53 protein-coding genes and 1 pseudogene (2 of these 54 cut by a window edge) are annotated in these 56,027 nt (G+C 72.6%); 31 read left to right on the top strand and 23 right to left on the bottom strand.

The window, feature by feature from the left end; all coding sequences use genetic code 11:
- From GA0070604_RS07295 to rny, 6 genes are all read left to right on the top strand, one after another.
- Positions 1-1,178, top strand: partial view of an MFS transporter gene (locus GA0070604_RS07295; RefSeq protein ID WP_091116236.1) — the 3' portion only. Its footprint begins 121 nt before the window's first position; only the last 1,178 of its 1,299 coding nucleotides appear in the window; the start codon falls outside the window, past its left edge; it ends in the stop codon at positions 1,176-1,178.
- Positions 1,179-1,182: 4 nt separating this feature from the next.
- Positions 1,183-1,383, top strand: a complete 201-nt coding sequence (locus tag GA0070604_RS07300; protein WP_091116241.1) for a DUF3046 domain-containing protein — start codon at positions 1,183-1,185, stop codon at positions 1,381-1,383.
- Positions 1,384-1,568: 185 nt separating this feature from the next.
- Positions 1,569-2,615 (top strand): recombinase RecA, encoded by a 1,047-nt coding sequence (gene recA / locus GA0070604_RS07305; protein ID WP_091116244.1) that lies wholly within the window; start codon positions 1,569-1,571, stop codon positions 2,613-2,615.
- A gap of 8 nt (positions 2,616-2,623) precedes the next feature.
- Complete coding sequence (locus tag GA0070604_RS07310) at positions 2,624-3,307, top strand: regulatory protein RecX (protein WP_091116247.1); 684 nt, start codon at positions 2,624-2,626, stop codon at positions 3,305-3,307.
- A gap of 120 nt (positions 3,308-3,427) precedes the next feature.
- Entirely contained in the window at positions 3,428-4,132 is a 705-nt protein-coding gene (locus GA0070604_RS07315) for a 3-keto-5-aminohexanoate cleavage protein (protein WP_091116255.1), read from the top strand.
- A gap of 831 nt (positions 4,133-4,963) precedes the next feature.
- A complete protein-coding gene (rny, locus tag GA0070604_RS07320; protein ID WP_091116259.1) occupies positions 4,964-6,730 on the top strand; it encodes a ribonuclease Y in 1,767 nt (588 codons plus the stop codon).
- Between the two features lie 63 nt (positions 6,731-6,793).
- On the opposite strand, the gene GA0070604_RS07325 is transcribed toward rny, so the two are convergent.
- Genes GA0070604_RS07325 through GA0070604_RS07340 form a run of 4 tightly spaced genes read right to left on the bottom strand, consistent with a single transcriptional unit; the run spans position 6,794 to position 10,194 of the window.
- Positions 6,794-7,762 carry an amino acid ABC transporter permease gene (locus GA0070604_RS07325; protein WP_091116263.1) on the bottom strand — a complete coding sequence of 323 codons (969 nt, stop codon included), beginning with the start codon at positions 7,760-7,762 and terminating at the stop codon, positions 6,794-6,796.
- Complete coding sequence (locus GA0070604_RS07330) at positions 7,759-8,466, bottom strand: amino acid ABC transporter permease (protein ID WP_091116267.1); 708 nt, start codon at positions 8,464-8,466, stop codon at positions 7,759-7,761. The genes GA0070604_RS07325 and GA0070604_RS07330 overlap by 4 nt, the downstream gene beginning before the upstream one ends.
- A gap of 41 nt (positions 8,467-8,507) precedes the next feature.
- Positions 8,508-9,383 (bottom strand): glutamate ABC transporter substrate-binding protein, encoded by an 876-nt coding sequence (locus GA0070604_RS07335; RefSeq protein WP_091116271.1) that lies wholly within the window; start codon positions 9,381-9,383, stop codon positions 8,508-8,510.
- A gap of 55 nt (positions 9,384-9,438) precedes the next feature.
- Entirely contained in the window at positions 9,439-10,194 is a 756-nt protein-coding gene (locus tag GA0070604_RS07340; RefSeq protein WP_091116275.1) for an amino acid ABC transporter ATP-binding protein, read from the bottom strand.
- A 198-nt stretch (positions 10,195-10,392) separates the two neighbouring features.
- Here GA0070604_RS07340 and selD point away from each other — a divergent pair, with 198 nt between their 5' ends.
- Positions 10,393-11,382 carry a selenide, water dikinase SelD gene (gene selD, locus GA0070604_RS07345; RefSeq protein WP_091116281.1) on the top strand — a complete coding sequence of 330 codons (990 nt, stop codon included), beginning with the start codon at positions 10,393-10,395 and terminating at the stop codon, positions 11,380-11,382.
- A gap of 202 nt (positions 11,383-11,584) precedes the next feature.
- Complete coding sequence (locus tag GA0070604_RS07350; RefSeq protein WP_091116285.1) at positions 11,585-12,064, top strand: hypothetical protein; 480 nt, start codon at positions 11,585-11,587, stop codon at positions 12,062-12,064.
- A 73-nt stretch (positions 12,065-12,137) separates the two neighbouring features.
- Here the strand turns inward: GA0070604_RS07350 and GA0070604_RS07355 are convergent, their stop codons facing one another.
- Positions 12,138-12,365 carry a DUF2277 domain-containing protein gene (locus GA0070604_RS07355; RefSeq protein ID WP_091116288.1) on the bottom strand — a complete coding sequence of 76 codons (228 nt, stop codon included), beginning with the start codon at positions 12,363-12,365 and terminating at the stop codon, positions 12,138-12,140.
- A gap of 52 nt (positions 12,366-12,417) precedes the next feature.
- Between GA0070604_RS07355 and miaB the strand changes: the two genes are divergently transcribed.
- On the top strand, positions 12,418-13,917 hold the full coding sequence (gene miaB / locus GA0070604_RS07360; RefSeq protein WP_091116292.1) for a tRNA (N6-isopentenyl adenosine(37)-C2)-methylthiotransferase MiaB: 1,500 nt from the start codon (positions 12,418-12,420) through the stop codon (positions 13,915-13,917).
- 57 nt (positions 13,918-13,974) lie between these two features.
- Here the strand turns inward: miaB and GA0070604_RS07365 are convergent, their stop codons facing one another.
- Positions 13,975-15,633 (bottom strand): cellulase family glycosylhydrolase, encoded by a 1,659-nt coding sequence (locus GA0070604_RS07365; RefSeq protein ID WP_091116296.1) that lies wholly within the window; start codon positions 15,631-15,633, stop codon positions 13,975-13,977.
- Between GA0070604_RS07365 and GA0070604_RS07370 the strand changes: the two genes are divergently transcribed.
- Positions 15,628-15,822 (top strand): hypothetical protein, encoded by a 195-nt coding sequence (locus tag GA0070604_RS07370; protein WP_091116302.1) that lies wholly within the window; start codon positions 15,628-15,630, stop codon positions 15,820-15,822. The two genes, GA0070604_RS07365 and GA0070604_RS07370, sit on opposite strands and share 6 nt — an antisense overlap.
- Positions 15,823-15,943: 121 nt before the next feature.
- Here the strand turns inward: GA0070604_RS07370 and GA0070604_RS07375 are convergent, their stop codons facing one another.
- Complete coding sequence (locus tag GA0070604_RS07375; RefSeq protein WP_091116305.1) at positions 15,944-17,152, bottom strand: DUF349 domain-containing protein; 1,209 nt, start codon at positions 17,150-17,152, stop codon at positions 15,944-15,946.
- Between the two features lie 202 nt (positions 17,153-17,354).
- Between GA0070604_RS07375 and GA0070604_RS07380 the strand changes: the two genes are divergently transcribed.
- The 3 genes from GA0070604_RS07380 to dapF are packed head-to-tail and all read left to right on the top strand — an operon-like array spanning position 17,355 to position 19,835.
- A complete protein-coding gene (locus tag GA0070604_RS07380) occupies positions 17,355-18,074 on the top strand; it encodes a class III extradiol ring-cleavage dioxygenase family protein (protein ID WP_091116309.1) in 720 nt (239 codons plus the stop codon).
- Complete coding sequence (gene miaA / locus GA0070604_RS07385; RefSeq protein ID WP_091116312.1) at positions 18,071-18,982, top strand: tRNA (adenosine(37)-N6)-dimethylallyltransferase MiaA; 912 nt, start codon at positions 18,071-18,073, stop codon at positions 18,980-18,982. Before GA0070604_RS07380 ends, miaA begins: the two co-directional genes overlap by 4 nt.
- Positions 18,983-18,989: 7 nt before the next feature.
- Positions 18,990-19,835 carry a diaminopimelate epimerase gene (gene dapF / locus GA0070604_RS07390; RefSeq protein ID WP_091116315.1) on the top strand — a complete coding sequence of 282 codons (846 nt, stop codon included), beginning with the start codon at positions 18,990-18,992 and terminating at the stop codon, positions 19,833-19,835.
- 41 nt (positions 19,836-19,876) lie between these two features.
- On the opposite strand, the gene GA0070604_RS07395 is transcribed toward dapF, so the two are convergent.
- Positions 19,877-21,388, bottom strand: a complete 1,512-nt coding sequence (locus GA0070604_RS07395) for an NAD-dependent malic enzyme (RefSeq protein ID WP_377592764.1) — start codon at positions 21,386-21,388, stop codon at positions 19,877-19,879.
- Between the two features lie 157 nt (positions 21,389-21,545).
- On the opposite strand from GA0070604_RS07395, the gene hflX reads away from it, so the two are divergent.
- The gene (gene hflX / locus GA0070604_RS07400) at positions 21,546-23,009 is read left to right on the top strand and encodes a GTPase HflX (protein WP_091116317.1); all 1,464 of its coding nucleotides are present in this window, start codon (positions 21,546-21,548) and stop codon (positions 23,007-23,009) included.
- A 49-nt stretch (positions 23,010-23,058) separates the two neighbouring features.
- Positions 23,059-24,690, top strand: coding sequence for a hypothetical protein (locus GA0070604_RS32280; protein ID WP_091116320.1), 1,632 nt, complete (start codon positions 23,059-23,061; stop codon positions 24,688-24,690).
- 43 nt (positions 24,691-24,733) lie between these two features.
- Here GA0070604_RS32280 and lexA read toward each other — a convergent pair whose 3' ends face one another.
- Entirely contained in the window at positions 24,734-25,516 is a 783-nt protein-coding gene (lexA, locus tag GA0070604_RS07410; RefSeq protein ID WP_091116324.1) for a transcriptional repressor LexA, read from the bottom strand.
- Between the two features lie 557 nt (positions 25,517-26,073).
- Between lexA and nrdR the strand changes: the two genes are divergently transcribed.
- From nrdR to GA0070604_RS07430, 4 genes are all read left to right on the top strand, one after another.
- Positions 26,074-26,574, top strand: a complete 501-nt coding sequence (nrdR, locus tag GA0070604_RS07415; RefSeq protein WP_091116328.1) for a transcriptional regulator NrdR — start codon at positions 26,074-26,076, stop codon at positions 26,572-26,574.
- Between the two features lie 34 nt (positions 26,575-26,608).
- A complete protein-coding gene (locus GA0070604_RS07420) occupies positions 26,609-29,494 on the top strand; it encodes a vitamin B12-dependent ribonucleotide reductase (protein WP_091116332.1) in 2,886 nt (961 codons plus the stop codon).
- A 318-nt stretch (positions 29,495-29,812) separates the two neighbouring features.
- Positions 29,813-30,544: a nucleotidyltransferase domain-containing protein gene (locus GA0070604_RS07425; protein ID WP_091116336.1), complete on the top strand. Its 732-nt coding sequence runs from the start codon at positions 29,813-29,815 to the stop codon at positions 30,542-30,544.
- Positions 30,541-31,476, top strand: a complete 936-nt coding sequence (locus tag GA0070604_RS07430) for a DUF2332 domain-containing protein (RefSeq protein ID WP_091116339.1) — start codon at positions 30,541-30,543, stop codon at positions 31,474-31,476. Before GA0070604_RS07425 ends, GA0070604_RS07430 begins: the two co-directional genes overlap by 4 nt.
- On the opposite strand, the gene GA0070604_RS07435 is transcribed toward GA0070604_RS07430, so the two are convergent.
- Positions 31,460-31,915 carry a DUF6010 family protein gene (locus tag GA0070604_RS07435; protein WP_091116343.1) on the bottom strand — a complete coding sequence of 152 codons (456 nt, stop codon included), beginning with the start codon at positions 31,913-31,915 and terminating at the stop codon, positions 31,460-31,462. The genes GA0070604_RS07430 and GA0070604_RS07435 overlap by 17 nt on opposite strands.
- A gap of 83 nt (positions 31,916-31,998) precedes the next feature.
- Between GA0070604_RS07435 and GA0070604_RS07440 the strand changes: the two genes are divergently transcribed.
- Positions 31,999-32,970, top strand: coding sequence for a GlxA family transcriptional regulator (locus GA0070604_RS07440; protein WP_091116347.1), 972 nt, complete (start codon positions 31,999-32,001; stop codon positions 32,968-32,970).
- A 52-nt stretch (positions 32,971-33,022) separates the two neighbouring features.
- Here GA0070604_RS07440 and GA0070604_RS07445 read toward each other — a convergent pair whose 3' ends face one another.
- Both GA0070604_RS07445 and GA0070604_RS07450 read right to left on the bottom strand, forming a co-directional pair.
- A complete protein-coding gene (locus GA0070604_RS07445; protein WP_208602234.1) occupies positions 33,023-34,255 on the bottom strand; it encodes an RNA polymerase sigma factor in 1,233 nt (410 codons plus the stop codon).
- A 65-nt stretch (positions 34,256-34,320) separates the two neighbouring features.
- Complete coding sequence (locus tag GA0070604_RS07450; protein ID WP_091116355.1) at positions 34,321-34,662, bottom strand: YciI family protein; 342 nt, start codon at positions 34,660-34,662, stop codon at positions 34,321-34,323.
- A 256-nt stretch (positions 34,663-34,918) separates the two neighbouring features.
- Between GA0070604_RS07450 and GA0070604_RS07455 the strand changes: the two genes are divergently transcribed.
- The 4 genes from GA0070604_RS07455 (at position 34,919) to GA0070604_RS07470 (ending at position 37,549) form a co-directional block, all read left to right on the top strand.
- Entirely contained in the window at positions 34,919-35,572 is a 654-nt protein-coding gene (locus tag GA0070604_RS07455) for a class I SAM-dependent DNA methyltransferase (RefSeq protein ID WP_091116358.1), read from the top strand.
- A complete protein-coding gene (locus GA0070604_RS07460) occupies positions 35,569-36,546 on the top strand; it encodes an asparaginase (protein WP_091116361.1) in 978 nt (325 codons plus the stop codon). The genes GA0070604_RS07455 and GA0070604_RS07460 overlap by 4 nt, the downstream gene beginning before the upstream one ends.
- Positions 36,547-36,671: 125 nt before the next feature.
- The gene (locus GA0070604_RS07465; protein ID WP_091116365.1) at positions 36,672-36,914 is read left to right on the top strand and encodes a DUF5522 domain-containing protein; all 243 of its coding nucleotides are present in this window, start codon (positions 36,672-36,674) and stop codon (positions 36,912-36,914) included.
- 86 nt (positions 36,915-37,000) lie between these two features.
- A complete protein-coding gene (locus GA0070604_RS07470; RefSeq protein ID WP_091116369.1) occupies positions 37,001-37,549 on the top strand; it encodes a hypothetical protein in 549 nt (182 codons plus the stop codon).
- A gap of 33 nt (positions 37,550-37,582) precedes the next feature.
- Here GA0070604_RS07470 and GA0070604_RS07475 read toward each other — a convergent pair whose 3' ends face one another.
- Positions 37,583-38,278 (bottom strand): iron-dependent transcriptional repressor DtxR, encoded by a 696-nt coding sequence (locus tag GA0070604_RS07475; protein WP_091116371.1) that lies wholly within the window; start codon positions 38,276-38,278, stop codon positions 37,583-37,585.
- Positions 38,279-38,437: 159 nt separating this feature from the next.
- Between GA0070604_RS07475 and GA0070604_RS07480 the strand changes: the two genes are divergently transcribed.
- Genes GA0070604_RS07480 through GA0070604_RS07490 form a run of 3 tightly spaced genes read left to right on the top strand, consistent with a single transcriptional unit; the run spans position 38,438 to position 43,106 of the window.
- Complete coding sequence (locus GA0070604_RS07480; RefSeq protein WP_091116374.1) at positions 38,438-39,295, top strand: sulfurtransferase; 858 nt, start codon at positions 38,438-38,440, stop codon at positions 39,293-39,295.
- Positions 39,296-39,343: 48 nt separating this feature from the next.
- Positions 39,344-40,525, top strand: a complete 1,182-nt coding sequence (locus GA0070604_RS07485) for an acetoin utilization protein AcuC (RefSeq protein ID WP_091116376.1) — start codon at positions 39,344-39,346, stop codon at positions 40,523-40,525.
- 25 nt (positions 40,526-40,550) lie between these two features.
- Complete coding sequence (locus tag GA0070604_RS07490; protein ID WP_091116379.1) at positions 40,551-43,106, top strand: bifunctional acetate--CoA ligase family protein/GNAT family N-acetyltransferase; 2,556 nt, start codon at positions 40,551-40,553, stop codon at positions 43,104-43,106.
- A gap of 72 nt (positions 43,107-43,178) precedes the next feature.
- Here GA0070604_RS07490 and GA0070604_RS07495 read toward each other — a convergent pair.
- The 4 genes and pseudogenes from GA0070604_RS07495 to sigB form a co-directional block, all read right to left on the bottom strand.
- Positions 43,179-45,637: pseudogene (locus GA0070604_RS07495) on the bottom strand (FtsX-like permease family protein).
- A complete protein-coding gene (locus tag GA0070604_RS07500) occupies positions 45,634-46,353 on the bottom strand; it encodes an ABC transporter ATP-binding protein (protein WP_091116382.1) in 720 nt (239 codons plus the stop codon). The pseudogene GA0070604_RS07495 and the gene GA0070604_RS07500 overlap by 4 nt, the downstream one beginning before the upstream one ends.
- Positions 46,350-46,946, bottom strand: coding sequence for a PadR family transcriptional regulator (locus GA0070604_RS07505; protein ID WP_091116384.1), 597 nt, complete (start codon positions 46,944-46,946; stop codon positions 46,350-46,352). Before GA0070604_RS07505 ends, GA0070604_RS07500 begins: the two co-directional genes overlap by 4 nt.
- Before the next feature lie 127 nt (positions 46,947-47,073).
- Entirely contained in the window at positions 47,074-48,111 is a 1,038-nt protein-coding gene (gene sigB / locus GA0070604_RS07510; protein ID WP_091116388.1) for an RNA polymerase sigma factor SigB, read from the bottom strand.
- Positions 48,112-48,328: 217 nt separating this feature from the next.
- Here sigB and GA0070604_RS07515 point away from each other — a divergent pair, with 217 nt between their 5' ends.
- Positions 48,329-49,099, top strand: coding sequence for a sporulation protein (locus GA0070604_RS07515; protein ID WP_091116392.1), 771 nt, complete (start codon positions 48,329-48,331; stop codon positions 49,097-49,099).
- A gap of 88 nt (positions 49,100-49,187) precedes the next feature.
- Here GA0070604_RS07515 and dtd read toward each other — a convergent pair whose 3' ends face one another.
- Together dtd and GA0070604_RS07525 are read right to left on the bottom strand one after the other, a co-directional pair.
- The gene (gene dtd, locus GA0070604_RS07520) at positions 49,188-49,610 is read right to left on the bottom strand and encodes a D-aminoacyl-tRNA deacylase (RefSeq protein ID WP_091116395.1); all 423 of its coding nucleotides are present in this window, start codon (positions 49,608-49,610) and stop codon (positions 49,188-49,190) included.
- Complete coding sequence (locus tag GA0070604_RS07525; protein WP_208601983.1) at positions 49,610-51,094, bottom strand: DUF7782 domain-containing protein; 1,485 nt, start codon at positions 51,092-51,094, stop codon at positions 49,610-49,612. The genes dtd and GA0070604_RS07525 overlap by 1 nt, the downstream gene beginning before the upstream one ends.
- Positions 51,095-51,279: 185 nt before the next feature.
- Between GA0070604_RS07525 and GA0070604_RS07530 the strand changes: the two genes are divergently transcribed.
- Complete coding sequence (locus GA0070604_RS07530) at positions 51,280-52,500, top strand: S8 family peptidase (RefSeq protein ID WP_091116402.1); 1,221 nt, start codon at positions 51,280-51,282, stop codon at positions 52,498-52,500.
- A gap of 108 nt (positions 52,501-52,608) precedes the next feature.
- Positions 52,609-53,184 (top strand): HhH-GPD-type base excision DNA repair protein, encoded by a 576-nt coding sequence (locus tag GA0070604_RS07535; protein ID WP_091116406.1) that lies wholly within the window; start codon positions 52,609-52,611, stop codon positions 53,182-53,184.
- Positions 53,185-53,206: 22 nt separating this feature from the next.
- Here GA0070604_RS07535 and GA0070604_RS07540 read toward each other — a convergent pair whose 3' ends face one another.
- Positions 53,207-53,518, bottom strand: coding sequence for a hypothetical protein (locus tag GA0070604_RS07540; RefSeq protein WP_091116409.1), 312 nt, complete (start codon positions 53,516-53,518; stop codon positions 53,207-53,209).
- The gene (locus GA0070604_RS07545; RefSeq protein ID WP_244161780.1) at positions 53,508-53,819 is read right to left on the bottom strand and encodes a hypothetical protein; all 312 of its coding nucleotides are present in this window, start codon (positions 53,817-53,819) and stop codon (positions 53,508-53,510) included. Before GA0070604_RS07545 ends, GA0070604_RS07540 begins: the two co-directional genes overlap by 11 nt.
- 106 nt (positions 53,820-53,925) lie before the next feature.
- Between GA0070604_RS07545 and GA0070604_RS07550 the strand changes: the two genes are divergently transcribed.
- Positions 53,926-54,282 carry a DUF3099 domain-containing protein gene (locus tag GA0070604_RS07550; protein WP_091116415.1) on the top strand — a complete coding sequence of 119 codons (357 nt, stop codon included), beginning with the start codon at positions 53,926-53,928 and terminating at the stop codon, positions 54,280-54,282.
- A 96-nt stretch (positions 54,283-54,378) separates the two neighbouring features.
- Here the strand turns inward: GA0070604_RS07550 and GA0070604_RS07555 are convergent, their stop codons facing one another.
- Both GA0070604_RS07555 and GA0070604_RS07560 read right to left on the bottom strand, forming a co-directional pair.
- Positions 54,379-55,272, bottom strand: a complete 894-nt coding sequence (locus tag GA0070604_RS07555; protein WP_091116419.1) for a carbohydrate kinase family protein — start codon at positions 55,270-55,272, stop codon at positions 54,379-54,381.
- Positions 55,273-55,339: 67 nt separating this feature from the next.
- Positions 55,340-56,027 carry the 3' portion of a pseudouridine-5'-phosphate glycosidase gene (locus GA0070604_RS07560; protein ID WP_091116422.1) on the bottom strand. The gene runs 248 nt beyond the window's last position, so the window shows 688 of its 936 coding nt (coding positions 249-936); its start codon lies off the right edge, out of view — the gene reads right to left on this strand; the stop codon is at positions 55,340-55,342.

A 56,027-nucleotide genomic window follows, 5' to 3' on the forward strand; every position in this document is an offset into this window, starting at 1 on the left:
TCGCCGTGGGCGCGCTGCTCGCCGCCCGGATCGCGGGCACCGCCGTGGCCGGTCTGGCGCAGAGCGCCGCCGTGGTCGGCGGGGCGTTGCTCGCCGTCCCGGTCACCCGGATCATGAGCGGGTACGGCCGCCGGCCGGGCCTGGTGGTGGCGTACCTGGCCGGGGCGGCCGGGGGTGTGCTGGTGGTGCTCGCCGCGGTCACCCGGCAGGTGCCGTTGCTCTTCCTCGGCATGCTGCTCTTCGGCGGCGGCAGCGCGGCGAATCTCCAGGCCCGCTACACGGCGGTGGACCTGGCCGAGCCGGCCCGGCGGGGACGCCAGCTCTCACTGATCGTCTGGGCCACCACCATCGGTGCGGTGGCCGCCCCGAACTTCGCCACGCTCGCCGATCACACCACCAGCGGCTGGGGGCTGCCCCCGCTGGCCGGCCCGTTCGCCTTCAGCGCCGCCGCGTTCGTGCTGGCTGCGGTCGTACTGCTGATTCTGCTCCGGCCGGACCCGCTGCTCACCGCCCGCCGGCTGGCGGCGGCCGCGCCGGTCGCCGCGCCGGCCGAGGCCCCCGCGCGGCGCGGCGCCGGGATGCGGTCGGCCTGGCGGGTGGTACGCGAGCGGCCCGCCGCCCGCCTCGGCATCGCCGCGGTGGCGGTCGGCCACCTGGTCATGGTCGCGGTGATGTCGATGACCCCGGTACGCCTCGGTGAGTTCCACCACGACGCCGACGTGCTGCGGGTGGTCGGTGTCGTGTTGAGCCTGCACATCGCCGGCATGTACGCGCTCGCGCCGGTGGTGGGCTGGCTCACCGACCGGCTCGGCCGGCGTCCGGTGATCCTCGGTGGGATCGGGGTGCTGCTGGCCGCCTGCGCGGTCGCCGGCACCGCCGGACACCACACGCCGGCGCTCTCGGTGGGTCTGGTGCTGCTCGGGCTGGGCTGGTCGGGGACCATGGTGGCCGGTTCCACGCTGCTGTCGGAGTCGGTGCCCACCGCCGTCCGGCCGGCGGTGCAGGGGCTCTCCGACCTGACCATGGGGCTGGCCGGCGCCGGCGCCGCGGCGCTCAGCGGGTTTGTCATGCGGGTGGCCGGTTATCCGACGCTCACCCTGCTGGCGGCGATCGCGGTGGCGCCTCTGGTGGCGCTAGCGTTGCGTCCGGTGCCGACGGCGCCCGACGAGGAGGATTGATCACGTGCGGCTGACCGATTTCTGGACCCGGCTGGCGGAGGCGTTCGGTCCGGGCTACGCGGCCAGCATCGCCAGCGATCAGGTGTTGTCCCAGCTCGGCGGGCGGACCATCGAGCAGGCCCTCGCGGCGGGCGAGGAGACCCACGTGGTGTGGCGGGCGGTGGTCGCCGCGTATCCCGACCGGGTGCCCGCGCGGCTACGCTGAGCAGCCTTTTTCCCGGTTCCGCGTGTCGCTTGCCGAGTCGTACATCTGTTCGGCTATTGTCCACAGCGGGGTGCTCGTCCACAGCTCGCGGCCCGTCGGCTGGTTTTCTGTCGGACCCAGCGCCTAGCGTGTCCCGCGTGACGCGAAGCTCAGGTAAGACGCCGGCGAAGGCAGGGGTGGCAACGATGGCGGCAGGGCAGGACCGGGAGAAGGCGCTCGACCTTGCTCTCGCTCAGATCGACAAGCAGTTCGGCAAGGGCTCGGTGATGCGGCTCGGGGAACGGCCGGTCATCCAGACCGCCGTGATCCCGACCAGCTCGATCGCGCTCGACGTCGCGCTCGGCGTGGGCGGCCTGCCCCGGGGCCGGGTCATCGAGATCTACGGCCCGGAGTCCAGCGGTAAGACCACGGTCGCCCTGCACGCGGTGGCCAACGCCCAGCGGGCGGGCGGCATCGCCGCGTTCATCGACGCCGAGCACGCGCTCGACCCGGAGTACGCGAAGGCCCTCGGTGTCGACACCGACGCCCTGCTGGTCTCCCAGCCGGACACCGGTGAGCAGGCGCTGGAGATCGCCGACATGCTGGTCCGCTCCGGCGCGCTCGACATCATCGTGATCGACTCGGTCGCCGCCCTGGTGCCGCGCGCCGAGATCGAGGGTGAGATGGGCGACAGCCACGTGGGTCTCCAGGCCCGGCTGATGAGCCAGGCGCTCCGCAAGATCACCGGTGTGCTCAACAACACCGGCACCACGGCGATCTTCATCAACCAGCTCCGCGAGAAGATCGGCGTCATGTTCGGGTCGCCCGAGACGACGACGGGTGGTCGGGCGCTGAAGTTCTACGCCTCGGTCCGGCTCGACGTGCGCCGTATCGAGAGCCTCAAGGACGGCACCGAGGTGGTCGGTAACCGCACCCGGGTCAAGGTGGTGAAGAACAAGGTCGCCGCCCCGTTCAAGCAGGCCGAGTTCGACATCATGTACGGCAAGGGCATCTCCCGCGAGGGCTCGCTGATCGACGTCGGCGTGGAGCAGGCGATCATCCGCAAGTCCGGCGCCTGGTACACCTACGACGGGGACCAGCTCGGCCAGGGCAAGGAGAAGGCCCGCGAGTTCCTCCGGGAGAACCCGGACGTGGCCGCCGAGATCGAGAAGAAGATCTTGGAGAAGCTCGGCGTCGGGGTCGGCGTGGGCGATGCCACCGGTGGCCCGGAGCTGCCGCCGGTCGACTTCTGACCTGACCCGTGGCAGGACGACGCGCCCGTACGGGGCGGGGCTGGGATGCCAGCCCACCCCGCACGGGTGACGCCATCACTCCGCCCCGCCCCCGCCGGGGCCGCCGTGCCGAGGAGCACGATTCCGAGGCCGTGCCGCCCCGGGACGAGGCCGAGCTGGCCCGGGAGATCTGCCTGCGGCAGCTCGCCGTCCGTCCGCGTACCCGGGCGGAGCTGGCCGGTGCCCTCGCTCGGCGGGGCATCTCCGAGGAGATCGCCGCCCAGGTCCTCGACCGGTACGACGAGGTCGGCATCGTTGACGACGCCGCCTTCGCCCGAGCCTGGGTCAGCAGCCGGCACGCCGGCCGTGGGCTGGCCCGGCGGGCGCTCGCCAACGAGCTGCGCCAGCGCGGCGTCGACGGCGAGGTGGCCAGCGAGGCGCTCGGCGAGCTCGACGAGGAGACCGAGGCGGAGACGGCCCGCGCCCTGGTGGAGCGGAAGCTGCGGACCGCCCGGGGCGAGCCCGACGCGGTGTTCCGCCGCCTGGTCGGCATGCTGGCCCGCAAGGGTTATCCGCCGGGCGTGGCGATCCGGGCGGTGAAGGAGGCCCTGGCCGCGCAGAGCGCCGAGGCGGCCGAGTTCGCCGAGCACATCGACCCCGACGCCCTGACCGACCCCGACCTCGACCTGAACCCACCCCTCTCCCCTCACTAGTGCTCAGGGCGGGATGGTCATGAGGCTGTTGTCCTGCTCGCCGGCGTGTCGGGGCGACAACTTCACGATCAACTTTGCGGGACCAGGTGGGCCTGCGGCCAGGGTGGGGGTGATGGGCGGGTGTTGAAGGGGTGCCTCAACGGGGGACGGCGCCGGGACGAGCATGCCGCCGTCCCGGTCACCCCGGCCGAGTTGGCGGCGGATGCCGTCCGGTGCGCCGGGTCGGGCGTCGCGGCGGTGCACGTCCATCCGCGCGACGCGGCCGGCGTGGAGTCCCTCGCCCCGGCCGTGATCGCCGCGGCGGTCACCGCGATCCGGGCCGCCCGACCCGGCCTGCCGGTCGGAGTGAGTACGGGTGCCTGGATCGCGCCGGACCCGGCCGCCCGGGTCGCCGCCGTTCGAGCTTGGACGGTGCTGCCCGACTTCGCCTCGGTCAACGCGCACGAGCCGGGCGCGACGGCGGTCGCCGCGGCCCTGCACGAGCGGGGCGTCATGGTGGAGGCCGGGCTCTGGACCGTGGCGGCGGTCGACGCCTGGCGCCGGTGGTCGGTGCCGACCGGGCGGGTCCTCGTCGAGTGCCTGGCGGAGGAGCCCGACGCGGCGTTGACGGTCGCGGCCGCGATCCTCGCCGCGCTGCCTGCCGGCGGCCCGCCCGTGCTGCTGCACGGGGAAGGCCCGGCCACCTGGCCGGTGCTCGCCGAGGCGGTCCGCCGGGGCCTGGACACCCGGATCGGCCTGGAGGACACCCTGGTGTTGCCGGACGGGCGGCCCGCGCCGGACAATGCTGTCCTCGTGGCGGCCGCCCGCAGCCTGGGTGCCCGCTGAACCGGTGGGTGTCCGCATGTCTTTTCCGGAAATCGGGGCTCCCGTTGCGTCGGGTCACACCTTCCCGGAAGGCGCCGCCCCGAGCCCTGAGCTGCCGAGGCGCGGGTCTGAGCAGGTCGGACGGGTGGCCGGGTGGGTCAGGCGGCCGGGGTGTTTGTCCGGCGGTGTCCGGCATCTGTTCGGCGCAGGGTAGCCCTGTGACTTCGCTCCGTCCGGGTGATTTGATCATGAGTTCTTGACCGAACGGCCCTCGGAGACCTAGCCTCGCCATACAGGCTCACATTGCCCGACCAGCGCAGGCTAAGCGCACAACATAGAACGCGTAACAGAACAGCATCACTTTGGGCCAGCTTCACCGGCCTTTGACGGTAGTTCCGGAGCGGCGTTCCGGAACCGGCCGACAACTGCAACCGGCCGTCGGCGATGCCTACCTAAGGCACCGCCGACGGAAGCTACCCACGGCCAGTCGCTCCGGTCGGGCGTCCAGAGCCGCAGGTGCGTGCCTGTTGGCACACCGCCTGCGGCGTGACGTTCAGGGGAGGCGGCCATGGCGGGGCGGCACAGGTTCACCGGTGGTCTTCCACGCGTCACCGGCCGCGCGTCGCCGGCCGGCGGGCCGGCTGCGGCCCGGCCGTCCGGGAGTCCCGGCCCGACCTGCCTCCGCCGCCGTGGTTGCCGGTTCTGGGCGGGCCGTGGCCCCACCGGGCCCGGGGTCCGGACCACCTTCCGCCGCCGTCGTGGCCGCCTGGTCTGGGCGGGCCGTGATCCCGACCGGCCCGGGTTCCCGGCCACCGGACACCGGCGATCCGGCCGCCCGCTCGGAGTGGCCGCATGAGCGCGTTCGACGTCGTCATCCTCGCGGTGGTGCTGATTCTCGCCGTCGTGGTGGTCGGTGCCGTCCTGGCCGGCATCCGCATCCTGCGCCGGTTCAGCTTCGCGCCCGCCCCCGAGGACCCGGCCTTCATCGCCGAGAAGGACCGGCAGGAGCAGTCGCTGGCGGCCCTGCGCAGCGCCGCCGACGAGGCGAACAGCACCATCGACGTGGCGAAGTCGGCCGCCGCGGCGGCCCGCGCGGAGGCGGCTGCCGCCAAGGCGGAGGCGAAGGCGGCCCGCGCCGAGGCCCGGCGAGTCCTCGACGACGCCCGGGCCGAGGCCGACACCGTGCTGGAGCGGGCGCACAAGCAGGCCGAGGCGGACGCCGAGCAGCTCCGCGCCACGGCCCGGCGCAGCGGCGAGCGGGAGGTGGCGGTCCTCGCCGCGACCACCCGCGAGCAGGCCGCCGAGGTCGAGCGGCGGGCCGCCAGGATGGACGAGCGGGAGCGGCTGCACACCGAGGAGGTGGAGCGGCTCGCCGAGCGGGAGCGGCAGCTCACCGCCGCCAGCGCCGCCCTGGCCGCTCGGGAGGCCGCCCTGGTCGAACGGGAGCAGGCGCTCAAGCAGGCCGAGGAGCAGCGCCGCCGGGAGCTGGAGCGGGTGGCCGGGCTGACCGCCGAGGCGGCCCGGGTCGAGCTGGTCGAGTCGATCGAGAGCCAGGCCAAGCGGGAGGCCGTCCTGCTGGTGCGGGACATCGAGTCCGACGCGCGCAGCACCGCCGAGCAGCGGGCCCGGCACATCGTCGTCGACGCCATCCAGCGGGTCGCCAGCGAGCAGACCGCGGAGAGCGTGGTGAGCGTCCTGCACCTGCCCGGTGACGAGATGAAGGGGCGGATCATCGGCCGGGAGGGGCGCAACATCCGGGCCTTCGAGTCGGTCACCGGGGTCAACCTGATCATCGACGACACCCCCGAGGCGGTGCTGCTCTCCTGCTTCGACCCGGTACGCCGGGAGGTCGGCCGGCTCACCCTGGAGAAGCTGGTGCTCGACGGTCGGATCCACCCGCACCGGATCGAGGAGGTCTACGACCTGGCCCGGCACGAGGTCGAGGAGCTCTGCCACCGGGCCGCCGAGGATGCCCTGGTCGAGGTCGGCATCACCGAGATCCACCCGGAGCTGGTCACCCTGCTCGGTCGGCTGCGCTACCGGACGTCGTACGGGCAGAACGTGCTCAAGCACCTGGTGGAGACCGCCCACATCGCCGGGATCATGGCCGCCGAGCTGCGGCTGGACGTGCCGACGATCAAGCGCTGCGCGTTCCTGCACGACATCGGCAAGGCGCTCACCCACGAGGTGGAGGGCAGCCACGCCATCATCGGCGCGGACCTGGCCCGCAAGTACGGCGAGAGCGACGACGTGGTGCACGCCATCGAGGCGCACCACAACGAGGTGCCGCCGCAGACCATCGAGGCGGTGCTCACCCAGGCCTCGGACGCCTGCTCGGGCGGTCGGCCGGGGGCCCGGCGGGAGAGCCTGGAGGCGTACGTCAAGCGGTTGGAGCGGATCGAAGAGATCGCGGCCGGCAAGCTCGGCGTGGAGAAGGTCTTCGCCATGCAGGCCGGCCGGGAGATCCGGGTGATGGTCAAGCCGGAGGACGTCGACGACATCGGCGCGGCGGTCCTCGCGCGGGACGTGGCCAAGCAGATCGAGGAGGAGCTGACCTACCCGGGTCAGATCCGGGTGACCGTGGTCCGCGAGTCCCGGGTCACCGAGATCGCCCGCTGACCGGACAACACACGAAGGGCCGGCCCGGAAAACCGGGCCGGCCCATTCGCCGTACGGGTCGGATCAGTTGCCGCCGGCGCCCTCGGCCTGCGACATGATCGCCGCGGGCGGCGGGTTCTGGGCCGGCGTGCCGGCGGTCTTGCGGCCGCGGGAGAGGCGGTGCTGGACGTACTGGGCCAGCTTGGACAGCGAGTAGTTCACCGCGATGAAGAGCACGGCGATCACGACGTAGACCTGGATCGGGTTGCCCAGCACGCCGATGATCTGCTTGCCGATGTTCAGGGTCTCCTCGTAGCTGATGATGAAGCCCAGCGAGGTGTCCTTGAGCACCACGACGAGCTGGCTGATCAGCGCCGGCAGCATGATCCGGAACGCCTGCGGCAGCAGGATCATCCGGGTGACCTGCAGCGGGGAGAGGCCGATCGCGGCAGCGGCCTCCGCCTGGCCGCCGGGCAGGCCCTCCATGCCGGAGCGGAGGATCTCGGCGATGACCACCCCGTTGTAGATGGTCAGGCCGATGACCAGGTACCAGAGGGTGTCGAAGGTGACACCGAACTCGGGGAAGCCGCGGGCCACGAAGAAGATGGTGATCACGACCGGGAGGCCGCGGAACACCTCGACGCAGACCCGGGTGACCGCCGACAGCAGCATGCTCAACCCGCGCAGCAGGTACGCGACCGGCGTGGCCAGCCCGGTGAACCGGCGCCGGAGCAGGCTCTTGAGCTGGATCCGCAGCACGGCGAGCAGGGTGCCGACCACCAGCGAGGAGACGATGGCCAGGGCGGCGGCCGCCAGGGTGTTCTTCAGGCCGATGCCGATCCGATCCCAGACCAGGGAGAAGTTCTCGTTGCCAGGGTCGACCAGCGGGCCCCACAGCTCCATCGAGAACTGGCCCTTGTCGGCCAGCGGCCGGTAGATCAGGAAGTACGCCCCGACGGCGAGCACCACTGCGGCGACCAGGCTGCTGATCAGGGTGATCCGCCGCTGGCGGGGGCCGGGTACGTCGTAGAGGACGCTGGACTGCTGGCTCATCGGGCCACCGCCTGTCGCTTCTCGATTCGGTCGAGGAGGGCGCCGAGCGGCACGGTCATGATCAGGTAGCCGACGGAGATGCCGATGGCGACCGGGATGAAGGCGTAGCCGCCGGCCGAGGTGAGCTGGTCGGCGGTCTGCGACAGGTCACCGACGACGCCGAAGAAGCCCACCAGCGCGGAGTTCTTGATCATTGCGATGATCACGGAGCCGAGCGGCACCACCGACGCTTTCCAGGACTGCGGCAGCACCACGTGCCGCAGGTTCTGGCTGAAGGTGAGGCCGAGCGAGCGGGCCGCTTCGGCCTGCCCCGCAGGCACCGCGTTCACGCCGGAGCGCAGCGCCTCACAGACGAACGCCGAGGTGTAGAGCACCAGCGCGATCAGCGCGAAGCGGAAGTACGGCAGGTCGGTGCCGAGCCGCTTGAAGATCACATCCAGGCCGGGGACCCGGAGGAAGTCGGCGTTCGACCCCAGGGCCGGCAGGCCGAACGCGGCGAAGAACATCACCACGGTCAGCGGCATGTTCCGGAAGATGTTCACGTACGCGGTGCCGAGCGCGCGCAGCGGCGGCACCGGGGAGATTCGCAGCATCGCCACGACGGCGCCCAGGATCAGGGCGCCGATCGCGGCGAGCACGCAGATCTGGAGGGTGAGCCAGAAACCACCCGCAAAGACGTCGAACTTGTCGATGAGCACACTCACGGGACGGTTTCCTCCCCACCCTCCAGACCGAAGGTTTCAGCTCAGTAGCGGTCGATGGCCGGCGGGTCGCCCAGGGTGGCGCCGAACTTGCCGGCGGTGTTGTCCCACGCCTTCTTCCAGCTGCCGTCCTGGAAGGCCTTCTCCAGGGTGTCGTTGATGAAGTTGCGGAAGTCGGTGTCCTCCTTCTTCACCCCGATGCCGTACGGCTCCTTGGTGAAGTTGTCGCCGGCCATCTTGAAGGACGCCTCGTCCTTGGCGATGTAGCCGAGCAGGATCACGTTGTCCGTGGTGACCGCGTCGACCTGGCCGCCCTTGAGGGCGTCCCGGCACTTGTCGTAGGTGTCGAAGAGCACCAGCTGGGAGCCGACGTCCTTGACGTACTTCTTGATCTCCTCGGCCGGCGTCGAGCCGGTGACCGAGCAGACCTTCTTGTCGCCCGCCTTGAAGGAGTCCGGGCCGGTGATCGAGGAGTCGTCCTTCTTCACCATGATGTTCTGGCCGGCCTCGTAGTACGGCCCGGCGAACGCGATGCGCTCCTTGCGCTTGTCGTTGATCGTGTAGGTGGCCGCGACCAGGTCGACGCTGCCGTCAACGATCTTGTCCTCGCGGACCTTCGACGGCGTCTCGATGAACTCGATCTTGTCCTCGGGGATGCCGAGCTCCTTGACGATGAGCTTCGCGATCTCGACGTCGAAGCCCTCCGGCTTGCCCGACAGGCCCTTCTGGCCGAAGCCCGGCTGGTCGATCTTGGTGCCGACCTTGATCTTCTGCGCCTTGTTCAGCCGCTCCATGGTGCTGCCGGCCTTGAAGTTCTTGTCGCCGGAGCCGGTGCCCTCGTCGCTGTCGCCACCGCAGGCGGACAGGCCCAGTGCCAGGGTCGCCGCCGCGGCGACCGCGGCCACGCGCTTGAAACGCATACTCATCTCCTTCTTCGACGGAGCCGCCGGGAGACGGCCCGCTCCACTCATACGCTCAGTGCGTGAGGATCTTGGACAGGAAGTCCTTGGCCCGCTCGCTGCGCGGGTTCGCGAAGAACTCGGCCGGCGGGGCGTCCTCGACGAGCCTGCCGTCCGCCATGAAGATCACCCGGTTCGCCGCGTGCCGGGCGAAACCCATCTCGTGGGTGACCACGACCATGGTCATGCCATCGCGGGCCAGCGAGGTCATCACGTCCAGGACCTCGCCGACCATCTCCGGGTCCAGCGCGCTGGTCGGCTCGTCGAAGAGCATCGCCTTGGGCTGCATGGCCAGCGCGCGGGCGATCGCCACCCGCTGCTGCTGGCCGCCGGAGAGCTGCGCCGGGTACTTGTCCGCCTGGTTGGCGATGCCGACCCGGTCGAGCAGGGCCAGGCCGCGTTCGCGGGCGGAGGCCTGCTTCTCCTTGCGGACCTTCACCGGGCCGAGGGTGACGTTCTCCAGGATGGTCTTGTGCGCGAACAGGTTGAACGACTGGAAGACCATGCCGACCTCGCTGCGCAGCTTGGCGAGGGCCCTGCCCTCAGCCGGCAGCGGGGTGCCGTCGAAGGTGATGGTGCCCGAGTCGATGGGCTCCAGCCGGTTGATCGTCCGGCAGAGCGTCGACTTGCCGGAACCCGAGGGACCGATCACCACGACCACCTCGCCCCGACCGACGGATAGCGAGACGTCGTCCAACACGTGCAGCGGGCCGAACCACTTGTTGACCCCGTCCAGCACGATGAGCGGTTCGCCCGTCGTCACGTCGTCCACCGTCCCTGTCGTTCATGCCGGATGCCGGGGGCGGTCGTCCCCGGTTGGGCAACTGTAGGCGGCGTGATGTGTCGGGACGCAACTCGAATGGTCACGGAGCGGTAACACCAGCCGCCGCTGAGCACGCGAGACCGATTTCCGTCACCGACCCGGCCCGTTCGAGTGGCGGTCTCGGCAGCCCAGGTAGATCATGTGGGGATGACCGAGCCGCTCAGGTTGACCGATTACGCCCGCGGTGGCGGTTGTGCCTGCAAGATCCCCCCGGGTGAGCTGGAGGCCATGGTCGCCGGCCTCGGCCCGGCCATGGGCACCGCCGATCTGTTGGTCGGGTTGGACCACGGCGACGACGCCGCGGTGGTCCGGCTGGACGAGCGCACCGGCCTGGTCAGCACCGCCGACTTCTTCACCCCGGTGGTGGACGACGCGTACGACTGGGGCCGGATCGCCGCCGCCAACGCGCTGTCCGACGTGTACGCCATGGGCGGCACCCCGCTCGTCGCGCTCAACCTGCTCTGCTGGCCCCGGGACGTACTCCCGTTGGAGTTGGCCCGGGAGGTGCTGCGCGGGGGTCAGGACGTGGCCCGGGAGGCCGGCTGCCATCTGGCCGGCGGGCACAGTGTGGACGACGACGGTCCGAAGTACGGCCTCGCCGTCACCGGGGTGGTCCGGCCGGAGGAGCTGATCACCCTGGACGCCGGCCGGGCCGGCCTGCCGCTGTCGCTGACCAAGCCACTCGGGGTGGGGGTGCTGAACACCCGGCACAAGCGGACCGGGGAACGGTTCCCGGAGGCGGTCGCGGCGATGGCCCGGCTCAACCGGGACGCGGCTCGGGCGGCAGTCGCCGCCGGCATCCGCTGCGGCACCGACGTGACCGGCTTCGGGCTGCTCGGGCACGCCTCGAAGCTGGCCCGGGCCAGCCGGCTCACGGTCGCGATCGACGCGGCGGCGGTGCCCTACCTGCCGGGGGCCCGGGAGGCGTTGCGCGACGGGTACGTCAGCGGCGGCACCCGCCGCAACCTGGACTGGGTGACCCCGTGGACCGACTTCGGTGCCCTCGACGAGGGGGAGCGGCTGCTGCTGGCCGACGCGCAGACCTCCGGCGGGCTGCTGGTGGCGGGCGAGGTGCCGGGCGCCACGGTGATCGGGGAACTGCTGCCCGCCAGCGAGCACCTGGTCCGGCTCCGCTGAACCCTCATATCACTGCCCCGGCGGGGCACGATACCCGATAAACTGTCATCTTCCCGCTACTCCGAGCAATGGAGCCGGAGGAAATTTTGCCCGGAATGGTCACAGACCGGTAACTTGCCCCCGGCTGAGGTCATATGCACCCCACCATCGTCAGTAAGGCCCGATCCGGAGGCCGGTGGGACGAGCACAGCGAGGAGGCGGCATGACCGAGCTGTGGAACTGGAGAATCGATGGCGCGGCGCCCGTGGAGGTCTACCCGGCGCTGGCCGAGGCGCTCGGCCGGGTGGTGATGCCCCTCGCCGCCGCCGACCCGGTCCGACTTCCCGCGTACGCGGTGGTGTGCGACGTGTGGGAGGCACCGGGGGTGTACGGCACCGTGGTCGACTGCTACGGCGTGCCCGAGCGGCTACGTGAGCTGCCCAGCATCGCGGCGCTGGCCAAGCTGCTGAACCGCAACTGCCTGATGCGCGACGACACCCTCGACGCCGGGCGGCACCTGCTGGTCGCCCCGGACGGCACGATCCGCCCGGTGCACTTCGACGTCGCCGAGACCGACGAGGGTGAGGTGCTCAGCGACCAGCGGCTCTGCACCGTGGCCCACCCCGGCTGTCGGGGCTGGTCGCAGTGCCACCGGTCGCAGTGGGGCCCCGACTCGGTCGCCCCGGCGCTCGCCGCCGCCTGACCGAGGCGCCGCCTGACCGAGGCGCCGCCGGGCACGCCCGAAGCCGGGACACCGCGGGTTGCCGGGGTACGGGTCAACCCCGGGTGGCCGGCTGCTGACCCCGGACCACCAACTGGTCCAGCAGGGTCGCGGTGGCGGCGGCCACCGCGTCCACCGCCGCGTTGAACGCCTCGGCGTTGTGCGCGGCGGGGGTGCGGAACCCGGAGATCTTCCGGACGTACTGCAACGCGGCGGCCCGGACGTCCTCCTCGGTGACCACCGGCACGTACGGTTCACGCAGGGTCTTGATGCTCCGGCACATGGCTCCTCCTCGTTCGGTCCGATCGGTTCGGCCCGGATACGCTGTTCCCGTCATGACTACCGCAGCCGCGGGCAGCCCGCGCACCTACCAGGTGCGTACGTACGGCTGCCAGATGAACGTGCACGACTCCGAGCGCATCTCTGGCCTGCTGGAACAGGCCGGGTACGTGCGCGCCGCCGAGGCCGACGAGCAGCCCGACGTGGTGGTGTTCAACACCTGCGCCGTACGGGAGAACGCCGACAACCGGCTCTACGGCAACCTGGGTCATCTGCGCCCCGTGAAGGACAAGCACCCCGGGATGCAGATCGCGGTCGGCGGCTGCCTGGCCCAGAAGGACCGCGGCGAGATCGTCCGCAAGGCGCCCTGGGTGGACGTGGTCTTCGGCACGCACAACATCGGCTCGCTGCCGGTGCTGCTGGAGCGGGCGCGGCACAACGCCGCCGCCGAGGTGGAGATTCTCGAATCCCTCGACGTTTTCCCCTCCACGCTGCCGACCCGCCGCGAGTCGACGTACGCCGGCTGGGTGTCGATCTCCGTCGGCTGCAACAACACCTGCACGTTCTGCATCGTGCCCTCCCTGCGCGGCAAGGAGAAGGACCGCCGCCCCGGCGACATCCTCTCCGAGGTACGCGCCCTGGTCGACGAGGGCGTGCTGGAGGTGACCCTGCTCGGGCAGAACGTCAACTCCTACGGCGTCGAGTTCGGGGACAGGTACGCGTTCGGCAAGCTGCTGCGCGCATGCGGCGACGTCGAGGGGCTGGAGCGGGTCCGGTTCACCAGCCCGCACCCGAAGGATTTCACCGACGACGTGATCGCCGCGATGGCCGAGACGCCCAACGTCTGCCACTCGCTGCACATGCCGTTGCAGTCCGGCTCCGACGACGTGCTGCGGGCCATGCGCCGCTCGTACCGGTCGGAGAGATACCTGGGCATCATCGAGAAGGTCCGGGCGGCCATGCCGGACGCGGCGATCACCACGGACATCATCGTCGGTTTCCCCGGCGAGACCGAGGCCGACTTCGAGCGGACCCTGGACGTGGTCCGCGAGGCCCGGTTCTCGTCGGCGTTCACCTTCCAGTATTCGAAGCGCCCCGGCACCCCCGCCGCGACCATGGACGGCCAGCTCCCGAAGCAGGTCGTGCAGGAGCGGTACGAGCGGCTGATCGCCTGCGTCGAGGAGATCACCTGGGCGGAGAACAAGCAGCTCGTCGGCGAGACCGTCGAGGTGCTGGTCGCGGTCGGCGAGGGGCGCAAGGACGAGCGCACCGGCCGGATGTCCGGCCGGGCCCGGGACGGCCGCCTCGTGCACTTCGACGCCGGCTCGCTGGCCGGGCAGATCCGCCCCGGCGACATCGTGCACACCACGATCACCTACGCCGCCCCGCACCATCTCAACGCCGACGGGGAGCCGCTGTCGCACCGGCGTACCCGGGCCGGCGACGCCGCCGAGGCCGGGCGCGCCCCGCGTACTCCCGGGGTGTTGCTGGGGTTGCCCACCATCGGCGCGCCCGCCGCGCCGCCCGCGCCGACCACCGGTTGCGCCGCGCACTGATGTGAGGAGGGGCCCCTTGTTAACGCCAGGCGTTAACAAGGGGCCCCTCCTTTCACCTCAGCAGGCGGAGCCGTTGAGCTTCACCGTGGCGGGCGCGGAGGCCGTGCCGTTGGCGGTGAAGCCGATGACCACCGAGGCGCCGGGGGCGAGGGTCCTCGCCCAGTCGGGCGCGGCGGCGGTGACCGTGGTACCGGACTGGGTGACGGTGGCGTTCCAGCCGCTGGCCAGGGTCACCCCGGACGGCCAGGTCCAGGTCACCGTCCACGGGTTCAACGTGCCGGTGCCGTTGTTCTTCACGGTCAGCTCACCCTGGAAGCCACCCTGCCACGAGTTGGTCTGCTTGTACGTCGCCGAGCAACCACCGGCCGGCGGCGGCGAGGTCGGCGGCTGAGTGGTGGGCGGCGGCGAGGTCGGCGTGCTGGTCGGCGTCACGGTCGGCCGGACGGTGGGGGAGGTCGTCGGGGACGGGCTGGTGCCCACGCCGACCGGCGGGATCAGGTACGGCTGCAGGATGCTCTGCTTGGCCTGGTTGATGGTCGTCCAGTCGTCGTTGGCGATGCCGCCGGTGTCGCCGGAGTTCGGGTTCCACGACCAGTAGGTGAAGGACATGCCGTTCACCCCGGTGCCGGTGTAGGCCATCAGGTTCTGCAGCCACACCTTGTCCTTCGGGTCCTGGAGCGTGGTGCCGAACTCGCCCATCATGATCGGCGCGATGTTCTGCTTGTAGAGGTAGCCCCAGTACTTGTCCCAGATGGCCGGCATGTTCGCCGGGTACGTCGGGTCGTCGAACCACGCCTGGCGGTAGACCGAGGTCGCGTACTCGTGCGGGGAGTAGACCAGCCGGTTGGCCACGTTCAGCCGGACCGGGAAGTCCTTGGCCTTGGTCAGGTTGCCACCCCACCAGCCGCAGTCCTCGTCGTTGCTGGGGTCGCCGTCCCAGACGTTCGACTCCCCGCCGCTGGGGCAGCTCACCCCCTCCACGAAGATCAGCCAGTTCGGCTGCACCCCGAGGATCGCGTTGCCGGCCCGCTCGGCGGCCAGCCGCCAGTCCCGGTTGGTGTCACCACAGCCCCAACAGGAGCCCTTGGCGGCCGGGTTGGTGCCCTCGGCGTGCGGCTCGTTGTGCAGGTCGGCGCCGATCACCGTGGTGTTGCCGGCGTACCGCTGGGCCAGCATCTTCCAGTCGTTGATCCAGGTCGCCTCGGTGACGGAGGACGTGTACCAGAGCGCGGTCTGTCCCGCCGAGGTCGGCCGGTGCCGGTCCAGGATGACCCGCATCCCCTTGCTGCCCGCGTAGTCGATGACCTTGTCGAGGATCTGCAACGGGGAGAGCCCGACCAGGTCCGGGTTGACGAAGTCGTTGATCCCGGTGGCGGTCGCACCCGGCTTGAGCGCGTCGTTCGAGTACGGGATGCGCAGCGTGTTGTAACCCAGCTGGGCCATGGTGTCGAGCTGGCCGCGCCACGGGTTGCTCGACCACAGACCGTGGAAGGTCTTGTTGTCGGTCTCCATGCCGAACCAGTTGATGCCGGTGAGCCGGACGGTGGTACCCGTGCTGTCGACGATCTTGTTACCGCTGGTGTGCAGGTACCCGGTGCCGGTGCCACCGGTGGCGGCGGCGGCCGGTGTGGTGCTGACGGCGGCGGCGACGAGGACGCCGGCGGCAGCGGTGGCGAGCGCGGCGAGCGCGCCGCCGAGGGCGGATGGTCGGTGCATGCGAACTCCACTTCGGATGCCCGCGGCGCGCAGGCGCCGCGCGCGGAAAAGACCAAGGGAGACGGCCCGCTCGTCATCGAGTACGCGGACAGCCGCGACGGGCCGTGTCACGTGGACGGCCACTCACGGGGATGCACCGGCGACTGCGACGGCGGCCTCGCCGTCGGTGCCCTCACGCCGGTGGGCTGACCTGGCTCTGCCGCTAATTCTGATCACCACACCTCGATGCGTCAATGCCGCACACCGGGGCCGCACGGCGGAGCCCCCGGTCCCGAGGCGGGACCGGGGGCTCCGGCGGAACTGGCTCAGCTCAGCTGGTCTGCTCGGCCAGCTGGAGGAACTGCCGCTTCGAGGAGAGCGCCTGCTCGGCCTCCTTGATCCGCCGGGCGTCGCCGGCGGCCTGTGCGCGGGCCAGCCGGTCCTCGGCCTCGGCGACCTGCGCCCGCATCTGGGCCAGCAGCGGGCTGTCCTCCTTGGTGGTGCGCCGCCACGCCGAGTCCATCACCTCGCGGACCTTCTCGTCCACGAGGCGCAGCCGGCGCTCCAACCCGGCGGCCGCCTCCCGGGGCACCCGGCCGGCCTCGTGCCACTGCGCCTGGATGTCCCGCAGCCTCGCCTGGGCGCCCTTGGGGTCGCCGTCCACGTCGAGTGCCTCCGCCTCGGCGAGCAGGGCCTGCTTGCGCTCCAGGTTGGCGCGCTGCTCGTTGTCCCGGGCCGAGAAGACCTCGCTGCGCCGGGTGAAGAACTCGTCCTGCGCCGCCCGGAACCGTTCCCAGAGCTTCTGCTCGGCCTCCTTGGACGCCCGGGGCGCGGCCTTCCACTGGGCCATGAGGTCCTTGAGCTGGCCGGCGGTGGCCCCCCAGTCGGTGGAGTCCTTCAGCTTCTCTGCCTCGGCGACCAGCTCCTCCTTGACCGTCTGCGCCTGCTTGCGCTGCTGGTCCAGGGAGGCGAAGTGGGCGCCCCGGCGCCGGGTGAAGCCGTCCCGGGCCGCGGCGAACCGCTTCCACAGCTCACCGTCGGTCTTCTTGTCGACCCCGCGGATGGTCTTCCACTCGTCGAGGATCTCCTTGAGCCGGTCCCCGGCGGTCTTCCACCCGGTCGACTCGGCGGCCAGCTTCTCGGCCTCCTCCACGAGGGCCGTCTTGCGGGCCAGGGCCTCGCCCCGGGCGGCCTCCCGGGCCGCCTTGGCCTCGCCGGCCTTCTCCTCGGCCACGGTGGCAAGCTTGTCCAGGCGCGCGGCCAGGGCGTCGATGTCGCCCACGACGTGCGCGTCGGCCAGCGAGGCGCGGATCCGCCGGATCGTGGTCAGCGAATGACCGGCGTCCGCCGCGCCCGAGTTGAGCCGGGCCTCGGTCAGGTCAACCTCCGTCACCAGGTCGTCGAAGCGCCGGGCGAAGTGGGCCAACCCCTCCTCCGGGGCCCCCGCCTGCCAGGATCCGACCACCCGCTCGCCCTCGGCGGTCTTGACGTAGACGGTGCCGTCCGCGTCCACCCGTCCGAAGGCAGTCCAGTCGCTCATGTGCCCATCCTCGTTCTCCCGGCGTCGACGGGATGTCCCCGCGATCGCCGCCACGGCGCAGCAAAGTTACTTCCGGCATTGTCACAGGTCCGACCCGGTCCGTGTCGAGCGCCTGTCGTCGACCGTGACCATACGGTGTCGTAGCGCCCGGATGACCGGATCGGCGCGAGGACGCACCGGGGCATCCGGATAGGTTGAACGGGTGCCTCTGGTCGCCGCCGCCGTCTGCCCCCACCCGCCCCTGATCGTGCCCGAACTGGCCGGCGCCGCCGCGCCGGAGCTGGACGACCTCCGCGCCGCCTGCGACGCCGCCCTGGCCCGGCTCCTGGCCACCGAACCGGACGAGATCCTGCTGGTGGGCGGCGGGCCGGAGAGCAGGATCTTCGGTGCCGCCGATTCCGGGTCGCTGCGTGGTTTCGGCCTCGACCGGCCGGTGCGGCTGTGGAAGATCGCCTGCTCCGGTGCCGAGGTGCTCCCGCTGAGCCTCACCATCGGGGCGTGGCTGGTCGGTCGTACCCGCACCGAGCTGCCCCGGCTGGCCCGCGCCGTCGCCGTCGACGCGCCGGTGACCGAGTGCGCCGACCTCGGGGCGGCCCTGGCCACCGGCTCCGAGCGGCGTACCGCGCTGCTGGTGCTGGGGGACGGGTCGGCGTGCCGGGGTGTCAAGGCGCCCGGCTACGACGACCCGCGCGCGCAGGCGTACGACGACGGGGTGGCCCGGGCCCTGGCCGACGCGGACGCCGAGGCCCTGCTCGGCCTGGACCCGGTGCTGTCCGCGGAGCTGCGGGTCGCCGGGCGGGCGCCGTGGCAGGTGCTGGCCGGCGCGGTCCGCGCGGCGGGCGGTGACTGGCGGGGTGACCTCGGTTACCACCAGGCTCCCTACGGCGTCGCCTACCTCGTGGCCTCCTGGGAGCGGGCATGACCGGCACCGTCGTGGCCGTGGTCGGGCCGACCGCGGCCGGGAAGTCGGCGCTGAGCATCGCCCTCGCGCACGCGCTCGACGGCGAGGTGGTCAACGCCGACTCGATGCAGCTCTACCGGGGGATGGACATCGGCACCGCCAAGCTGACCCCGGCCGAGCGGGAGGGCGTGCCGCACCACCTGCTCGACATCTGGGCGGTCACCGAGCCGGCCAGCGTTGCCGAATACCAGAAACTGGCCCGCGCGGCGGTCGACGACATCCTGGCCCGGGGGCGGGTGCCGCTGCTGGTCGGCGGCTCCGGCCTGTACGTGCGGGCGGTGCTGGAGCAGTTCGAGTTCCCCGGCACCGACCCGGCGGTGCGCCAGCGGCTGGAGGCGGAGCTGACGGCCGTCGGCCCGGCCCCGCTGTACGCCCGCCTGAAAGAGGCCGATCCGGCGGCGGCGGCCGGCATCCTGCCGGGCAACGGGCGGCGGATCGTCCGGGCCCTGGAGGTGATCGAGCTGACCGGGGCGCCGTTCACCGCCGCGCTGCCCGAGCCGCGGCCTTTCTACCCGTCGGTGCAACTCGGGGTGGATCTGGACACCGCGCTGTTGGATGAGCGGATCGCGCTGCGGGTGGACCGGATGTGGGCCGACGGCCTGGTCGCCGAGACGCGCACGCTGGTCGGCCAGGGCCTGCCCGAGGGGCGTACGGCCAGCCGGGCCCTCGGCTACCAGCAGGTGCTGCGCTTCCTGGCCGGGGAGCTGACCGAGACCGGGGCGTACGAGGAGACGATCCGGGCCACCCGCCGGTTCGTCCGCCGGCAGCGGTCCTGGTTCCGGCGTGACCCGCGGATCCACTGGCTGGACTCGGCGTCGCCCTCGTTTCTCGACACTGCGCTGCGGGTGGTCGCCGACCATCGGCAATGATGGGGGCGTGGAGTTCACCAAGGGCCACGGCACCGGCAACGACTTCGTCATCCTGCCCGACCCGGACGGGGCGCTCGACCTGACGCCCCGGCTGGTCGCCGCGCTCTGCGACCGGCGGCGCGGCATCGGCGGGGACGGTGTGCTGCGCGTGGTACGCGCCGCCAAGCACCCGGAGGGCGTCGCCCTGGCCGGTGAGGCCGAGTGGTTCATGGACTACTGGAACTCCGACGGCTCGTACGCGGAGATGTGCGGCAACGGGGCCCGGGTCTTCGTCCGCTATCTGCTGGAGTCGGGGCTGGCCGTGCCGTCCGGGGCGGGGCTGCCGGTCGCCACCCGGGCCGGCCTGGTCCGCGCCCGCGTCGAGGGGGAGGACATCGCCGTCGAGATGCCCCGCCCCCGGTTGGGCGACCCGGCCGCCGCGGCCCTGGGCGGGCTGGCCCTGACCGGCACGGCGGTGTACGTGGGCAATCCGCATCTGGTCTGCGCCCTGCCGGCCGGCCTGGAGTTGGCCGCCCTCGACCTCACCCGGATGCCCGACGTCGACCCGGCGGTCTTCCCCGCCGGGGTGAACGTCGAGTTCACCGCCCCCGGCGAGCCGGTGGCCGGCACCGACGGGCACGTGCTGATGCGGGTCTACGAGCGGGGCTCGGCCGAGACGCTCTCCTGCGGCACCGGCGCCTGTGCCGTGGCGGCGGTGGCGCTGCGCGACGCCGAACGGGACGCCGGCACGATCGCCGTGGACGTCCCCGGTGGTCGCCTCACGGTCACCGTGACGGGTGACTCCTGCTGGCTGGCCGGCCCCGCCGTGCTGATCGCCACCGGCGAGGTCGCCCTTCCCGCCCTGCGTCCCTGACCCGGAGCCACCGGCACCCGCCCGCGCCACCGGCCCGTGGGTCAGGGGGTGGCGCTGGCCCCGGCGGCGATCTCGGGAAGGTCGGCCGGGCCCGGGTCGGCGGCCGGCGCGGGGGTGGCGTCCGGGTTCTGCGCGGCGGCGCGGACGGCGGCGGCGACGGCCGGGGCGACCCGGGCGTCGAAGACGCTCGGCACGATCACCGTCGGGTTGATCTTGTCTTCGCCCACCACGTCCGCGATGGCCTGGGCCGCGGCGAGCGCCATCTCCTCGGTGAACTCCTCGGCGTGCGCGTCGAGCATGCCCCGGAAGACGCCGGGGAAGGCGAGCACGTTGTTGATCTGGTTCGGCTGGTCGGAGCGGCCGGTGGCGACCACCGCGGCGTGCTTGCGCGCCTCCCGCGGGTCCACCTCCGGGTCCGGGTTGGCCAGCGCGAAGACGATCGAGTCCTCGGCCATGGTGGCGATGTCCTCGCCGGTGAGCAGGTTCGGCGCGCTCACCCCGATGAACACGTCCGCGCCCTTGACCGCCCCGCGCAGGTCGCCGGAGTAGTTCTCCTTGTTGGTGTGCTCCGCCAGCCACTGCCAGGCCGGGTTGAGGCCGGTCAGCCCGCGGTGCAGGGCGCCCTGCCGGTCGCAGGCGATGATGTCGCCCACGCCCTGCCGGAGCAACAGCTTCATGATCGCGGTGCCGGCCGCGCCGGCGCCGGAGACGACCACCCGGACGTCCGAGAGCTGCTTGCCCACGACGCGCAGCGCGTTGGTCAGCGCGGCGAGGACGCAGATCGCGGTGCCGTGCTGGTCGTCGTGGAAGACCGGGATGTCCAGCGCCTCGCGCAGCCGGGCCTCGATCTCGAAGCAGCGCGGCGCGGCGATGTCCTCCAGGTTGATCCCGCCGTACGCCGGGGCGATCGCCTTGACGATCGAGACGATCTCGTCGGTGTCCTGGGTGTCCAGCACCACCGGCCAGGCGTCCACCCCGCCGAAGCGCTTGAACAGTGCCGCCTTGCCCTCCATCACCGGCAGGGAGGCGGCCGGCCCGAGATTGCCCAGGCCGAGCACGGCCGAGCCGTCGCTGACCACGGCGACCGTGTTGCGTTTGATGGTGAGCCGGCGGGCGTCGGCCGGGTTCTCGGCGATCGCCTGGCAGACCCGGGCCACGCCGGGGGTGTACGCGCGGGACAGATCGTCGCGGGTGCGCAGCGCCACCTTCGAGTTGACCTCGATCTTGCCGCCCAGGTGCAGCAGGAACGTCCGGTCGGAGACCTTGCGGACGTCCACCCCGTCCAGCGCGGTCAGCGCCTGGACCACCTGGTCGGCGTGGCCGGCGTCGGCGGTGTCGCAGGTGAGGTCGACGATCACGTGGGCCGGGTCGGAGTCGACCACGTCTAGCGCGGTGACGATGGCGCCCGCCTCGCCGGCCGCGGTGGTCAACCGGCCGATGGAGGAGGCGTCCGCGGGTACCGCGATCCGCATCGTGATCGAGAATCCGGCACTCGGCAGTCGGCTGATGGCCACGAAAACTCCTCCGTCGGCGCTGAACGGCTCGACTGGCATTTCTACTCGCCTGCCCAGGTTGGCCGGCATCCGGCCCCGCTACCGGTTAGTAGCACCACGGGCATATAGCGGGTGCGCCGAGCGTTGCCACATGTCAGGATTGCTCGTACGCGCCGGAAAATGCACGGCGGAGGACAAAACAGACAGGAGACCCGGTTTGCGAGACCAGGAGACCTTCCTTCCCTACGAGGACGACGAGCTCGACGCCACCACCGGTGAGTTCGAGCTGTCGGAGCGGCAGGCGCTGCGGCGGGTCCCCGGCCTCTCCACCGAGCTCACCGACATCACCGAGGTCGAATACCGCCAGCTCAGGCTGGAGCGGGTCGTCCTGGTGGGCGTCTGGACCGAGGGGACCCAGGACGACGCCGACAACAGCCTCACCGAGCTGGCGGCGCTGGCCGAGACGGCCGGCTCGCAGGTGCTCGAAGGGCTGATCCAGCGCCGCAACCGGCCCGACCCGGCCACGTACATCGGTCGGGGCAAGGTCGACGACCTGGGCGCGGTGGTGCTCGCCACCGGCGCCGACACGGTGATCTGCGACGGTGAGCTGTCCCCGTCCCAGTTGCGCAACCTGGAGCAGCGCATCAAGGTCAAGGTGGTCGACCGGACCGCCCTGATCCTCGACATCTTCGCCCAGCACGCCAAGAGCCGCGAGGGTAAGGCGCAGGTCGAGCTGGCCCAGCTCGAATACCTGCTCCCGAGGCTGCGCGGTTGGGGTGAGACGCTCTCCCGGCAGACCGGTGGTAGCGGGCGCGGCGGCGGCGCCGGCGGCGGTGTGGGTCTGCGCGGTCCCGGTGAGACCAAGCTGGAAACCGACCGGCGCCGGATCCGGCACCGGATCGCCAAGCTGCGCCGCGAGATCAAGAGCATGACCACGGTACGCCAGACCAAGCGGGCCCGCCGCTCGCGCAACGCGGTGCCCGCGGTGGCCATCGCCGGCTACACCAACGCCGGCAAGTCCAGCCTGCTCAACCGGCTCACCGGGGCGGGCGTGCTGGTGGAGAACGCGCTGTTCGCCACCCTGGACCCGACCACCCGCCGGGCCACCACCTCCGACGGGCGGCTCTACACCCTCTCCGACACGGTCGGCTTCGTCCGGCACCTGCCGCACCAGATCGTCGAGGCGTTCCGCTCGACGCTGGAGGAGGTCGCCGACGCCGACCTGGTGGTGCACGTGGTCGACGGCACCCACCCGGACCCGGAGGAGCAGGTGCGCGCGGTCCGCGAGGTGCTCGCCGAGGTGGGCGCCGACCGGCTGCCCGAGCTGCTGGTGGTCAACAAGGCCGACGCGGCCGACGAGGAGACGCTGCTGCGGCTCAAGCGGCTCTGGCCGGACGCCGTCCTCGTCTCCGCGCACACCGGTCGCGGCATCGACGAGCTGCGCGAGGCCATCGAGCAGCGGCTGCCCCGCCCGGCGGTCGAGATCCGGGCGGTGCTCCCGTACGACCGGGGTGACCTGGTGGCCCGGGTGCACCGGCAGGGCGAGGTGCTGAGCACCTCCCACCTGCCCGAGGGCACCCTGCTGCACGTACGGGTGGGCGAGGCGCTCGCCGCCGAACTGGTGCCGTACCGCGCCGGTGACCGGCTCTTCGAAGAGGAGCGGGTGGGCGCCGGGCGGTGAGCCGTCCGGCGTCACCCGCCGGAAACCGGGGCCGTGCGACACTTGCCACATGCGGTCCACTGTCTTCTCGGTCACGATCGCGCTGGGCCTCGCCGGCGCGATCGTGGCGTCGCCAGGGCTTGCCCTGGCGACTCCCGCCGCGGCCCCCGCGCTGGCCGCGGCGCCCAAGAAGAAGTGCACGGTCGAGGACGAACGGCTGCGTGAGCTGTCCGGTCTCGTCGCCACCAGCAGCGGCTACGTGGTGATCAATGACAGCAGCGAGCAGGGCAACCGCAAGCGCGTCTTCTTCCTCAACACCAAGTGCGTGGTCTCGGACGAGGTCCGATATTCGGGCGCGGGGCCGTACGACACCGAGGACCTGGCCCTCGGCCCGGATGGCAAGACCCTCTGGATCGCCGACACCGGCGACAACATCACCAGTAAGACCCGCCGGGAGCGGGTCGCCGTCTGGACCATGCCGCTGGACGGCTCGAAGCAGCCCGTACTGCACCGGCTGTCGTACCCGGAGAAGAAGCCGCACGACGCCGAGGCGCTGGTCATCGGCGACGACAACCTTCCGCTGATCATCACCAAGGACCCGTCCGGCACGGCGGAGATCTTCAAGCCCGGGGCGAAGCTCAAGTCGGGCGACACCGACCCGGTGCCGATGACGAAGGTCGGCGAGGTCACCGTCCCGAAGACGACCACCGAGAACAAGCTCGGCGGGCCCGGCCGGATGTCGGTCACCGGCGCGGCCCGCTCGCCCGATGGCAGCAAGGTCGTCCTGCGCACCTACGCGGACGCCTTCGAGTACGACGTCACCGGCGGCGACATCGTCGGCGCGCTGACCACCGGCAAGCCGCGGATCACCCCCCTCGCCGACCCGTTCGGCGAGGCCATCGCCTACACGCCGGACGGCAAGCTCTTCGTCACCGTCTCCGACGGCGGCCTCATGGACAGCTCCGAGCCGATCGATATTCTCAGCTACACCCCGTCCACGGCCGGCGTCGAGGCGCTGCCGGACGCCGACCGGGACGAGAGCAAGCCAACCGCGCAGAAATCCTGGATCGAGGGACTGACCCTGAACGAGATCACGTACCTGATCGCGGCGGTGGGAGTGATCGGCGCGCTGATGGTCGGCGCCGGCATCCTCGGCATCCTGCGTGCCCGCCGCCGGCCCGCCCCGGTCGAGGAGCCGGCCGGCGGGCCGGAACGCGGCAACGAGGCGCCCCGCAACGGCGTCCCACCGCGCGGCGGCCGGCCCGACGCGGCGCCCGGCGGCCCGCGGGGCGGTGTTTACGGCGGTGGCGGCGGCTACGGTGGCGGCGCCCCGGTGAACGGTGCCCCGGGTCGACCGCCCTCCGGCGGCGTGTACGGCGGCGGCCGTCCCCAGGACGGCGGCGGTCGCGGTGGTGGCGGCTACGGCGGCGGCCCGCAGCACGGTGGTGGTGGCCGGCCCGGCGGTGGCGGTGTCTACGGCGGCGGTGGCCGCCCGCAGGGCGGTGGTGTCTACGGCGGCGGCCCACAGGGCGGCGGCGGCCCGCAGGGCGGCGGCATGTACGGCGGTGGACGCGTCGAGCCGCCACGCCGGGAGCCCGGCCACCGCGACCCGCGCGCCGGCCACCACGGCGGCGGCTACGACGATCGGGGCCAGTACGGGCCGGTCCCCGGTGGCCGGGAGTACCGGGGCGACCGCTACTGAGCCAATCGGGTGACCGCCCCGCGGGCGGTCACCCGATTGCGGGTCAGATCCGGCGCAGCACGGCGACCACGCGACCCATGATGGTGGCGTCGTCGCCGGGAATCGGGTCGAACGCCGGGTTCTGCGGCATCAGCCAGACGTGCCCGTCGCGGCGGCGGTAGGTCTTCACGGTCGCCTCGCCGTCGAGCATGGCGGCCACGATGTCGCCGACTTCGGCGTTGGGCTGCTGGCGGACCACCACCCAGTCGCCGTCGCAGATGGCCGCGTCGAGCATCGAGTCGCCCTTGACCTGGAGCATGAAGACCTCGCCCTCACCGACCAGCTCGCGGGGGAGGGGGAAGATGTCCTCCACCGCCTGCTCGGCGAGGATCGGACCACCGGCGGCGATCCGGCCCAGCATCGGCACGTACGCCGGGGCGGGCCGCTGCGCGCGGGTCGCCTCGTCGTCGACGTCGCCCGGGGCGCGGACGTCCACCGCGCGCGGCCGGTTCGGGTCGCGGCGCAGGAAGCCCTTCTTCTCCAGCTCTTTGAGCTGGTAGGCGACGCTGGACGGGGAGACCAGGCCGACCGCCTCGCCGATCTCCCGCACGCTCGGCGGGTAGCCGTGGCGGTCCACCCAGGTGCGGATGAACTCCAGGATCCGGCGTTGCCGGGCGGTCAGGTCGACCGTCGCCGGGTCGGGAAAGCTGCTCACCACCGGTGTGACCGGGCGCACGGCGGGCTGGGCCGCCCGGCTGCGCGCGGCGCGGGGTCGGCGGGTCGCCGGTGCACCCGCCCCGTCGATCGGCTGCGGGTTCTTCTGCCGGCTGGCCCGGTCCTCGGTCACGTCCGTCCTCCCTGGTCGGCGCTGGGTGCCTCGTCGGCTCGTGGTGCGTGCTCAGGTGGTGCTGTCGACCGGTCCGCCGCGACACGCCGCGTCCGGTCGTTGTTGACCGTATAGGTGAGATCGGCCATTTTCAAACATCTGTACGACCTGTTGTCGGCGTGTTGCGGCGAAATCCTGGATTTCCGAACGCCTGTTCTGCTAATAGTACGTGGTTCTCGAACGAGTGTTCGATCCGTGAAGTGGATCGAGGGCGGCGCGGTAACCGTCCCGGGCGCCGACCGTTGGGTCTTCGGTGGCCGGGAAAGGGTGGTTCGGGTGGGTGATGCGCATGACGCGCCGGACACGCCGGCCAACTTGACCTCGCTAGGGCGACGGCATACGGTCGACCCCTAGATGTAGTAGTCACATGGGCGTAAGTCGCCTACAGGTTGGGTTCGACTACCGACCGCACTCCCGTACAGTCGACCGGCGGCAGCCATCCGAGCGATGGAGTCGTCGCGGTCACGCGTGCCCGGGAGTCGGTCGGCGTGCCCATGGTTGGTCAAGGAGGTCAGGCGATGCGGTGTCCGTACTGCCGGCACGCCGACTCTCGGGTCGTCGACTCGCGGGAGGCCGACGACGGCCAGCTCATCCGGCGGCGGCGAGCCTGCCCGGAGTGCGGCAAGCGGTTCACCACCGTCGAGGAGGCGGTGCTGGCGGTGGTCAAGCGCAGCGGGGTGACCGAGCCGTTCAGCCGCACCAAGATCATCGGTGGGGTGCGCAAGGCGTGCCAGGGCCGGCCGGTGGACGACGACTCCATCGCGCTGCTGGCGCAGAAGGTCGAGGAGACCGTGCGGGCCAAGGGGGCCGCCGAGCTCCCCAGCCACGAGGTCGGACTGGCCATCCTCGGGCCGCTGCGCGACCTGGACGAGGTGGCCTACCTGCGGTTCGCCAGCGTCTACCGGTCCTTCGACTCGCTCGCCGACTTCGAGCGCGAGATCGAGACGCTGCGCGCCGCCGCGCGCGCCCGAGAGGGCGCCGAGGCCGAGTCGGCCGAGGTCGCCGGCCAGGCCAGCTGAGTTTTTTCGGGTTTCTGACAGATTGGGACGTGCGGTGGGTGACCGCGCACACGAGGGGGGCGACGTCGTGACGACAAGCAAGTCGCGGAACAAGGCCGGGACAGGGCTGAAGATCGAACGCGTCTGGACGACCGAGGGGGTGCACCCCTACGACGAGGTCGCCTGGGAGCGCCGCGACGTCGTGATGACGAACTGGCGGGACGGCTCGATCAACTTCGAGCAGCGCGGGGTGGAGTTCCCCGAGTCCTGGAGCGTCAACGCGGCCAACATCGTGACCACCAAGTACTTCCGGGGCGCGGTGGGGACCCCGGAGCGGGAGTGGTCGCTCAAGCAGCTGATCGACCGGGTGGTCGGCACCTACCGCACCGCCGGTGAGGAGTACGGCTACTTCGCCACCCCCGCCGACGCGGAGGTCTTCGCGCACGAGCTGACCTGGATGCTGCTGCACCAGGTGTTCAGCTTCAACTCGCCGGTCTGGTTCAACGTGGGCACGCCGTCCCCGCAGCAGGTCAGCGCGTGCTTCATCCTGGCCGTCGACGACTCGATGGACTCCATCCTGGACTGGTACAAGGAGGAGGGGCTGATCTTCAAGGGCGGCTCCGGCTCCGGCGTCAACCTGTCCCGGATCCGCTCCTCGAAGGAGCTGCTCTCCTCCGGCGGCACCGCCTCCGGCCCGGTCAGCTTCATGCGCGGCGCGGACGCCAGCGCGGGGACCATAAAGTCCGGCGGCGCCACCCGGCGCGCGGCCAAGATGGTCATCCTCGACGTGGACCACCCGGACATCGAGGAGTTCGTGGTCACCAAGGCGCGCGAGGAGGACAAGATCCGCGCGCTGCGGGACGCCGGTTTCGACATGGACCTGGGCGGCGCCGACATCGTCAGCGTGCAGTACCAGAACGCCAACAACTCGGTCCGCGTCTCCGACGAGTTCATGACCGCGGTGGAGAACGGCGGCGGCTTCGACCTGCGCGGCCGGCTCGACGGGCAGACCATCGAGACGATCGACGCGAAGAAGCTGTTCCGCACCATCTCCCAGGCCGCCTGGGAGTGCGCCGACCCCGGCCTCCAGTACGACGACACCATCAACGACTGGCACACCTGCCCGGAGACCGGGCGGATCACCGCGTCGAACCCGTGCTCGGAGTACCTGCACCTGGACAACTCCTCGTGCAACCTGGCCTCGCTGAACCTGATGAAGTTCCTGCGCGCCGACGGCGGCTTCGAGGTGGAGAAGTTCGTCAAGTCGGTCGAGCTGGTCATCACCGCGATGGACATCTCGATCTGCTTCGCCGACTTCCCGACCGAGAAGATCGGGGAGACCACCCGTGCCTACCGGCAGCTCGGCATCGGGTACGCCAACCTGGGCGCGCTGCTGATGGCCTCCGGCCTGCCGTACGACTCGGAGCCGGGCCGGGAGGTCGCCGCGGCGATCACCTCGCTGATGACCGGCACGGCGTACCGCCGCTCGGCCGAGCTGGCCGGCATCGTCGGCGCGTACGACGGCTACGCCCGCAACGCCGAGGCGCACAAGCGGGTCATGCGCAAGCACGCCGCCGCCAACGACGCGATCAAGCCGACCGGCACGGTGGCGACCGCCGTCCAGCGTGAGGCCACCAAGCAGTGGACCCTGGGCAACAAGGTCGGTGACAAGTTCGGCTGGCGTAACTCGCAGGCCAGCGTGCTCGCCCCGACCGGCACCATCGGCCTGATGATGGACTGCGACACCACCGGTGTCGAGCCGGACCTGGCCCTGGTCAAGTTCAAGAAGCTGGTCGGCGGCGGCTCGATGCAGATCGTCAACCAGACCGTGCCGCGCGCCCTGCGCAGCCTCGGCTACCCGGAGGAGCAGGTCGAGGCGATCGTCGAGCACATCGCCGACCACGGCCACGTGGTCGACGCCCCCGGCCTCAAGCCGGAGCACTACCCGGTCTTCGACTGCGCCATGGGCGAGCGGTCCATCGCGCCGATGGGTCACGTGCGGATGATGGCGGCCGTCCAGCCGTTCATCTCCGGCGCCATCTCCAAGACGGTCAACATGCCCGAGCAGGCGACCGTCGAGGACGTCGAGAAGATCTACTTCGAGGGCTGGAAGCTCGGCCTGAAGGCGCTGGCGATCTACCGGGACAACTGCAAGGTCGGCCAGCCGCTCTCCGCCGCCAAGCCGAGCAAGGCGGTGGAGCCGGCGACCGAGCCGGAGAAGGTGGTCGAGAAGGTCGTCGAGTACCGGCCGGTGCGCAAGCGGCTGCCGAAGAAGCGCCCGTCGCAGACCATCTCCTTCTCGGTCGGCGGCGCCGAGGGCTACCTCACCGCCTCGTCGTACCCGGACGACGGCCTCGGCGAGGTCTTCCTCAAGATGTCGAAGCAGGGCTCGACCCTGGCCGGCGTGATGGACGCCTTCTCGGTGGCCATCTCCATCGGTCTCCAGTACGGCGTCCCGCTGGAGACGTACGTCAGCAAGTTCACCAACATGCGTTTCGAGCCGGCCGGCATGACCGACGACCCGGACGTGCGGATGGCGGCCTCGGTGATGGACTACATCTTCCGCCGCCTGGCCCTGGACTTCCTGCCGTACGACCGCCGTGCTGAGCTGGGCATCTTCACCGCCAAGGAGCGGGCCGCCCAGCTTGCGGCCGAGGCGGAGGCGGAGGCGAACGGCGCGGACCTCGCCGCGATGGCCGCCTCCGCCCCGGTCGCGACGCCCGAGCCGAAGGCCGGCCCGGTCGCCCAGCCGAAGCAGGAGGTCGCGGAGGTCGCCGTCGTCAAGCCGGCGCCGTCGGTGGGCTCCAGCACCGAGCTGCTGGAGGCCGTGATCGGCAAGGCCGCCGACGCGCCGCTCTGCTTCACCTGCGGTACGAAGATGCGGCCGGCCGGTAGCTGCTACGTCTGCGAGGGCTGCGGCTCCACCAGCGGCTGCAGCTGACGTACGACCCGTCTCGCGAGCGCGGCAGGGCTTTCCTGCCGCGCTCGCAGCGTTTGTGTGCTGGTGAGGGCCGCGACGGGGCGAGGTGCCCCGGGTGCAGTGCGACCTAAACGGCGTTCAGACGCTATGAACCTGATGTCGTAGACGATTCAGCCGGGGCGGCTGGCCCGGGTGAGCGCGGGCCGCCTCGCTGTCGGCACCTTGGACGGCCGCATACTCGAATGCTCGCTACCAGTCCCGAAAGTTCCCTAGTTGCGCCTTTGCGCCAGTGACGTTCCGGGGCAGACGGTTGGGCGGGGAGGCCCATAGACTGCGTTCATGGCGATCTCGCCACCGGTCGTCGAGGAGTTCGGCACGCAACTCGCCACACTCGGCTGGGTCGACGGACTTCTGGTCGCGGGATCGTTGGCGACCGGCGACTACCTCCCCGGCATCAGCGATCTCGACCTGGTGGCCCTGGTCGACGGCCCGGTCGACGCGGCCCGGCGGGCCACGCTCGTCGATCTGCACCGTCGCCTCGACGCCGGTGCCGGCTCGGGGCTGCACCTCGGCTGCGTCTACGCCGACACCGCGACGGCGCTCGACGTCCAGGTGCGCCATCCGACCTGGACCCACGGGCAGCTCGTCCAGCGCATCCTCTCCGGCATCACCCGGGCGGAGCTGGTCCGCCACGGGTACGCGATCTTCGGCCCCGCGCCCCGCGACGTCTTCCCGCCGATGAGCACTGACGACGTACGTGCGGCTGCCCACGCGGAGGTCACCGGATACTGGGCCTGGGCCGCCCGGCGGCCGTGGCTGTGGTGGGACCCCGTCATCGCCGACCTCGGTCTCACCTCGATGGCCCGGGGACGCCACGCACTCCGCAACGGGGAACTGCTCACCAAGTCCGAAGCCATCCAGCGGGCCGCTGGCCCGGCCTGGCTGATCGGTCAGCTCGCCGCCCGGCGCCGGGGGGAGAGCGTCTCCTCGCCCCGGCTCCGCACCGCCCTGATCGCCTGGCGGGACGCCCGGCGGACCGTTGCCCAGGCACGAAGGGGCATCAAACGATGACGACCGCGGCCAGGTACGCCACGTTCGGCGTCCGCGAGGCGCACGGTGTGTCGCCCGCGTACGAGCGGTTGGCGCTGGCGGTGGCCCAGGACGACGAAGTGCTCGCCCTGCTGGAGGCGCTGCCACCCGCCAAACGGCAGCCGAACCTGCTCTTCTCCGTGGTCCGGCTGCTCGGCGGGCCGGTCGAGGAGCCGGCCGCGTTCCACGACTACGTGGTGGCGAACTGGCCGGCGATCGAGCCGGAGATGCGTACCCGGTGGACGCAGACGAACGAGCCCGGGCGGTGCGCCGTACTGCTGCCGGTGCTGGCCGCGTTGCCGCAGCCGCTCGCGTTGCTGGAGGTCGGTGCCTCCGCCGGTCTGTGCCTCTACCCCGACCGCTACGCCTACCGCTACGGCGAGCACCTGCTCGGCGCGGGCGAGCCGGTCCTCGACTGCGTGGCCACCGGAGTGCCGCTGCCGGATCGCCGACCCGAGGTGGTGTGGCGGGCCGGCCTGGATCTGAACCCGCTCGACGTGACCGACCCGGCGGACGTGGCGTGGCTGGACGCGCTCATCTGGCCGGAGCACACCCACCGCCGTGCCCGGTTGCGGGCCGCCGCGGCGATGGTGGCGGCCGACCCCCCGCTGCTCGTCCGCGGTGACGTGGTGGACGACCTGCCGGCGCTGGCCGCGCAGGCGCCGGCCGACGCCACCCTGGTGGTGTTCCACAGTTCGGTGCTCTACCTGGTGCCCGAGCCCCGCCGCGACGCGTTCGCCGAGCTGGTACGCGGGCTGCCCGGCCACTGGGTCGCGAACGAGACGCCGGAGGTGCTGGGCTGCGACGGGTTGCCGGAGCCGCCGAGCGAGGCGCAGCACAACGTGCTCGCGCTGGACGGGAAGCCGCTCGCCTGGACCCGCGGACACGGCCAGGCGCTCAGCTGGTTCGGGTAGTGCTGCCAGCATTCGGGGTGCCGGCCGTTGCGTCCCTCGCCGAGGCAGACGGCAGCCACCGCCGCGCCAGATCCGTCACCGACCAGCCGCCGGTGAACGCCCAGAGGGCGATGACCGGGTCGCAGATGGCGCAGCCGTGCGAGGAAGCGGGCAGGAACGGGATGATCGGTGCGCCCTTCAGGTGATGGGCGACATCCCAGGCGGTGTGCAGCAGCCAACCGATCCCGATCCACGTCCACGACGCCAGGCCCCGCCAGGCCAGGTACGCGGTCAGCGCGACGAAGGGGAACTCCCAGCCGCCGAGGCCGCCACCGCTGAGGTACGCCGCCCCGGCCCCGCCCACCATGATCGCATTGACGGTGCGGCGGTGCGGTTCGCGGATGAACGCGTTGAGGCAGACGTAGAGGAGGCCGATGAGCACTGGCGCGAGGATGGTCATGGTGGCCGATTCTGGGGCCCGGCCGGGACGCCCGGCAGGGGCCGGCGTGCCAACCGTCGACGGATTCCCGCCAGGATGGACGCATGCATCAGGTGGTGGTACTGGCCTATGACGACGTGGTCCCGTTCGACCTGTCCGTGCCGGTCGAGGTGTTCGGCCGGGCGCGGCTGACCGACGGCGGCCCGGCCTACGAGGTACGCGTCTGCGCCGTCACGGACGCGGTGCGGGCCGGCGCGGTCAGCCTCCGGGCACCGTACGACCTCTCCGTGCTGGCCGACGCCGACACGATCGTCGTACCCGGGGTGGCCGATCTCGACGTCGCGGTGCCCCCGGCGGTTCTGGACGCGCTCGCGGGCACCCCGGCCCGGCTGTTGTCGATCTGCACCGGCGCCTTCGTGCTGGCCGCCGCGGAGCGGCTCGACGGCCGGCGGGCGACCACCCACTGGGCCGCCGCGGCCGAGCTGGCCCGCCGGCATCCCGCCGTCACCGTCGACCCCGGCGTGCTGTTCGTCGCGGACGGGCCGGTGTTGACGTCGGCCGGCGCGGCGGCCGGCCTCGACCTCTGCCTGCACGTGGTGCGGGGCGACCATGGCGCGGCGGTCGCCGCGGACACCGCGCGGAGCTGCGTCATGCCGCTGGAGCGTGCCGGTGGTCAGGCACAGTTCATCGCGTACGAGCCGCCCACGCCGGCCGGACACGGCCTGCAACCGCTGTTGGACTGGCTGACCGACAACCTGCACCGCCCGCTCACGCTGGCCGACATCGCCGCGCACGCCTCGATGAGTACGCGCTCCCTCAGTCGGCGTTTCCGCGATCAGATCGGCACCACGCCGGTGCAGTGGCTCAACCGGCAGCGGATCCGCCGCGCCCAGCAGCTGCTGGAACGCACCGACCACCCGGTCGAACGGGTCGGCACCCTCGTCGGCTTCACCTCTCCCACGGCCTTCCGCGAGTCCTTCCGCCAACTCGTCGGCGTCCCGCCCCGCGCCTACCGCACCGCCTTTCCACCCGAGCCCCGCTCTGCCCTCGCCCCGCCCCGGCCACGTCGATCATGACGTTGCATCTCACTCCCACCCCTTGATCAACTCCCTGTGCCGCGTGTTGTGGTCACAGCGCGCCGCGAGGCCACCTGTTGCCGTACACGGAGTCGATCTTGGTGGGTGGGGTGAGGGAGGCCAGGCGGGCGGTGAGGAAGGCGCGTTCGGTGTCGTTGTCGACCAGGGCCAGGGCCGAGCGGTACGCGTCGGCCGCCTCCTGCGGACGGTCGAGGCGGCGCAGCAGGTCGGCGCGGATCGCCGGGAGATAGTGGTAGCCGGCCAGCCGCGGGTCCTGGGCCAGCGCGTCGACCTCGGCGAGGGCGGCCGAAGGGCCCTCAGCCATCGACACGGCCACCGCCCGGTTGAGTGCGACGACCGGTGACGGCCAGCGTTTCAGCAGCTCGTCGTAGAGGCGTACCACCTGGGGCCAGTCGGTCGCGGCGTAGCTGGGCGCGACGGCGTGCAGCGAGGCGATGGCGGCCTGGAGCGCGTACCGGCCGACGCGGCCGGTCCGGAACGCGCCGAGGACCAGGCGGTTGCCCTCTTCGATGGCCGGCCGGTCCCAGGCGGACCGGTCCTGGTCTTCGAGCCGGAGCAGCCGCCCCTCGGCGTCGGTACGCGTGGCCCGGCGCGCGTCGGTGAGCAGCAGCAGCGCGAGCAGCCCGCGGACCTCCGGCTCGTCGGGCATCAGGGCGAGCAGCATCCGGGTCAGGTGCAGTGCCCGGTCGATCAGGTCGGCGCGGACCAGGTCGCCGCCGGTCGGCGCGGTGTGCCCGGCGGTGTAGAGCAGGTGGATCACGGACAGCACCGCGTCCAGCCGCTCGGGCAGCTCGGCGGCCTCGGGCACCCGGTACGGGATCCGGGCTGCGGCGATCTTCTTCTTGGCCCGGGTGACCCGGGCGGCCATCGTCGGCTCGGAGACCAGGAACGCCCGGGCGATGTCGCCGGTGCTCACCCCGCACACCAGGCGCAGGGTCAGCGCGACCTGGGCCTCCCGGGCCAGCGCCGGGTGGCAGCAGGTGAAGACCAGCCGCAGCCGGTCGTCGGGCACCGCGTCCTCGCCTGGCTCGTCCGCCATCTCGGCCTCCACCGGTTCCACGAGCAGGGGCATCTTCGACCGGAACACCTTGTCCCGGCGCAGCACGTCGAGGGCCTTGCGCTTCGCCGTGGCGGTCAGCCAGGCGCCGGGCTTGTCGGGTACGCCGTCCCGGGCCCAGGCGGCCAGCGCGGCCACGTACGCGTCCTGGACGCACTCCTCGGCGACGTCGAGATCGCCGGCGACGCGCGCCGTCGCGGCGAGCACGAAGGCCCACTCGCGACGGTGCGCGTCCGCCACGGCCCGTTCGGCCGCGGCGGTCCCGATCTCGGTCACTCGGCCGGCGGGACGAACAGCGGCCGGACCTCGACGCCGCCGTCGATGGTGGCCGGGTTCAGCTTGGCGATCTTCAGGGCCACGTCCAGGTCGGGCGCCTCCAGGACGAAGAACCCGGCGACGACCTCCTTGGCCTCGATGAACGGGCCGTCGGTGACGAGGTCGCCGCGGATCGCCGTGGCGGTGGTGCTGGGCTGCAGCGCGAACCCCGTGACGATCTTGCCGCCCAGCTCCTCGACCTGGGCCGGGTAGCGATCCAGCAGCGCCAGGTAGTCGGGCGTGATCTCCATCGGGTCGGCCGGCGCGGGCGAGTAGATCAGGACTGCGTACTGGGCCATCGGATTCTCCTCAGGTTGTCGTTCCCTCTTCTGTCTCACCGACGTACGGGTTCCGTCCGATTCGACAACACCCCGGGGAAGTTTTCTGGCCCGGGCCGGACTCGGGGACCGCAGGGGCAGCGAATGATCACATACGCGCCCCTCCGGGCGCGTCCGACGACACGGCGAAGGCGGCGCGGAGGCACCGGCGGACGGGTCCGAGCCAGTGCCCTCGGAGGGCAGCGACGGAACCGGCCGTTGACTAGGGTCGACCGGCGTGACCGGACCGACTTGGCTGACCGAGACCCGCGTCGCGTACGACACGGTCGCCGTGGACTACGCGCGACTGATCCCCGACGTGGCGGAGGGCACGCTGGCCCGGAGCATGCTGACCGCATTCGCCGAGCAGGTCGGGCCCGGGCGGCCGGTGCTGGAGGTGGGCTGCGGGACCGGCCGGATCACCGCCCACCTGCGTGACCTCGGCCTGGACGTGTCCGGCGTGGACCTCTCGCCCGGCATGATCCAGGTGGCCCGCCGGGCGTACCCGGGGCTGCGCTTCGAGGTCGGCTCGATGACCGCCCTGGCGCTGCCCGACGCCGGGCTGGCCGGGCTCGTCGCCTGGTACTCGATCATCCATCTGCCGCCCGAGCTGCTGCCCGAGGTGTTCGCCGAGTTCCACCGGGTGCTCGCCCCGGGCGGCCGGCTCCTGCTCGCGATCAAGGCCGGAGACCGACGGATCCGCCTCCAGCAGGCGTACGGGCACACCGTCTCGTACGACGTGCACTGGCTGCCACCGGACCGGCTCGCCGCCCAGCTCACCGAGTCCGGGTTGGCCGTGCGGGCCACGCTGGTCCGGGAGGCGGAGGGCCTTGAGAAGGGACCGCAGGCGTTCCTCCTGGCCGAGCGGCCGGACGGGACGGCGGACCGGTGACCGTCGCGCTGTTCACCCTCGGCGGCACGATCGCCATGGCCGGGAGCGCCGGACAGGGCGTGGTCAACCGGCTCAGCGGGGCCCAGCTCACCGCCGCCGTACCGGGGCTCGCCGACGTCCCGCTCGACGTCCACGACGTGCGGGCGGTGCCGAGCGCCGCGCTGACGTACCGGCAGGTGCTGGAGCTGGTCGACGCGGCGGGCGCGGCGGTGGCGGCCGGGGCGACCGGCGCGGTGGTCACCCAGGGCACCGACAGCCTGGAGGAGACCGCGTACCTGGCCGACCTGGTCTGGCCGCACCCGGCGCCGCTGGTGCTCACCGGCGCGATGCGCAACCCCACCCTCGCCGGCCCGGACGGCCCGGCGAACCTGCTCGCCGCCGCCCGGGTCGCCGTCGCGCCGGATGCGCGCGATCTCGGCGTGCTGGTCGCGTTCAACGACGAGATCCACGCCGCGCGGCACGTCCGCAAGACCCACAGCACCAGTACGGCCACCTTCGCCTCGCCCAACGCCGGCCCGCTCGGCCACGTGATCGAGGGGGAGGTACGCCTGCTCACCCGGCCGCCCCGGCGGGACCCGCTGCCGCCGGTGGACGCCGACCGGCTCGCCGCCACCCGGGTGGCGTTGCACACCGTCACCCTCGACGACGACGTGGCGCTGCTCGACGCGCTCGCGTCGAACCTGGACGGACTGGTGGTGGCCGGCTTCGGGGTGGGGCACGTGCCGCCGGACTTCGCCCCGGCGCTCGGCGCGCTGGCCGAACGGATGCCGGTGGTGCTCGCCTCGCGGACCGGCGCCGGGTCGGTGCTGCGGCACACGTACGGGGCGGTCGGCTCGGAGAGCGACCTGCTCCGGCGGGGTCTGATCGGCGGCGGGTTGCTCGACCCGTACAAGGCGAAGGTGCTGCTCCGGCTCCTGCTGGCCGGTGGCGCGGACCACGCGGCGGTCCGGGACGCCTTCCGCCGGTACGGCTGAGCCGGGTCCGCCCGCCCAAGATCCGGACAGCATCGGGGAAGTTGCCGCCTCCTGGCATGAGGAGGCGGCAACTCCGGAGATCTTGTGCGCCCGAGGGCGGGGGACGGCCTCCGTAGACTCGCCTGGTGAGTGGAGAGCGACGAGCCCTGGCGGAGCGGGCGTTGACCGAGCCGCACCCGTCCCGGCTGTCGCCTGAGCACCCGCGGCGGGAGCGGATCCTGGCCGCGCACGCGGCCGCGCTGGCCGCCGGGGAGGCCGGCTACCGCGACCCGGAGACCGGGCTGTTCGTGCTCACCGCCGGGTTCCTCGCCGCCCGGGGCACCTGCTGTGGGCGAGGCTGTCGACACTGTCCGTACGTGGACGATTGAGGACTTCCCTCGCAAGCGGGCACGCCGTACGGTTTCCGTCGGACATCCGGCGGATTCCCGCCGACCACTGCGGAGGAGGTCTCTACGTGCACGCCCGGACCTGGCTCGCCGCTTCGGCCGTACTGCTGACCGCTGGCTGCACCGCGGAGGCCACCCCGGTGGCGTTGCCGGCGGCGGCGCCGTCGCCGGTCGAGGTGGCCGCCGCCTCCTCGGGCGGCGCGTGCCGGCTGCTCGACTTCGCGGTGATCGCCAAGCACACCGGGGCCCGGTTCGACGTGGCCGCCTCCGTGGAGCGGGGCGACACGCACACCTGCGTGCTCCGCGCCGGGGCGGCCCTCCTGCCGGAGCTGATCCTCAGCGTCACCGAGACGTCGATCGACACGTCGGGTTTCACCAAGGACGTGCTGCCCACGGGCGCGAAGAAGGTCACCAAGCTGGGGAAGGCCGCCTATCGGCACCACCTGCCGAAGGCCGGCAAGGCCGGCCCGGTGGCCGAGGTGGGCTGGCTCGCCACCGACGGGCGGCTGGCCACCCTGCGCTGGACCTGCCCCGACGGCGCCCAGGCGGCGGAGGCCGAGGAGATGACCGGCAAGCTGGTCAACCTGGCCAAGCTGGTGGACACCCGCCGGCTGTGAGCCGGCGGGGCGGCGGCGAGCCCCGACCGAGGCTCAGTGGGCCGCGACGAACACCCGGGAGGCCACCTCGCGGGGCAACCGGATCCGGTCGCCCGAGCGGTCGATGGAGACGCCGTCCCGCTCCTGCGCCACGGTCACCGTCGCACCCGGGTCGACGCCGGCCGCGTGCAGTTGCCGGAGCACGTCCGCGTCGGTCTGCACGCTCTCGCAGATCCGGCGTACCACGACCGGACCGGAGAGACCGGGGAAGGCGAGGTTGCGCTCGGTCTCGGTGGACTCGGCCTCCGGCTGGCCCGGCTCGCCCAGCTCCTCCAGCCCCGGGATCGGGTTGCCGTACGGCGAGCGGGTGGGGCGGTTGAGCAGGTCGTAGACCCGCTTCTCCACCGCGTCGCTCATCACGTGCTCCCACCGGCAGGCCTCGTCGTGGGCCTCCTCGTAGGGCATTCCGATCACGTTGACCAGCAGCAGCTCGGCCAGCCGGTGCTTGCGCATGACCGCGACCGCGGTGCCGCGACCCAACGGGGTGAGCGACAGATGCCGGTCGCCCTCGACGGTGAGCAGGCCGTCCCGCTCCATCCGGGCGACGGTCTGGCTGACGGTGGGACCGCTCTGGCGCAGCCGCTCCGCGATCCGGGCACGCAGCGGGGGCACCCCCTCCTCCTCCAGTTCGAGGATGGTGCGCAGGTACATCTCGGTCGTGTCGACTAGATCATGGCGATCGTGGCGCATCGATGCCTCCTTCCGGCGGAGGTGTATCCGCGCTCACTCGTATCGACCAGGTCATGCTTCACGTCACGGCCTCCCGGTCGTCGATGCTACCCCGGACCCCCGACAACCGGCCGCCGCCGAATCGCGGGCTCGCCGCCCGGATGGTGTTGACTGGGCCGCATGTCCGGAACCGCAGAGCTGTTGGTCGAGCCAGACCGGCTCGCCGCCGAACTCGACCACACCGACCCGCCCACCCTGCTCGACGTCCGCTGGCGGCTCGCCGGGCCGCCCGGCCGGGACGACTACGCCGCCGGCCACCTGCCCGGCGCCGTCTTCGTCGACCTGGACACCGAACTCTGCGGCCGGCCGGGCGCAGCCGGCCGGCACCCGCTGCCCGACCCCGCCGCGCTCCAGGCCGCGCTGCGCGCCGTCGGGGTCCGCGCCGGTCACCCCGTCGTGGTGTACGACGGTGGCGACGGCATGTCCGCCGCCCGAGCCTGGTGGACGCTGCGCTGGGTCGGCCACCGGGCGGTCCGGGTGCTGCACGGCGGCTTCCCCGCCTGGGTCGCCGCCGGACTGCCGGTCTCCACCGTGGCGCCCACCCCGACGCCCGGCGACGTGACCGTCACGCCGGGTGAGCTGCCGGTGCTCGACGCGGGGGAGGCCGCCCGGCTGGCCGCCGCCGAGACCGGGGTGCTGCTCGACGTGCGGGCCGCCCCGCGTTACCGGGGCGAGACCGAGCCGATCGACCCGGTCGCCGGCCACGTGCCGGGCGCGGTCAACCTACCCGCGCCGGAATACGTCAGCGACGGCCGGTTCCCCTCCGTCGAGGCACTGCGCCAGCGGTTCGCCGCGGCCGGGGTCGCGGCGGACGCGCCGGTCGGGGCGTACTGCGGCTCCGGGGTGACCGCCGCGCAGGCGGTCCTGGCGCTGCACCTCGCCGGCCGCCCGGACGCCGCCCTGTACGTCGGCTCATGGAGCAACTGGGTGGCCGACCCGGACCGTACGGTCGCCACCGGTGGGACTCCCGGTCACTGACCAGCACGTGCGACGGGCGTGGCCAGGGCCGCGTGCGACGATGAACCAATGGTCGACGACACGGTGGTGGTGTGGGACGAGGCCCTGCTCGCCTACGACATGGGTGACCATCCGCTCGACCCGGTCCGGGTCGAGCTGACCATGGCGCTCGCCCGCGAGCTCGGTGTGCTCGACCGGCCCGGGGTCCGGCTGGCCAAGCCGGAGCCGGCCGACGACGAGCTGCTGACCCGGGTGCACGACCCGCGTTACCTGGACGCGGTGCGGGCCGCGCCCCGGGACCCGCTCTTCGCCGGCTTCGGGCTCGGCACCTCGGACAACCCCGTCTTTGACGGCATGCACGAGGCCAGCGCCCTGATCGCCGGGGCGAGCGTGGCCGCGGCCGAGGCGGTGTGGCGGGGGGAGGCCCGTCGTGCCGTCAACGTGGCCGGCGGGCTGCACCACGCGATGCCGGCCCGCGCCGCCGGGTTCTGCGTCTACAACGACCCGGCGGTGGCCATCGCCCGCCTGCTCGACCTCGGCGCGGAGCGGATCGCGTACGTGGACGTGGACGTGCACCACGGCGACGGTGTGCAGGAGATCTTCTACCACGATCCCCGGGTGCTCACGGTGAGCCTGCACGAGACCCCGCTCGCGCTCTTTCCCGGCACCGGGTTTCCCGACGAGACCGGCGGTCCGGGCGCGGAGGGCAGCGCGGTCAACCTGCCGCTGCCGCCCGGTGTGGGCGACGCCGGCTGGCAACGCGCGTTCCACGCCGTCGTACCGTCGGTGCTGCGGGCGTTCCGGCCCCAGCTGCTGGTCACCCAGTGCGGGGCGGACGGCCACCGGCTCGACCCCCTCGCCGACCTGCACCTCTCGGTGGACGGTCAGCGGGCCACCTACCGAACACTACGGGCGCTCGCCGACGAGCTGTGCGACGGCCGCTGGGTGGCCACCGGCGGCGGCGGGTACGCGCTGGTCGAGGTGGTGCCCCGGGCGTGGACACACCTGCTCGCCGTGGCCACCGGGGAGCCGATCGACCCGGCCACGCTCACCCCGCCCGGCTGGCGGGAGCTGGCGGCGAGGCGGCGTCCCGGCCACGAGGTGCCGCTGCGGATGACCGACGACGTCGACCCGGCGTACCAGCCGTGGCAACCCAACGGCGAGCCGGACCCGGTGGGCCGGGCGATCGCGGCCACCCGCCGAGCCGTCTTCCCGCTGCTCGGGCTCGATCCGCACGATCCGCGCGACTGACCGGACGGTAGGGGAGGACCGACCGGTGACCACCGTCGAACAACCGGTGGACGTGCTGCTCAGCGACGGCACAGCCGTCCAGCTGCGACAGATCCGTCCCGCCGACGCCCCGGAGATCGTGGCGATGCACTCGCGTTTCTCCGAGCGCACCCGCTACCTGCGCTACTTCTCGCCGTACCCGCGCATCCCGGAGCGGGACCTGCGGCGGTTCGTCAACGTCGACCACCGCGACCGGGAGGCGTTCGTGGTGCTGGCCGGCGACCGGATCGTCGCCGTCGGCCGGTACGAGCGGCTCGGCCCCGGATCGCCGGAGGCCGAGGTGGCCTTCGTGGTGGAGGACGCGTACCAGGGCCGGGGCATCGGCTCGGTGCTGCTGGAACACCTGGCCGACGCGGCCCGCCGGTTCGGCATCGTGCACTTCGTCGCCGAGGTGCTTCCGGCCAACGGGACGATGCTGCGGGTCTTCTCCGACTTCGGCTACCAGGTCCAGCGCCAGTACGCCGACGGCGTGGTGCACCTGAACTTCCCGATCGCCCCCACCGAGGCGACGCTGGCGGTGCAGCGCGGCCGGGAGCACCGCACCGAGGCCCGTTCGATCGCCCGGCTGCTCGCCCCGCGCGGCATCGCCGTCTACGGGGCCAGCGCCACCGGGCAGGGCGTCGGCGCGGCCCTGCTCGGGCACCTGCGCGACGGCGGGTTCACCGGCGCGATCGTTCCGGTGCACCCGAGCGCGGCGACCGTGGCCGGGCTGCCCGCGTACCCGTCGGCGTCCGACGCCGGGCTCGACGTCGACCTGGCGGTGGTGGCGGTCACGCCCGAGGCGGTGCCCGAGGTGGTCGCCGACGCGGCGCGGGCCGGCGCGCACGGCCTGGTGGTGATCTCGGCCGGGTTCGCCGAGGCCGGGCCGGCGGGGGCGGCCGCCCAGCGCGCCCTGGTCCGCGCCGCCCATCTGGCCGGCATGCGGGTGGTCGGCCCGAACTGCCTCGGCATCGCCAACACCGACCCGGCGGTACGCCTCAACGCCACCCTCGCCCCGGTGCTGCCCGCCCCCGGCCGGGTCGGCGTGTTCAGCCAGTCCGGCGCGTTCGGGGTGGCCCTGCTCGCCGAGGCGTCCCGCCGCGGGCTCGGCCTGTCCAGCTTCGTCTCCGCCGGCAACCGCGCCGATGTCTCCGGCAACGACCTGCTTCAATACTGGCAGGACGATCCCGGCACCGACGTCATCACGCTCTACCTGGAGACCTTCGGCAACCCGCGCAAGTTCGCCCGGCTGGCCCGGCGGATCGGCCGGAGCAAGCCGATCGTCGCGCTCGCCTCGCTGGCCCGCCCGCCCGGCCTCGGCGACGGGCCGGCGCTGGACACCGTCGCGGTCAGCGCGCTCTTCGCCCAGTCCGGGGTGATCCGGGTGGACACCGTCGCCGAGCTGCTCGACGTGGGCGTGCTCCTGGCCCACCAACCGCTGCCGGCCGGCCGTCGGGTCGCCGTGGTCGGCAACTCGTCGGCGCTGACCGGGCTGGCCGCCACCGCGTGCGCGGCCCAGGGCCTCACCGTGGCCGACGGCTACCCGCACGACGTCGGCCCCCGGGTCGGCGCCGTCGAGTACGCCGCCGCGCTCGCCGCCGCCACCGCCGACGAAGGGGTGGACGCCGTGGTGGCCGTCTTCGCGCCGCCGCTGCCCGGCCAGCTCAGCGAACCGGAGGCGGACTTCACCTCCGCCCTGCCCGACGCGGCGGCCGTCGGCAAGCCGGTGGTGGCGACCTTCCTCGCCGGCCGGGTGCCGGCCGGGGTGCCGGCGTACCCGAGCGTGGAGGAGGCGGTGCGGGCGCTGGCCCGGGTCAGCAGGTACGCCGACTGGCTGCGCCGCCCGCCCGGCGTGCTGCCCGAGCTGGGCGGGGTGGACCGGGTGGCCGGGCAGGCGGCGCTGCGGGCCGACGGCACGGATCCGGCGGGGCTGCTGCGGGCGTACGGGATCGACGTGGTGGAGTCGGCGCCGGCCCGCTCGGCCGACGAGGCGGTGGCGGTGGCCGGGCGGCTCGGCTGGCCGGTCGCCCTCAAGGCCGCTGCCTCCGGGCTGCGGCACCGGCTCGACCTCGGGGCGGTCCGGCTCGACCTGGCCGACCCGGTCGCGCTGCGCCGCGCGTACGCCGAGATGGCCCCGGTCTTCGGCGTGGACGTCCTGGTCCAGCCGATGGTCCCGCCTGGCGTGGCCTGTGTGGTGGAGCTGGTGGAGGACCCGGCGTTCGGGCCGGTGGTCGGGTTCGGCCTGGGCGGCGTCGCCACCGAGCTGCTCGGTGACCGGGCCTGGCGGGCGGTGCCGCTGACCGACCGGGACGCCGCCGAGCTGGTCGACGAGCCGAGGGCGGCACCGCTGCTGCGTGGCCACCGCGGCGCCGCGCCGGTGGACCGGGCGGCGCTGGTCGAGCTGCTGCTGCGGGTCGGGCGGCTCGCCGACGAGCAGCCCCGGGTCCGCTCGCTGACCCTCAACCCGGTGCTGGCCCGCCCGGACGGCATCTCGGTGCTGCACGCCACGGTCCGCACCGGCGCCGAGGCCCCCCGCCCCGACACCGGCCCCCGGCGGCTGTAAGGAGGGGCCCCCTGTTAACGCCTGCGGTAGAGCAGGGGCCCCTGCCAAACACCTCAGGCCCGGCCGCGCCGTTTACATGCTGCGCCGGGTGAGTGGGGGGCCGCCGCGGGCGAGGATCCCGGCGGCGAGTGCGGCGAGTGCCGGCGGAACGGTTGTGATGAGCAGCAGGGCGGGCCATGGCGTATGCCAGCGGGTCTCGGTGCTGTAACCGATGAAGCCGGCCGCCGGTCCGATGCCGGCGAGCAGGCCGAGGAGCGCGCCGGGCCCGACGATGAGCAGGGCTTGGGCCCTGGTGATCCTTCGGCGGATCCGGGGCGTGGCACCGACCGCGGCCATGGTGGCGAGATCGCCGTGCAGTTCGGTGGTGGCCAGCCCGACGGCGACGGTACTGGCGACGAGGGCCACCAGCACGCTGACCCCGGCAAGCAGGTAGAAGATGGTGGTGGTCCTACCGGTGTCTGCCGTGGCTGTGGCGACGGCGGCGGTGATCGGCTCAGCCGGCGGGTGAGCGGCGGTTACCTGGGCGCGTAGTAGCACGTCGTTCGCGGCGGCGAGTTCTTTCGCGCTTGGGGCGCGATGGGTGTCGACGACCACCGCTGCGGGCGCGACGGTAAGCCCGAGCCGCTGTGCCGTTGCCGCTGTGACGACCAGTCCGGGTAGCTTCACGAAGTACTCCCCGTGGGCTGCCAGCACGGCGGGCAGCGGTGCCGCGGGTTGAGTGTCGGCTGCCAGCGTGACGTGGTCGCCTGTTGTCAGGGTGTCGTTGAAGACGACCGCGCCGCCGTTGGTCAGGGTGGCCAGCTCTGCGGCGGTGGCGGCCCGTCCGGTGACCAGCCGGATCGTCTCAGCCCCGCCGACGGCGACGGTCCGCTGTTCGGCGCTGGCGAGCGAAGCGGGATCAACCCGTTCGTCGGGCAGGCTTCCGAACGGTACGCCGACGTTGGTGGCGTTGGCCAGCACGACGATGTCGCGTGCCGGTAGGGCTGCGGCAAGGCGGTGGAGGCCGTCCTGGCCGAGCAGGTCGGCGGCCTCGGGCGGAAGCAGCACCTGATTGGGACGGGCCTCGAGCCGCGCCGGGGTGGCGTCGCCGCGAGCTGCTCCGACCAGGGCCACTGCGGCGCTGCCGGCGATCGCTGCGGTGACGGCGGCCATCGCCGCCGCGCTGCGCAGGCGGTGCCGCGCCGCGTGCCGCAACGCCAGCCGGCCGGACAGTGGCAGCCGGGTGGCGAGCCGCCCGGCGGCCCGGACGAGCCCCGGCGCGCAGGCCACCACACCGAGCAGTTCGGCCACCCCGCCGAGGGCCAGCACCTCCGGTCGCCCGTCGGGGTTACCGGACCACAGGAGCAACCCGGTGCCGGCGACGAGGAGAACCAGGCCACTACCCAGGCTGAGCAGGTCGGTCCGGGAGCGGGTCCGCTGGCCACCGAGATCGGCGCGGACTGGGCGGTGGCCGACCGTGCGTGCTGGCAACCATGCTGCGAGCACGCCGGCCACTACCGTCACTGCAGCGACCCCCACCAGCGACCACACCGGTACCGACGCATCAATCAGTGGATGGTCGGCGATCAGTTCGATCGCCGGCCGGGCCGACGCGAAGGTCACCAGTCCCAGTCCGGCTCCCGCAGCCGCCGCGCCCCCACCCAGAAGCAGCCCTCCGGCGAGGACGATCCGGCGTACCTGCCGGGCGGTGGCGCCGGCCGCGGCGACCAGAGCCAGTTCCCGCCGCTGCCGACGGGCACCCACCATGAACGCCGCCCCGGACAGGAGCACCACCTGCGCCCCGGCGAAGCTGGCCACCAGCAGGGCCGCAGCGACCTCGACGGCCCGTTCGGCGGCGGTCGGTTCCATTCCCTGACGGTCTCGCCAGCTCAAGCCGGCGATGGTGCCCGGGTCCGGCGGTGACCAGACCTGCCCGGGGGAAGCTCCACCATCAGCGCGGGCCGCGCACCCGACGACAGCGGCGCCTCAGCCGGCACGAGCAGCCCGGCCTGCCGCAGTGACCGGCTCCAGTCCACCACCCCGACCACGGTGAGCCGGCGCTGCGGCATTCCGGCCTCGATCCGGCTTCCCAGGCCGACGCCGAGTTCCTCGGCCAGCGGCCGGGTCACCGCCACCTCCGCGTTCCCGCGAGGTGCGCGTCCAGCCTGTACCACATACCGCCCCCGGTTGAGCGGGTCGGTGAGGTCGGTCGCCTCGTACTCGCGCGCCCGCAACCCGGCCGGGCCCTGGACCACCGTGCGGCCCTGCACCAGGGGCGTGGTCCGGCTGCCGGCGGGCAGTGTGGCTCGCACCGCCGCCAGGTCGTCGGCCCCGACGATCAGATCTGCCCGGCCCATGTTGAAGGTGATCTCCTGAGCCGAGGTGCCGCTCAGGTTGGCCCAGCTCACCACCAGCACAGTCGCGGCGAAGGCGGGCAGGAAGAGCATGAGCAGGACCAGCCCGCTGCGCCCACGGTGACGCCACGCCGACCGGCGGGCGACCCGCAGCGCGGTGCGCCAAGAACCAACGAACTCGCCGACGGCGGGGCTCACGAGGAACGCCCCAGCAACTGCTCCGGGGTTTCCCGGGTCGTGGCGTCGACCAGCCGGCCGTCCCGCAGAAAGATCGTCCGGTCGGCCCAGCCGGCGTACCGCGGCTCGTGCGTGACCAGAACCCCTGCCGCTCCCGCGTCGATCCTGGCCCGCAGCACCTCGAGCACCGCCAGACTGGTCCGCGAGTCCAACGCGCCGGTCGGCTCATCGGCCAGCACCAGCCCCCGTTGCCCCACCAACGCCCGGGCGATCGCGATCCGCTGCTGCTGCCCGCCGGACAGCTGGTCCGGGAAGCGGTCCGCCACGTCGCTCAGGCCGACCTCCGCCAGCGCCACGACAGCCTCCCGCCGCGCCCTGCCGGCACCGACGCCTGCCAACTCACGCGGCAGCGCCACGTTCTCCGCCGCGGTGAGGTCCGTGACCAGGTTGTAGTCCTGAAAGACGTAGCCGATCCGGTCCCGCCGCAACCGCGCCAACGCGGTCGCGTCGAGGTCGCCGAGCTCGACCCCCTCCACCAGCACCGATCCCGAGGTCGGCGTGTCGAGCCCGCCGGCAAGTGCCAGGAGAGTCGACTTGCCAGAACCGGACGGGCCCATCACGGCAACGAGCTCACCCCGATGCACCTCGAAGCTGACCTCATCGAGGGCACGAACCACACCCTCCCCTGCGGGGTAGATCCGGCTGACCCCGGTGAAGCACAGCACCGCCCGGCTCACTGGGACACCGTCCCGGCTGGCTCACTGTCCAGACCAGCCGACGCGGGAAGCCGCGCCCCGGTTTGCCGGGTGCGTCGCCGTAGGACCGTCGCCTCCGCGTGGTCCAGCCAGCGCATCTCACTCTCCAAGTTGAAGATCAGATGGTCGAGGAAGAGCAGCCAACCGACGTCCCCGTCCGGATCGGCCCGACGCCGCAGCTGCGTGTAGTCGCGCAGTTGTCGCATCGACTCCGTCCGCTGCGCCTGCACCACGGGAGCGACATCCACTTCAGGATCGACCGCCGCCATCGCGAGTTTGATCGCCAGCTCGCTGCGGGGCCGGTCGGTGTCCGTGACGGGAGTGGTGAACCAGCCGGCCAACGCCTCCCGCCCCTGCGGCGTGATCGCGTAGATCTCACGGCCGCCGTCGTTACTGCCGATCGAGGTCACGTAACCGTCCCGGACGAGCCGCTCCAACGTGGTGTAGACCTGCCCCACGTTGAGCGCCCACGTCCCCCCGGTCCGCACGTCGAACTCGGTCCTCAACTGATAGCCGTACTTCGGGCCGTCGGCGAACAACGCCAACAGCCCCCAGCGCACCGCGTTCCTCTGCATGCCGTGCAACTTACCAAGTAACTACTTGCTCAGTAAGTAGCTCGCCCCTCTGCGCCGGTCGACAGTGGGCGTCCGAAGAACGGCGACAGGCCCCGGCGAACCGCCGGGGCCTGTCGAATGTGTCGGGTCAGCAGGCGTACGCCTCCAGGCGGTTGGCCCGCTCCGGGGCGCGCAGCTTCAGCAGGGTCACCTTCTCGATCTGCCGGATCCGCTCCCGGGACAGGCCGAACTCGCGGCCCACCTCGTCGAGGGTGCGCTGCCGGCCGTCGTCCAGGCCGAACCGCAGCCGGATCACCGCCTGCTCCCGCTGGGAGAGGGTGGCCAGCACGATCCGTACCTCTTGACGCAGCTCCCCGTTGGCGGCGACGTCGCCCGGCTCCTCGCGCGGGTCCACCGCGGCGACGAAGTCACCGAGCGCGCTCTCGCCGTCCTCGCCGACCGCCTGGTCCAGGCTCACCGGCTCCCGGTCGTACGAGATCAGCTCGATCACCTGGAACTCGGGGATGTCCAGCGCCTTGGCCACCTCGGCGACGGTGGGCTCCCGGCCCAGCGCGACGGACAGCTCGCGGCGGACCCGGACCATCCGGTTGACCTGCTCGACCATGTGCACCGGGATGCGGATGGTGCGGGCCTGGTCGGCCATGGCGCGGGTGATGGCCTGGCGGATCCACCAGGTGGCGTAGGTGGAGAACTTGTAGCCCTTGGTGTAGTCGAACTTCTCGACCGCGCGGATCAGGCCGAGGTTGCCCTCCTGGATCAGGTCGAGGAAGGCCATGCCCCGACCGGTGTAGCGCTTGGCGATGCTCACCACCAGCCGCAGGTTCGCCTCCAGCAGGTGGTCCTTGGCAGCGCGGCCCTCGGCCACGATCAGCTCCAGGTCGGCGCGCAGCTCCGCGGAGACCGGGGTGCAGGTGGACAGCTTCTCCTCGGCGAAGAGGCCGGCCTCGATCCGCTTGCTCAGCTCGACCTCCTGCGCGGCGGTGAGCAGCTTGGTGCGGCCGATGCCGTTCAGGTATGCCCGGACCAGGTCGGTGGAGACGCCGCGCTCGTCGGTGGCGTCCAGGTCGGTCAGCGCAGCGTCCTGGTGGGGCGGAATCGCGGTGCCGAGCTCGGCGTCGATGGGGGCAGCCGGGCGGGTCTGGTGCTCGATCATCTGCTGGGCCATCTCTGTTCTCCCCGTGTCCTTCGTGCCGCGTACCGGCTCCACGCCCTGTGCCGCAGCGGTGCCGGTGAGAACAGCTTGGCGGTCGGGGCGTAAAACGGGAGTGAGGCGATCGGGGAACCGACACCAATCCGTGCGGAATCCCGGTGTCGCGGGCCGGATCCGGTTACCGTGCCAGCGGCCGGCCGGGACCGGGCGGCCCGGGCGATCGGAGGACGGGGTGGTCTTGAGGCGGCTCAGGCAGGCGATGGGGGCGGGCGGGCCGGCGGTGGAGACGGTGCTGGCCGACCCCGACTGCCGCCCCGGCGGCCACCTTGAGGGCCGCGTCCAGCTGATCGGCGGGGATCACCCGGTGGACGTGAGCCACGTGGCGCTCGGCCTGGTCACCCGGGTCGGGGTGGAGAGCGGCGACGCCGGGTACGACACCACCCAGGAGTTCGGCCGGGCGCACGCGACGGGCGCGTTCCGGCTGGATCCGGGGCAGCGGCACGAGGTGCCGTTCCGGTACGAGGTGCCCTGGGAGACCCCGCTGACCGACCTGTACGGCCAGCACCTGCCCGGCATGACGATGCGGCTGCGGACCGAGCTGGAGGTGGCCCGCGCGGTCGACCAGAGCGACCTGGATCCGGTGTCGGTGCACCCGCTGCCGGCCCAGGAACGGCTCCTGGCGGCGTTGCTGCGGCTGGGTTTCCGGTTCTCCCGGGCCGGTGTCGAGCGCGGGCACCTCTACGGCGTACACCAGACGCTGCCGTTCTATCAGGAGATCGAGTTCCTCCCGGCGCCGCGGTACGCGGGCGCGATCAACCAGTTGGCGGTCACCTTCGTGACCGATCCGCAGCAGATGCGGGTGCTGCTGGAGGTCGACCGCCCGGGCAACCGGTTCATCGCGGGCGGAGAGGCCTTCGGCCGCCTGACGGTCGACCATGCCACCGCCGACCAGACCGACTGGTCCGCCCACCTGGACACCCACCTGCGCAGATCCCTCTCCTGATCCCGCCCGGCCGTGTTGATCAAGAAGTTTGCGTCGGGCTCGCGCGATTTCCAGACGTAAACCTCTTGATCAACCGCAGGCCTGGGGGTCAGAGGTCCAGGAGGACGGTGCGGGGGCCCACGTTGGTGGACTCGACGAGCATGTGGGTGCGGAAGCGGCCGGTCTCGACCGTCGCGCCGCGCTGGCGGAGGGCCTCGACGACCGCGGTCACCAGGGGTTCGGCCTGCTCGGCGGGGGCTGCCGCCGTCCAGGTCGGCCGCCGGCCCTTGCGGGCGTCGCCGTAGAGGGTGAACTGGCTGACCACCAGGATCGGCGCTCCGGTGTCGGCCGCGCTCTTCTCGTCGTCCAGGACGCGCAACTCGTGGATCTTGCGGGCCATGGTGGTCGCCACCTGCGGAGTGTCGGCGTGGGTCACGCCGAGCAGCACCAGCAGCCCGTTGCCGATCTCGCCGACCACCTCGTCGCCGACGGTCACGCTGGCCCGGCTGACCGTCTGCACCACCGCTCGCATCAGCCCGCCACCGGCTCGACGATGCCCCGCTCGACCAGGTGCGCCACGATCGGGCCGGCCGCCTCGGCCAGCTCGTCCGGGGTGACGTCGTGCGCGGCGGCGAGCAGGGCGAGCTGGTCGCGCAGCGGCAGCCGGCCGTCCGCGCCGCCGACCAGGGCGAGCACCAGCGGGTCGATCTCCTCGGTCCAGCGCAGCCCGTGCGGCATGGCGAGGACCTGTCGGTCCACCGCCCAGCCCTCGTCACCCATGGTCGCCTCCTGCCGCAGCTGGAGCCCATCGGCGGCCCGGTAGCGCGCGGCGAGCAGCCCATCGGTGTCGCGGGAGCGGAGCCAGTCCTGCCGGTCGAACCATTCGGCGATCCGGTCGCCCAGCGGCGGTTCCACCCGCTGGCGCAGGTCCTCCACCCGCAGGACCGGCTGGTCGTTGCCGGAGCGGCGCACCGAGACGATGCCGAAGCCGACCGCCTCCACCTTGTGCGCGTCGAACCAGTCCAGCCAGGCCGCCATCCGCTGGGGGTCGGCCGCCTCGCCGACGTCGGTCAGCCACAGGTTCACGTACGCCATCGGGTCGGCCACCTCGCGCTGGATCACCCAGGCGTCCAGCCCGGTGCCGGCGAACCAGCCGGCCACCCGCTCGTCCCACTCCTCGCCGGCGACGTGCACCCAGTTGGCCAGGTACTGCATCGTGCCGCCTTCGGTGAGCAGGTGCGGGGCGGCGGCGGCCAGCTCCGCGCCGATCGCGTCCCCGACCCGGCCCGAGTCGCGGTAGACGTGGGTGGTGGTGCCGGGGCCGACCACGAACGGCGGGTTGCTGACCACCAGGTCGAACCGGCGCCCGGCCACCGGGGCCACCATGTCGCCGCGCAGCAGCTCCCAGTTTTGGCCGTTGAGCGCGGCGGTGGTGGCGGCGAAGCGCAGCGCCCGTTCGGAGACGTCGGTCGCGGTCACCCGTCGGGCGTGGGTGGACAGGTGCAGGGCCTGTACGCCGGAGCCGGTGCCCAGGTCCAGCGCGGTCTCCACCGGACGGCGGACGGCGGCGCCGATCAGCGTCTGGGTGGCCCCGCCGATACCGAGCACGTGCTCGCTGTGCAGCGGCTTCCCGGGCCGGGCGCTGGCCGGCACGTCGGCGAGCACCCACCACTCGTCGCCGTACGGTTCGAGGTCGACGCCGGCGCGCAGGCCGTCGGCGTACCGTTCGACGATCCCGCCGGCGACAGCCTCCTCGACGGTGAGCGGGGCGAGCGCGGCGGCCACCGCCGCCTCCGGCTCGGTCTGGTCGCAGATGAAGACCCGGATCAGCGTGGCGAGCGGGTCGCGATCCTCGGTGGCGCGCAGGGCGGCCCGGAAGTCGTTACGGGCCACCCCGCCGGTGGCCTGCGAACCGAGCCGGTCAGCGATGCCGTTGGCGGTGAAGCGTGCCCTGGTCAGCGCGGTCCGCAGCGCGTCGACGCCGGCGGGGGAGAGCAGCATGTCTTGACGATCCACATCGCCATCCTGCCCTCCCGGCGGCGAAGGATCGGCCGGCACCCGCGACTTCCATACCGTGAGCCCCATACATTCGCCGTGATTACTTTCACAGACTTCAATGTCTGGCTACCATCTCCTCCAACATCCGCCGATGGGTGCCCCGGTGGCCACGAGCCCGGGCGTGCCCGGTAGGGAGCCAGACAATGTCCGACGTGTCCGTGTCCCGGCGGCGCGCGCTCCGCGCGCTCGCCATCGCGGCGACCGCCGCGACCCTCTCCGCCGCCGCCTCCACCCCCGCCCTCGCCGCCCCCACCGGCGACGTCCGCTACGCCGCCGCCCCCGACGCCGTCAGCGGCAGCTACCTGGTGGTGCTCAAGAGCGACGCCGTGGGCCCCGCCAACAGCCTCGCCGCCCGCACCGCCGTTCCGGACCGCGCCGCCGGGCTCGCCAAGCGCTACGGCGGCTCGGTCGGCACGGTCTGGAGCGCCGCGCTGACCGGTTACAGCGCGAAGATGAGCGAGGGGCAGGCCCGCCGGCTCGCCGCCGACCCGGCCGTCGCGTACGTCGAACAGGACCGGGTGGTGACCGCCCAGGCCACCCAGACCGGCGCGACCTGGGGGCTGGACCGGATCGACCAGCGCAACCTGCCGCTGAACGGCAGCTACACCTACCCGAACACGGCCTCGAACGTGCGGGCGTACATCATCGACACCGGCATCCGGATCACGCACAGCGACTTCGGTGGCCGGGCGAGCTGGGGCACCAACACCGTGGACAGCAACAACACCGACTGCAACGGCCACGGCACGCACGTCGCCGGCACGGTCGGCGGCAACACCTACGGCGTGGCCAAGGGCGTCCGCCTGATCGCGGTCAAGGTGCTCAACTGCTCCGGCAGCGGCACCACCGCCGGCGTGGTGAACGGCGTCAACTGGGTCACCGCGAACGCGGTCAAGCCGGCCGTGGCCAACATGAGCCTCGGCGGCGGCGCCAGCACCACCCTCGACAACGCGGTGGCCAACTCGATCAGCTCCGGCGTCACGTACGCCATCGCGGGCGGCAACGACAACGCCAACGCCTGCAACTACTCCCCGGCCCGGGTCGCCTCCGCGATCACCGTCGGCGCCACCACCAGCACCGACGCCCGTGCCTCGTACTCCAACTACGGCTCCTGCCTGGACATCTTCGCGCCCGGCTCGTCGATCACGTCGGCCTGGCGGACCAGTGACAGCGCCACCAACACGATCAGCGGCACCTCGATGGCCACGCCGCACGTGGCCGGCGCGGCCGCCCTCGTGCTCGGCGCCAACCCGTCGTACACCCCGGCGCAGGTGGCCAGCTACCTGACCAGCAACGCCACCAGCGGCGTGGTGACCAGCCCCGGCAGCGGCTCGCCGAACCGGCTGCTCTTCGTCGTCAACTGACGACCCACCCCGGACGCGGCCCGGTGGATTCCCCCGTCCACCGGGCCGCGTCGCGTCGTCGCGGGGAGTCGGCGTGGCGGGCGGCGTTCCGAGCGGCAGGATGGGGGCATGACGCTCTCCCTGCCCATCGACCCCGAGGCCAACGCGCTGCTGGCGCGCAGCCCGTTGGCGCTGCTCCTCGGCATGGTGCTCGACCAGCAGGTGCCGATGGAGAAGGCATTTTCCTCGCCGTACGTCCTCGCCCAGCGGCTCGGCCACGAGCCGGACGCCCGGGAACTGGCCGGCTACGACCCGGAGGCCCTGGTCGCGCTCTTCGCCCAGCCGCCGGCCCTGCACCGGTTCCCGAAGGCCATGGCGGCCCGGGTCCAGGAGGTGTGCCGGGTCCTGGTCGAGCGGTACGACGGCGACCCCGCCGGGCTCTGGTCCGACGTCACGGACGGCCGTGAGCTGCTGCGCCGGGTCGGCGAGCTGCCCGGCTTCGGCAAGCAGAAGGCGCAGATCTTCGTCGCCCTGCTCGGCAAGCGGTTCGGCATCGCCCCGGACGGCTGGCGGGAGGCCGCGGGCGGGTACGGCGAGGCCGAGGCGTACCGCTCGGTGGCGGACGTGACCGGTCCGGAGGCGCTACGCCGGGTCCGGGAGTACAAGCAGCGGGTGAAGGCCGAGGCGAAGGCCGCGAAGGGCTGACCCGGCCCGGTCGTCGAGCCGGTCAGGCTGCGGTGGGGCGGGACAGCGCGGCCAGCGCCCGGCGTACGTCGGCGAGGGAGACCGTCGCCGAGTCGTCCAGGTCGGCCAGCCCGGCCTCGATCCACTGCCGCATCAGCGTGGTCACCCCGATGCCGCGCGCGTCGGCGGCGGCCCGTACCCGTTCGTACGTCTCCAGCGGCAGGCGGACCGAGCGGCTGACCATCGGCACGTCGGTGTCGGGGGTGGGCAGCTCGGCCGGCTGTCTCTCGTCGATCAGGTCGGCGAGCGCGTCGTCGCCGTCGTGGAACCGCTTGGTCGCCTCGTTACGGTGCATCGTGACCGCCTCCTCGTCGGCGTGATCTCCGCACCGCCTCGTCGTAACGCTTGGCCTCGACGTTGCTCAGTTCGCGGGCGGAGAGGATGTCCCAGTCGTTGTCGGTGCCGTCGGCCTCGGCCAGCAGCACCGCGAGGCGCCGCCCCCGGTGGTCGGTCGCGTAGACCACCATGACGTCGTCCCCGAGGTGCCGGATGACCCGTCGTGTGCTGTGCAGGGCCTCCCAGACTTCCCCGGGCGTGACGTCGTAGACCCGCAGGTTGGCCAACGCCTCGTCGGTGAAGCTGAACCGGTTGCCCACGGGCGGAGCGTACCACGCACGTAACACGCGGTCGGCTTGCGAGGAATTTCGCCGATCAACGGCTCCGGGTGACAGGATGAGGAGCATCCCCTCGAGGAGGTCCGTGGTGAAGCATCAGGCGTACCAGCCGATCCTGATCACCGACGCCTCGCGCAGCCAGGACGACCAGCTCAACAGCCGGCAGAAGCGCTACGTGCTGATGATGGGCATCCGGGTCGCGTGCCTGGTGGCCGGTGCGATCCTGGTCGGCGCGAAGGCACCCCTGCTCTGGCTCTGGCTGCCGCTGTGCGGCCTCGGGATGGCGCTCATCCCGTGGCTGGCGGTGCTGCTGGCCAATGACCGCCCGCCCAAGGAGCAGCACCGGCTCGCCAACAAGTTCCAGCCCCGCCGTCACGACGACACCCCACCCATGGCCCTCCCCGCCGAGGAGCGCCCCCACAAGGTCATCGACGCCGAGCCCTGACCGCGCCCGCGTCGGTCGGGATCTCGCACCTCGTGCCCCGGCTCGAAGCGGACCCGGCTGGGGCCGTAAGTGCGAGATCGCCGTACGCGGTGGGCGTCAGGGGCGGGCGCCGACGGAGGAGACGGCGAGCGCGCCCAGGTCGCCGGCACGGGACAGGGCCGCCCGGGGGTCCGCGCCCGCCAACCAGGCGGTGAGCAGGCCGGCGGCGAAGGCGTCTCCGGCACCGGTCACGTCCACCACGGGCACCCCGCGGGCGGGTGCCGCCTCGACCACCCCGGTCCGGTCCACCCAGACCGCGCCGGCCGCGCCCCGCTTCACCACCACCCGCCGGGCCACCGCGGTCAGCGCGCGCCCCTGCGCCGCCGGATCCAGCCCGCCCGCCAGCACCGTCGCCTCGTCGGTGTTGACCAGCAGCAGGTCGACGTCGCGTACCCAGGCCAGGAAGTCCGTCGCGCCGACCCGCCGCAGCGGCGCCGCAGAGGCCGCGTCGACGCTGGTGGTCAGCCCGCGCTCGCGGGCGGCGGCCAGCGCCCGCAGTCCCGCGTCGCGCGACCCGGCGTCCAGCAGGGTGTACGCGGACAGGTGCACGTGCCCGGCGTCGGGCGCCGCCGCCAGGGCCCGGTCGACCTGCGCGGCGGTGAGCCGCAGGTTCGCCCCACGCTGGCTGATCATCGTGCGCTCCCCGTCGTGGGTGAGCACGATGACGGTCCCGGTCGGGTAGCCCTCGTGGCGTTCCACCGCGCAGGCCACCCCGACCCGTTCCAGCTCGGCCACCCGGTCACGGCCAGCCTCGTCGTCGCCGATCGCGGCAGCCAACGTGACCTCCGCACCCAGGGCGGCGAGCCAGGCCGCCGTGTTGGCCGCCTGTCCGCCACCGCTGAACCGGATGCCGGCCGCGGTGTCCGAACCGGTCGCCAGCGGGCCCGAGAGCACCGCGACCACGTCGGTGATCACGTCCCCGACGACGGCGATGCGGGACGCTGGGCTCATGCCGCCACCTCGCTGCGCTCGGCGTCGGCATGCCCACCGCGCCGATGATCCGTTCGCTGGCGCTCGCTCATGCCGCTGCGTCGGAGCGCCGGGCCGCGGCGGCGACCGCGATGCGTGCCGCCAGGTCGGCGTTGCGCAGGATGATCCGGATGTTGACCGCCAGGCTGGCACCCTCGGTGGCCGAGTGGAAGTGGGCCAGCAGGAACGGGGTGACCGCCTTCCCGGTCACCCCGTCACGGGCCAGCAGGGCCAGACCGTCGGCGAGGGTGCGGTCGTGCAGCGCCGGGTCGAGCTGCTCGTCGGTCGGGAGCGGGTTCGCCACGATCAGCCCACCGTGGTGCGCGCCCTGCCGCTCCCGGGCCAGGAGCACGTCGGCGACCTGCTCCGGTGACTCGACCGACCAGTCCAGGTCGAATCCGGCGTCGGTCAGGTAGAAGCCGGGGAAGCGGCGGGTGCGGTAGCCGACCACGCTCACCCCCAGGGTCTCCAGCCGTTCCAGGGTGGCACCCACGTCGAGGATGGACTTCACCCCGGCGCAGACCACCGCGATCGGCGTCCGGGCCAGGGTGATCAGGTCGACCGACTCGTCGAAGGTCTGCGCCGCCTCCCGGTGCACCCCGCCGAGGCCGCCGGTGGCGAAGACGCCGATCCCGGCCGCCGCGGCCACCGCGCTGGTGGCGGCCACCGTGGTGGCGCCGTCCGCGCCGGTCGCCGCCGCCACGGCGAGGTCGCGTACGGAGAGCTTGCTCACGCCG

This window comes from Micromonospora eburnea (assembly GCF_900090225.1).
GTDB classification, from domain to species: Bacteria; Actinomycetota; Actinomycetes; order Mycobacteriales; family Micromonosporaceae; genus Micromonospora; species Micromonospora eburnea.

What these genes read in the sequence shown, in the direction of transcription:
- recA (WP_091116244.1), top strand. Translation starts at nt 1,569, where the DNA reads ATGGCGGCAGGGCAGGACCGGGAGAAGGCGCTCGACCTTGCTCTCGCT.
- rny (WP_091116259.1), top strand. Translation starts at nt 4,964, where the DNA reads ATGAGCGCGTTCGACGTCGTCATCCTCGCGGTGGTGCTGATTCTCGCC.
- GA0070604_RS07325 (WP_091116263.1), bottom strand. Translation starts at nt 7,762, where the DNA reads ATGAGCCAGCAGTCCAGCGTCCTCTACGACGTACCCGGCCCCCGCCAG.
- GA0070604_RS07335 (WP_091116271.1), bottom strand. Translation starts at nt 9,383, where the DNA reads ATGCGTTTCAAGCGCGTGGCCGCGGTCGCCGCGGCGGCGACCCTGGCA.
- selD (WP_091116281.1), top strand. Translation starts at nt 10,393, where the DNA reads ATGACCGAGCCGCTCAGGTTGACCGATTACGCCCGCGGTGGCGGTTGT.
- GA0070604_RS07350 (WP_091116285.1), top strand. Translation starts at nt 11,585, where the DNA reads ATGACCGAGCTGTGGAACTGGAGAATCGATGGCGCGGCGCCCGTGGAG.
- GA0070604_RS07355 (WP_091116288.1), bottom strand. Translation starts at nt 12,365, where the DNA reads ATGTGCCGGAGCATCAAGACCCTGCGTGAACCGTACGTGCCGGTGGTC.
- miaB (WP_091116292.1), top strand. Translation starts at nt 12,418, where the DNA reads ATGACTACCGCAGCCGCGGGCAGCCCGCGCACCTACCAGGTGCGTACG.
- GA0070604_RS07365 (WP_091116296.1), bottom strand. Translation starts at nt 15,633, where the DNA reads ATGCACCGACCATCCGCCCTCGGCGGCGCGCTCGCCGCGCTCGCCACC.
- GA0070604_RS07375 (WP_091116305.1), bottom strand. Translation starts at nt 17,152, where the DNA reads ATGAGCGACTGGACTGCCTTCGGACGGGTGGACGCGGACGGCACCGTC.
- miaA (WP_091116312.1), top strand. Translation starts at nt 18,071, where the DNA reads ATGACCGGCACCGTCGTGGCCGTGGTCGGGCCGACCGCGGCCGGGAAG.
- GA0070604_RS07395 (WP_377592764.1), bottom strand. Translation starts at nt 21,388, where the DNA reads ATGCCAGTCGAGCCGTTCAGCGCCGACGGAGGAGTTTTCGTGGCCATC.
- GA0070604_RS32280 (WP_091116320.1), top strand. Translation starts at nt 23,059, where the DNA reads ATGCGGTCCACTGTCTTCTCGGTCACGATCGCGCTGGGCCTCGCCGGC.
- nrdR (WP_091116328.1), top strand. Translation starts at nt 26,074, where the DNA reads ATGCGGTGTCCGTACTGCCGGCACGCCGACTCTCGGGTCGTCGACTCG.
- GA0070604_RS07425 (WP_091116336.1), top strand. Translation starts at nt 29,813, where the DNA reads ATGGCGATCTCGCCACCGGTCGTCGAGGAGTTCGGCACGCAACTCGCC.
- GA0070604_RS07430 (WP_091116339.1), top strand. Translation starts at nt 30,541, where the DNA reads ATGACGACCGCGGCCAGGTACGCCACGTTCGGCGTCCGCGAGGCGCAC.
- GA0070604_RS07435 (WP_091116343.1), bottom strand. Translation starts at nt 31,915, where the DNA reads ATGACCATCCTCGCGCCAGTGCTCATCGGCCTCCTCTACGTCTGCCTC.
- GA0070604_RS07440 (WP_091116347.1), top strand. Translation starts at nt 31,999, where the DNA reads ATGCATCAGGTGGTGGTACTGGCCTATGACGACGTGGTCCCGTTCGAC.
- GA0070604_RS07450 (WP_091116355.1), bottom strand. Translation starts at nt 34,662, where the DNA reads ATGGCCCAGTACGCAGTCCTGATCTACTCGCCCGCGCCGGCCGACCCG.
- GA0070604_RS07475 (WP_091116371.1), bottom strand. Translation starts at nt 38,278, where the DNA reads ATGCGCCACGATCGCCATGATCTAGTCGACACGACCGAGATGTACCTG.
- GA0070604_RS07480 (WP_091116374.1), top strand. Translation starts at nt 38,438, where the DNA reads ATGTCCGGAACCGCAGAGCTGTTGGTCGAGCCAGACCGGCTCGCCGCC.
- GA0070604_RS07485 (WP_091116376.1), top strand. Translation starts at nt 39,344, where the DNA reads ATGGTCGACGACACGGTGGTGGTGTGGGACGAGGCCCTGCTCGCCTAC.
- GA0070604_RS07505 (WP_091116384.1), bottom strand. Translation starts at nt 46,946, where the DNA reads ATGCAGAGGAACGCGGTGCGCTGGGGGCTGTTGGCGTTGTTCGCCGAC.
- sigB (WP_091116388.1), bottom strand. Translation starts at nt 48,111, where the DNA reads ATGGCCCAGCAGATGATCGAGCACCAGACCCGCCCGGCTGCCCCCATC.
- dtd (WP_091116395.1), bottom strand. Translation starts at nt 49,610, where the DNA reads ATGCGAGCGGTGGTGCAGACGGTCAGCCGGGCCAGCGTGACCGTCGGC.
- GA0070604_RS07530 (WP_091116402.1), top strand. Translation starts at nt 51,280, where the DNA reads ATGTCCGACGTGTCCGTGTCCCGGCGGCGCGCGCTCCGCGCGCTCGCC.
- GA0070604_RS07535 (WP_091116406.1), top strand. Translation starts at nt 52,609, where the DNA reads ATGACGCTCTCCCTGCCCATCGACCCCGAGGCCAACGCGCTGCTGGCG.
- GA0070604_RS07540 (WP_091116409.1), bottom strand. Translation starts at nt 53,518, where the DNA reads ATGCACCGTAACGAGGCGACCAAGCGGTTCCACGACGGCGACGACGCG.
- GA0070604_RS07555 (WP_091116419.1), bottom strand. Translation starts at nt 55,272, where the DNA reads ATGAGCCCAGCGTCCCGCATCGCCGTCGTCGGGGACGTGATCACCGAC.